At 62.3% G+C, this 57,671-nt stretch carries 54 protein-coding genes and 1 pseudogene (2 of these 55 cut by a window edge); 46 read left to right on the top strand and 9 right to left on the bottom strand.

Annotation, left to right across the window (positions count from 1 at the left end; genetic code table 11):
* The 26 genes from KO539_RS23255 to tatC all read left to right on the top strand — a co-directional run.
* Positions 1-855 carry the 3' end of a glutamate synthase-related protein gene (locus KO539_RS23255; protein WP_219312022.1) on the top strand. 3,846 nt of this gene lie to the left of the window's left edge, so 855 of the gene's 4,701 nt are visible here — the last part of the coding sequence; its start codon lies beyond the left edge, outside the window; the stop codon is at positions 853-855.
* A 69-nt stretch (positions 856-924) separates the two neighbouring features.
* Positions 925-2,388 (top strand): glutamate synthase subunit beta, encoded by a 1,464-nt coding sequence (locus KO539_RS23260; RefSeq protein ID WP_131688104.1) that lies wholly within the window; start codon positions 925-927, stop codon positions 2,386-2,388.
* Between the two features lie 261 nt (positions 2,389-2,649).
* Positions 2,650-3,459, top strand: a complete 810-nt coding sequence (locus KO539_RS23265; protein WP_034781028.1) for an ABC transporter ATP-binding protein — start codon at positions 2,650-2,652, stop codon at positions 3,457-3,459.
* Positions 3,456-4,238 (top strand): lipid asymmetry maintenance ABC transporter permease subunit MlaE, encoded by a 783-nt coding sequence (gene mlaE / locus KO539_RS23270; RefSeq protein WP_035823119.1) that lies wholly within the window; start codon positions 3,456-3,458, stop codon positions 4,236-4,238. Before KO539_RS23265 ends, mlaE begins: the two co-directional genes overlap by 4 nt.
* Positions 4,239-4,318: 80 nt before the next feature.
* A complete protein-coding gene (gene mlaD / locus KO539_RS23275; protein WP_034753810.1) occupies positions 4,319-4,789 on the top strand; it encodes an outer membrane lipid asymmetry maintenance protein MlaD in 471 nt (156 codons plus the stop codon).
* Positions 4,786-5,667, top strand: coding sequence for a VacJ family lipoprotein (locus KO539_RS23280; RefSeq protein WP_219312024.1), 882 nt, complete (start codon positions 4,786-4,788; stop codon positions 5,665-5,667). The genes mlaD and KO539_RS23280 overlap by 4 nt, the downstream gene beginning before the upstream one ends.
* A 71-nt stretch (positions 5,668-5,738) precedes the next feature.
* Entirely contained in the window at positions 5,739-6,374 is a 636-nt protein-coding gene (locus tag KO539_RS23285) for a phospholipid-binding protein MlaC (RefSeq protein ID WP_219312026.1), read from the top strand.
* Positions 6,375-6,426: 52 nt separating this feature from the next.
* On the top strand, positions 6,427-6,774 hold the full coding sequence (locus KO539_RS23290; RefSeq protein ID WP_035823111.1) for a lipid asymmetry maintenance protein MlaB: 348 nt from the start codon (positions 6,427-6,429) through the stop codon (positions 6,772-6,774).
* Between the two features lie 211 nt (positions 6,775-6,985).
* Positions 6,986-7,903, top strand: a complete 918-nt coding sequence (locus KO539_RS23295) for an ABC transporter ATP-binding protein (RefSeq protein WP_035823109.1) — start codon at positions 6,986-6,988, stop codon at positions 7,901-7,903.
* On the top strand, positions 7,900-8,661 hold the full coding sequence (locus tag KO539_RS23300; protein ID WP_034753822.1) for an ABC transporter permease: 762 nt from the start codon (positions 7,900-7,902) through the stop codon (positions 8,659-8,661). Before KO539_RS23295 ends, KO539_RS23300 begins: the two co-directional genes overlap by 4 nt.
* Before the next feature lie 46 nt (positions 8,662-8,707).
* Entirely contained in the window at positions 8,708-8,944 is a 237-nt protein-coding gene (locus KO539_RS23305) for a BolA family protein (RefSeq protein WP_034753824.1), read from the top strand.
* Between the two features lie 4 nt (positions 8,945-8,948).
* Positions 8,949-10,199, top strand: coding sequence for a UDP-N-acetylglucosamine 1-carboxyvinyltransferase (gene murA / locus KO539_RS23310; protein ID WP_035823107.1), 1,251 nt, complete (start codon positions 8,949-8,951; stop codon positions 10,197-10,199).
* A gap of 12 nt (positions 10,200-10,211) precedes the next feature.
* Positions 10,212-10,892, top strand: a complete 681-nt coding sequence (hisG, locus tag KO539_RS23315) for an ATP phosphoribosyltransferase (protein ID WP_099379210.1) — start codon at positions 10,212-10,214, stop codon at positions 10,890-10,892.
* A gap of 26 nt (positions 10,893-10,918) precedes the next feature.
* Complete coding sequence (hisD, locus tag KO539_RS23320; protein ID WP_219312028.1) at positions 10,919-12,244, top strand: histidinol dehydrogenase; 1,326 nt, start codon at positions 10,919-10,921, stop codon at positions 12,242-12,244.
* Positions 12,241-13,200, top strand: a complete 960-nt coding sequence (locus KO539_RS23325; protein ID WP_219312030.1) for a site-specific DNA-methyltransferase — start codon at positions 12,241-12,243, stop codon at positions 13,198-13,200. Before hisD ends, KO539_RS23325 begins: the two co-directional genes overlap by 4 nt.
* 22 nt (positions 13,201-13,222) lie before the next feature.
* A complete protein-coding gene (gene hisC, locus KO539_RS23330; protein WP_219312032.1) occupies positions 13,223-14,317 on the top strand; it encodes a histidinol-phosphate transaminase in 1,095 nt (364 codons plus the stop codon).
* A gap of 19 nt (positions 14,318-14,336) precedes the next feature.
* Positions 14,337-14,927, top strand: a complete 591-nt coding sequence (gene hisB, locus KO539_RS23335) for an imidazoleglycerol-phosphate dehydratase HisB (protein WP_010402123.1) — start codon at positions 14,337-14,339, stop codon at positions 14,925-14,927.
* 35 nt (positions 14,928-14,962) lie between these two features.
* Complete coding sequence (gene hisH / locus KO539_RS23340) at positions 14,963-15,601, top strand: imidazole glycerol phosphate synthase subunit HisH (protein WP_080753288.1); 639 nt, start codon at positions 14,963-14,965, stop codon at positions 15,599-15,601.
* 55 nt (positions 15,602-15,656) lie between these two features.
* The gene (gene hisA / locus KO539_RS23345) at positions 15,657-16,430 is read left to right on the top strand and encodes a 1-(5-phosphoribosyl)-5-[(5-phosphoribosylamino)methylideneamino]imidazole-4-carboxamide isomerase (RefSeq protein ID WP_219312034.1); all 774 of its coding nucleotides are present in this window, start codon (positions 15,657-15,659) and stop codon (positions 16,428-16,430) included.
* 60 nt (positions 16,431-16,490) lie between these two features.
* Complete coding sequence (gene hisF, locus KO539_RS23350) at positions 16,491-17,252, top strand: imidazole glycerol phosphate synthase subunit HisF (RefSeq protein ID WP_035823098.1); 762 nt, start codon at positions 16,491-16,493, stop codon at positions 17,250-17,252.
* Between the two features lie 34 nt (positions 17,253-17,286).
* Positions 17,287-17,724 (top strand): phosphoribosyl-AMP cyclohydrolase, encoded by a 438-nt coding sequence (gene hisI / locus KO539_RS23355; RefSeq protein WP_034753847.1) that lies wholly within the window; start codon positions 17,287-17,289, stop codon positions 17,722-17,724.
* Positions 17,721-18,092, top strand: coding sequence for a phosphoribosyl-ATP diphosphatase (locus KO539_RS23360; RefSeq protein WP_034753849.1), 372 nt, complete (start codon positions 17,721-17,723; stop codon positions 18,090-18,092). Before hisI ends, KO539_RS23360 begins: the two co-directional genes overlap by 4 nt.
* 15 nt (positions 18,093-18,107) lie before the next feature.
* Positions 18,108-18,479 (top strand): histidine triad nucleotide-binding protein, encoded by a 372-nt coding sequence (locus tag KO539_RS23365; RefSeq protein ID WP_219312036.1) that lies wholly within the window; start codon positions 18,108-18,110, stop codon positions 18,477-18,479.
* Between the two features lie 80 nt (positions 18,480-18,559).
* Positions 18,560-18,796, top strand: a complete 237-nt coding sequence (tatA, locus tag KO539_RS23370; RefSeq protein WP_034780931.1) for a Sec-independent protein translocase subunit TatA — start codon at positions 18,560-18,562, stop codon at positions 18,794-18,796.
* A gap of 48 nt (positions 18,797-18,844) precedes the next feature.
* Positions 18,845-19,378 (top strand): Sec-independent protein translocase protein TatB, encoded by a 534-nt coding sequence (gene tatB, locus KO539_RS23375; RefSeq protein WP_219312038.1) that lies wholly within the window; start codon positions 18,845-18,847, stop codon positions 19,376-19,378.
* Positions 19,375-20,130, top strand: coding sequence for a twin-arginine translocase subunit TatC (tatC, locus tag KO539_RS23380; protein WP_035823092.1), 756 nt, complete (start codon positions 19,375-19,377; stop codon positions 20,128-20,130). Before tatB ends, tatC begins: the two co-directional genes overlap by 4 nt.
* Positions 20,131-20,214: 84 nt before the next feature.
* On the opposite strand, the gene KO539_RS23385 is transcribed toward tatC, so the two are convergent.
* The 5 genes from KO539_RS23385 to KO539_RS23405 form a co-directional block, all read right to left on the bottom strand.
* Positions 20,215-20,595, bottom strand: coding sequence for a hypothetical protein (locus tag KO539_RS23385; RefSeq protein WP_070257795.1), 381 nt, complete (start codon positions 20,593-20,595; stop codon positions 20,215-20,217).
* Positions 20,596-20,766: 171 nt separating this feature from the next.
* Entirely contained in the window at positions 20,767-22,626 is a 1,860-nt protein-coding gene (locus tag KO539_RS23390; protein WP_219312197.1) for a DUF885 domain-containing protein, read from the bottom strand.
* A gap of 169 nt (positions 22,627-22,795) precedes the next feature.
* The gene (locus tag KO539_RS23395; protein ID WP_099403738.1) at positions 22,796-23,284 is read right to left on the bottom strand and encodes a hypothetical protein; all 489 of its coding nucleotides are present in this window, start codon (positions 23,282-23,284) and stop codon (positions 22,796-22,798) included.
* Positions 23,285-23,339: 55 nt separating this feature from the next.
* A complete protein-coding gene (locus KO539_RS23400; RefSeq protein ID WP_219312040.1) occupies positions 23,340-27,521 on the bottom strand; it encodes a DEAD/DEAH box helicase in 4,182 nt (1,393 codons plus the stop codon).
* Positions 27,518-29,461 (bottom strand): prolyl oligopeptidase family serine peptidase, encoded by a 1,944-nt coding sequence (locus tag KO539_RS23405; protein WP_219312042.1) that lies wholly within the window; start codon positions 29,459-29,461, stop codon positions 27,518-27,520. The genes KO539_RS23400 and KO539_RS23405 overlap by 4 nt, the downstream gene beginning before the upstream one ends.
* 198 nt (positions 29,462-29,659) lie before the next feature.
* On the opposite strand from KO539_RS23405, the gene hemE reads away from it, so the two are divergent.
* Together hemE and KO539_RS23415 are read left to right on the top strand one after the other, a co-directional pair.
* Positions 29,660-30,745: a uroporphyrinogen decarboxylase gene (hemE, locus tag KO539_RS23410; protein ID WP_219312044.1), complete on the top strand. Its 1,086-nt coding sequence runs from the start codon at positions 29,660-29,662 to the stop codon at positions 30,743-30,745.
* Between the two features lie 854 nt (positions 30,746-31,599).
* A complete protein-coding gene (locus tag KO539_RS23415; protein WP_219312046.1) occupies positions 31,600-33,660 on the top strand; it encodes a primosomal protein N' in 2,061 nt (686 codons plus the stop codon).
* 1 nt (position 33,661) lies between these two features.
* Here KO539_RS23415 and KO539_RS23420 read toward each other — a convergent pair whose 3' ends face one another.
* Positions 33,662-34,552 carry an ArgP/LysG family DNA-binding transcriptional regulator gene (locus KO539_RS23420; protein ID WP_219312048.1) on the bottom strand — a complete coding sequence of 297 codons (891 nt, stop codon included), beginning with the start codon at positions 34,550-34,552 and terminating at the stop codon, positions 33,662-33,664.
* Positions 34,553-34,681: 129 nt separating this feature from the next.
* Here KO539_RS23420 and KO539_RS23425 point away from each other — a divergent pair, with 129 nt between their 5' ends.
* Positions 34,682-36,130 carry a dihydrolipoyl dehydrogenase gene (locus KO539_RS23425; protein WP_219312050.1) on the top strand — a complete coding sequence of 483 codons (1,449 nt, stop codon included), beginning with the start codon at positions 34,682-34,684 and terminating at the stop codon, positions 36,128-36,130.
* 164 nt (positions 36,131-36,294) lie between these two features.
* Positions 36,295-37,416 (top strand): HD-GYP domain-containing protein, encoded by a 1,122-nt coding sequence (locus KO539_RS23430; RefSeq protein WP_374106480.1) that lies wholly within the window; start codon positions 36,295-36,297, stop codon positions 37,414-37,416.
* A gap of 1 nt (position 37,417) precedes the next feature.
* On the opposite strand, the gene KO539_RS23435 is transcribed toward KO539_RS23430, so the two are convergent.
* On the bottom strand, positions 37,418-37,903 hold the full coding sequence (locus KO539_RS23435) for an SRPBCC family protein (protein ID WP_219312052.1): 486 nt from the start codon (positions 37,901-37,903) through the stop codon (positions 37,418-37,420).
* A 209-nt stretch (positions 37,904-38,112) separates the two neighbouring features.
* Here KO539_RS23435 and KO539_RS23440 point away from each other — a divergent pair, with 209 nt between their 5' ends.
* Positions 38,113-40,173 (top strand): UvrD-helicase domain-containing protein, encoded by a 2,061-nt coding sequence (locus KO539_RS23440; protein ID WP_051991465.1) that lies wholly within the window; start codon positions 38,113-38,115, stop codon positions 40,171-40,173.
* Between the two features lie 7 nt (positions 40,174-40,180).
* Here the strand turns inward: KO539_RS23440 and KO539_RS23445 are convergent, their stop codons facing one another.
* Positions 40,181-40,537: an addiction module antidote protein gene (locus KO539_RS23445; RefSeq protein ID WP_219312054.1), complete on the bottom strand. Its 357-nt coding sequence runs from the start codon at positions 40,535-40,537 to the stop codon at positions 40,181-40,183.
* Positions 40,534-40,911 carry a type II toxin-antitoxin system RelE/ParE family toxin gene (locus KO539_RS23450; RefSeq protein ID WP_225243865.1) on the bottom strand — a complete coding sequence of 126 codons (378 nt, stop codon included), beginning with the start codon at positions 40,909-40,911 and terminating at the stop codon, positions 40,534-40,536. The genes KO539_RS23445 and KO539_RS23450 overlap by 4 nt, the downstream gene beginning before the upstream one ends.
* 161 nt (positions 40,912-41,072) lie before the next feature.
* On the opposite strand from KO539_RS23450, the gene KO539_RS23455 reads away from it, so the two are divergent.
* From KO539_RS23455 to KO539_RS23520, 15 genes and pseudogenes are all read left to right on the top strand, one after another.
* Positions 41,073-41,291 (top strand): SlyX family protein, encoded by a 219-nt coding sequence (locus KO539_RS23455; protein WP_034753936.1) that lies wholly within the window; start codon positions 41,073-41,075, stop codon positions 41,289-41,291.
* Positions 41,292-41,445: 154 nt separating this feature from the next.
* The gene (locus KO539_RS23460) at positions 41,446-43,581 is read left to right on the top strand and encodes a M3 family metallopeptidase (RefSeq protein ID WP_257626414.1); all 2,136 of its coding nucleotides are present in this window, start codon (positions 41,446-41,448) and stop codon (positions 43,579-43,581) included.
* Positions 43,582-43,806: 225 nt separating this feature from the next.
* A complete protein-coding gene (locus KO539_RS23465) occupies positions 43,807-45,960 on the top strand; it encodes a M3 family metallopeptidase (RefSeq protein WP_219312056.1) in 2,154 nt (717 codons plus the stop codon).
* A gap of 113 nt (positions 45,961-46,073) precedes the next feature.
* Positions 46,074-46,286 carry a VF530 family DNA-binding protein gene (locus KO539_RS23470; protein WP_034753881.1) on the top strand — a complete coding sequence of 71 codons (213 nt, stop codon included), beginning with the start codon at positions 46,074-46,076 and terminating at the stop codon, positions 46,284-46,286.
* An 11-nt stretch (positions 46,287-46,297) separates the two neighbouring features.
* Positions 46,298-46,576 carry a DUF4404 family protein gene (locus KO539_RS23475; RefSeq protein WP_035823070.1) on the top strand — a complete coding sequence of 93 codons (279 nt, stop codon included), beginning with the start codon at positions 46,298-46,300 and terminating at the stop codon, positions 46,574-46,576.
* Positions 46,577-46,813: 237 nt separating this feature from the next.
* Entirely contained in the window at positions 46,814-49,075 is a 2,262-nt protein-coding gene (locus tag KO539_RS23480; protein WP_219312205.1) for a YgiQ family radical SAM protein, read from the top strand.
* A gap of 281 nt (positions 49,076-49,356) precedes the next feature.
* Positions 49,357-49,464: pseudogene (locus tag KO539_RS30745) on the top strand (zinc-ribbon domain-containing protein); the annotation flags it as partial.
* 174 nt (positions 49,465-49,638) lie between these two features.
* Positions 49,639-50,382 (top strand): hypothetical protein, encoded by a 744-nt coding sequence (locus KO539_RS23485; RefSeq protein ID WP_257626416.1) that lies wholly within the window; start codon positions 49,639-49,641, stop codon positions 50,380-50,382.
* A gap of 47 nt (positions 50,383-50,429) precedes the next feature.
* Positions 50,430-51,155: a hypothetical protein gene (locus KO539_RS23490; protein ID WP_152598803.1), complete on the top strand. Its 726-nt coding sequence runs from the start codon at positions 50,430-50,432 to the stop codon at positions 51,153-51,155.
* A gap of 65 nt (positions 51,156-51,220) precedes the next feature.
* On the top strand, positions 51,221-52,345 hold the full coding sequence (locus tag KO539_RS23495) for a zinc ribbon domain-containing protein (protein WP_219312060.1): 1,125 nt from the start codon (positions 51,221-51,223) through the stop codon (positions 52,343-52,345).
* Positions 52,346-52,353: 8 nt separating this feature from the next.
* Complete coding sequence (locus tag KO539_RS23500; protein ID WP_219312062.1) at positions 52,354-53,454, top strand: zinc ribbon domain-containing protein; 1,101 nt, start codon at positions 52,354-52,356, stop codon at positions 53,452-53,454.
* A gap of 158 nt (positions 53,455-53,612) precedes the next feature.
* On the top strand, positions 53,613-54,494 hold the full coding sequence (locus tag KO539_RS23505) for an EamA family transporter (RefSeq protein WP_219312064.1): 882 nt from the start codon (positions 53,613-53,615) through the stop codon (positions 54,492-54,494).
* A gap of 207 nt (positions 54,495-54,701) precedes the next feature.
* On the top strand, positions 54,702-55,661 hold the full coding sequence (locus tag KO539_RS23510; RefSeq protein WP_176388832.1) for a sugar ABC transporter substrate-binding protein: 960 nt from the start codon (positions 54,702-54,704) through the stop codon (positions 55,659-55,661).
* 79 nt (positions 55,662-55,740) lie between these two features.
* Positions 55,741-57,294 (top strand): sugar ABC transporter ATP-binding protein, encoded by a 1,554-nt coding sequence (locus tag KO539_RS23515; RefSeq protein ID WP_219312065.1) that lies wholly within the window; start codon positions 55,741-55,743, stop codon positions 57,292-57,294.
* A gap of 18 nt (positions 57,295-57,312) precedes the next feature.
* Positions 57,313-57,671, top strand: partial view of an ABC transporter permease gene (locus tag KO539_RS23520; RefSeq protein WP_035823046.1) — the start only. 613 nt of this gene lie beyond the right edge of the window; the window shows 359 of its 972 coding nt (coding positions 1-359); the start codon lies at positions 57,313-57,315; its stop codon lies off the right edge, out of view.

The following is a 57,671-nucleotide window of genomic DNA, read 5'->3' on the forward strand; positions in this document are numbered from 1 at the left end:
GCGCGCGCGGCGCTGGAAAAGGGCGAGCGCGTCTCCTTCATCTCGCCCGTGCGCAACCTGAACCGCACGGTGGGCACCATGCTGTCCGGCGAAGTGGCGAAGAAATATGGCCATGCCGGCTTGCCGGACGACACCATCCACATTCAATTGCAAGGCACGGCGGGCCAGTCGGCCTGCGCCTTCCTGGCGCACGGCATTACGATCGACCTGGTGGGCGAGGGTAACGATTACGTCGGTAAAGGCTTATCCGGCGGGCGCATCATCGTGCGGCCCAATACCGAGTTCCGTGGCTGGGCCGTGGACAACATCATCATCGGCAACACGGTGCTGTACGGCGCCATCGCCGGCGAAGCCTTCTTCAATGGCGTGGCGGGTGAACGCTTTGCCGTGCGCAACTCGGGCGCCACCACGGTGGTCGAGGGCCTGGGCGACCATGGCTGCGAATACATGACGGGCGGCACGGTGGTGGTGCTGGGCAATACGGGACGCAACTTCGCGGCCGGCATGTCGGGCGGCATCGCCTATGTGTATGACCCGCTTGGTGACTTTGCCAGCAAGTGCAACACGGCCATGGTCAGCCTGGACAAGGTCGTGTCCGCAGCGGAACAGCATCTCGACCGCGATGCCTGGCATACCCAGCACCGCGACGGCGTGCCGGAAGCCGACGAGGTCATCCTCAAGCGCCTGATCGAGCGTCACTTCAAGCACACGGGCAGCACCCGCGCCCGCGTCCTGCTGGACGACTGGGCCGCGGCGCGCGGCAAGTTCGTGAAAGTCTTCCCGAACGAATACAAGCGCGCGCTGATTGAAATGGCAGCTGACGCCGCCATGGAAGTGCAAGCCGTCGCCGCCTGAGCCAGCCGAGATGAATGTGAAGGGAGCGGCCGCGCCGCTCCCGCCAGCTAAAAATACAAAGGAACTATCGTGGGTAAAATTACCGGCTTCATGGAATTCAAGCGCCAGGACGAACACTATCTGGAGCCTGCCGCGCGCCTGAAGAACTACAAGGAATTCGTCTTGCACCTGTCGGACGCGCAAGCGACCGTGCAAGGCGCGCGCTGCATGGATTGCGGCATTCCCTTCTGCACCACGGGTTGCCCCGTGAACAACATCATTCCCGACTGGAATGACCTGGTGTACCGCGGCGCTTACCGCGAAGCGCTCGACATTTTGCATTCGACCAATAACTTCCCGGAATTTACGGGCCGCATCTGCCCGGCGCCATGTGAATCGGCCTGCACCCTGGGCATCCACGAAGATCCGGTTGGCATCAAGTCGATCGAACATAAAATCATCGACATGGGCTGGGAACACGGCTGGGTCACGCCGCAGCCGGCCCCTTTCAGTACCGGCAAGAAAGTGGCCATCGTCGGTTCCGGTCCTGCCGGCCTGGCGGCGGCGCAGCAGCTGGCGCGCGCCGGCCACGCCGTCACCGTGTTTGAAAAGAGCGACCGGGTCGGTGGTTTGCTGCGTTACGGCATCCCCGACTTCAAGATGGAAAAGTCGCACATCGACCTGCGCGTGAAACAGATGGAAGCCGAAGGCGTCGTGTTCCGCACCAGCGTGCTGGTGGGCAAGGATTTCCCTGCCCACGTGAATAACTGGGCCAAGGAAACCATTTTCCCGGAAGACCTGGAAAAAGAATTTGACGCCGTCATCATGGCCGGCGGCGCCGAGCAGCCGCGCGACTTGCCCGTGCCGGGCCGCGAACTGAAAGGCGTGCACTTCGCCATGGATTTCCTGCCGCTGCAAAACAAGGTCAACGCGGGCGACAAGCTCAAGGACCAGATCAAGGCCACGGGCAAGCACGTGGTGGTGATCGGCGGCGGCGACACGGGCTCCGACTGCGTCGGCACCTCGAACCGCCATGGCGCCGCCTCGGTGGCCCAGTTCGAACTGATGCCGCAGCCGCCGGAACAGGAAAACAAGCCGCTCGTCTGGCCGTACTGGCCGACCAAGCTGCGCACCTCGTCCTCGCACGAGGAAGGCTGCGAGCGCGACTGGGCCGTGGCCACCAAGCGTTTCGAAGGCAAGGGCGGCAAGGTGGAAAAGCTGATCGCCTGCAGAGTCGAGTGGAAAGACGGCAAGATGAGCGAAGTGCCGAACTCGGAATTCGAGATGAAGGCGGATCTGGTCTTCCTGGCCATGGGCTTTGTTTCACCAGTACAACAAGTGCTGGAAGCGTTCGGCGTCGATACGGATGCGCGCGGCAATGTCAAGGCGACAACGGATGGCGCCGGCTGCTACCAGACCTCGGTGGCCAAAGTGTTTGCGGCAGGCGACATGCGCCGTGGCCAGTCGCTGGTGGTCTGGGCCATCCGCGAAGGGCGCCAGTGCGCGCGCGCCGTCGATGAGTTCCTGATGGGCGCATCCTTGCTGCCACGTTAAAAAAACGAGCAATTGTCCGTTTTTTTGCCAGGGCCACGGCGCGGATCGCGACGTGGCCTTTGTTATTTTTACTTGTCAAGTCAACAGCTGTGAATGTCATCGGACAGGGACGCGATGTGGCGGCCGAATTTCCACTACAATATCTGACTTTCGATTCATTAGTGTTGTATTCTTCCCCTTTACGGGCCTGTCCCTAGGGGTGTCTCAGCAGAGGTTGGCGTTTCTGCACTACAATACGCCATTAAAATAGTGAGCTTCGTCGTGCCAAATCTTGTTGAGATCCGTGATTTACACTTTGCCTATGGAGAACGTTCGATTTTATCGGGCCTTCAAATGGATTTCCCACGTGGAAAAGTTGTGGCCGTCATGGGTGGCTCCGGCAGTGGCAAGACGACCGTACTGCGCCTGATCGGTGGGCAGTTGCGCCCCAGTTCCGGCTCCGTGAATGTGGACGGCCAGATCGTGCATACCTTGGGAACCGACGAGCTATACCAGCTGCGCCGCAAGATGGGCATGCTGTTCCAGCACGGCGCCCTGTTTACGGACTTGACGGCGTTCGAGAACGTGGCGTTCCCTCTGCGCGAACACACGGACTTGAATGAAGAGCTGATCCGCACCCTGGTGCTGATGAAGCTGCACGCCGTGGGCTTGCGCAATGCGGCGCAATTGAAGCCGGCCGAGATCTCGGGCGGCATGGGCCGCCGCGTCGCGCTGGCGCGCGCCATCGCGCTCGACCCCGAACTGATCATGTATGACGAGCCGTTCGCCGGCCTGGACCCGATTTCCATGGGCGTGACGGCCAATTTGATCCGCAATTTGAACGATGCGCTGGGCTCCACGTCTATCCTGGTATCGCACGATGTGAAGGAGTGTTTCGCCATCGCTGATTACGTCTATTTTCTGTCATCGGGCAAGATCGTGGCGCACGGCACGCCGGCCGAGATGGCCGTGTCGACGCATCCCTACGTCAAGCAGTTCGTCAATGCCGAGGCCGATGGCCCCGTTCCGTTCCACTATCCGGGCAAGTCGCTGGCCGACGACCTGGGTCTGCAGACGGGGGGCGGCCGATGATCGCGCGTTTCCTGGCGGCGATCGGAGCGTGGTTGCGTCGTTCGGTACAAGACCTCGGCTTTGCCGTGCGGTCGTTTTTCATCATCATCGCCTCGTCGGGCGGCCTGTGGCGCCGTCCGCGCCTGGTGATTGAGCAACTGTTTTTTATCGGCAACCGCTCGCTGGTGATTACCGCCGTCTCCGGCCTGTTCGTCGGCATGGTGCTGGGTTTGCAAGGCTATTACACCTTGACCACGTATGGCGCCGAGCAGTCGCTGGGCTTGCTGGTGGCGCTGTCCCTGACGCGCGAACTGGGCCCCGTCGTGACGGCGCTGCTGTTCGCGGGCCGCGCCGGCACCTCGCTGACGGCGGAAATCGGCCTGATGAAGGCGGGCGAGCAGTTGTCGGCCATGGAAATGATGGCCGTCAATCCGATCCAGCGCGTGCTGGCGCCCCGTTTCTGGGCCGGCGTGATCGCCATGCCGATCCTGGGCGCGATCTTCACGGCCGTCGGCATCGTCGGCAGCTACCTGGTCGGCGTGGTGCTGATCGGCGTCGATGAAGGCTCGTTCTGGTCGCAGATGCAAGGCGGCGTGGATGTCTGGAAAGAAGTGGGCAATGGCACCATCAAGAGCCTGGTGTTTGGCATCGCGGTGACCTTCATCGCGCTGTTCCAGGGATACCAGGCACAGCCGACGCCGGAAGACGTGTCCGGCGCCACCACGCGCACGGTGGTCATTTCGTCGTTGATGGTGTGGTGGCTCGATTTCATGATGACGGCTTTGATGTTTAGCAAGTAATTGCCGATAGGCGACAAAATTATCGGCCTGGGCAGTGTTCTGCGCAGGTGGCGGCAAGTAAAAATTATTTAGGATTGTTTATGCAACGTAAATCTTTGGATGTCTGGGTCGGCTTGTTCGTCTTGCTCGGTGTGGCGGCATTGATGTTTCTGGCGCTCAAGGCCGGCAATATGAGCTCGCTGTCTTTCAGCAAGACGTATACCATTAGTGCCAAGTTCGACAATATTGGCGGCCTCAAGCCGCAGGCGCCCGTCAAGGGTGCTGGCGTGGTGGTGGGCCGGGTCTCGGAAATCGTCTTTGACGACAAGACTTACCAGGCGCTGGTGAAACTCGACATCGAAGATGGCTACAAATTTCCGAAAGACAGCTCGGCCAAGATTTTGACGGCCGGTTTGCTGGGTGAGCAATATATCGGCCTGGAAGCAGGCGGCGATCTGGCGAACCTGGCAGAGGGCGACAAGATCGCCCGTACTCAATCGGCCACAGTGCTGGAAGACCTGATCAATCAGTTCATCTACAGCAAGGCAGCGGAAGGAAAGGACAGCAAATGAGCGAGTCGACCAAACAATCCCAAGGCAGTCTGGCGCGTATCGGCCTGGCCCTGGCCATCGCCGCCAGCGTGAGCGCTTGCGCCACCGGCACCAATCCGCGCGACCCGCTGGAAGGGTACAACCGCGCCATGTTCAAGTTCAACGACACCGTTGACCAGGTGGCCCTGAAGCCGGTCGCCACGGCCTACAAGAAGGTCACGCCATCGTTCGTGCAAACGGGCGTGGGCAACTTCTTCGGCAACTTGTCCGATGTGTGGAGCGCCATGAATAACTTGCTGCAAGGCAAGGGTGAGGCGGGCTTGCAAGACGTCGTGCGCGTCAGCATGAACTCGACTTTCGGCATCTTCGGCCTGATCGACATCGCGTCGCAGGCGGGCATTCCGAAGCATAACGAAGACTTTGGCCAGACCCTGGGCTGGTATGGCGTGCAGTCTGGTCCGTACGTGATGTTGCCGCTGCTGGGCCCATCGACCGTGCGCGACACGGCGGCCCTGCCGCTCGATATCGCGGGCGACCCATGGCGCTACAAGGATCCGGTCAATGTGCGCAATATCGGCACGGTGACGCGCGTGGTCGACAAGCGTGCCGCGCTGCTCGACGCGACCAATTTGATGGAAGCGGCCGCGCTGGACCGTTATGAATTCATCCGCGACGGCTTCCTGCAGGCGCGCGAAAGCAAGGTGTTCGATGGCGATACGGACCGCCGCGACCGCAAAGTGCCAAAAAACGACAGCAGCGACTACGAGCCCGAGTACGAGCCAAAACCGCAGCCTGCCAATGACGCGCCAGCGGCCACGGCCGCCGCGGCGTTGGCGCCAGCGGACCTCGTAACATCTGGTAGCAATACCGTTGCCTCCGAAGCCAGGCCGCAGGAGTAAACTGGATTCAAGAACACCACGGCTGCGATCAACGCCAGCCGGTGCATAGCAACACCATGAAAGGTAGAACCATGAAATTGATGAAACAACTGCTGGCGATGGCCACCATCGCCTTTGCCACCGCCGCCCAGGCCGCCCCCGCCGTGGAAGCGCCGGACGTATTAGTCAAACGCATCAGCCAGGACGTGATCGACACGGCCAAGAACGACAAGGCCATCCAGGCTGGCGATATCAAGCGCGTCACCGAATTAGTGGAAAGCAAGATCTTGCCGTACGTGGATTTCCAGCGCATGACGGCCCTGGCCGCCGGCCGCCACTGGCGCGATGCCACGCCCGACCAGCAAAAGCAGCTGGCTGCGGAATTTCGCACCCTGCTGATCTACACGTATTCGGGCGCCCTGTCGCAGATCAAGAACGAAACCGTGGAATTCAAGCCACTGCGCGCCGATCCTAGCGATACGGAAGTGGAAGTGCGCTCGCAGGTGAACGTGGCGCGCGGCGAACCCGTGCCCCTGAACTACCGCGTGGCGAAAACCCCGGCCGGCTGGAAGATCTATGACATCAACGTGCTCGGCGCGTGGCTGGTGGAAACGTACAAAAGCAGCTTTGCCAGCGAGATCAGCAAGGGCGGCATCGATGGCCTGATCAAGACTTTGTCGGCAAAAAATAAGGCCCTGGCCAGCCGTCCCGCTGCCAAAGCCAAATAATCGGCTATCATATAGCTCCTGACCCAGTTCCAGACCAGCGCAGCCCGACGCCATGCCCGACTCTCTCGACACCTTGCAGTCCCTGACTTCCCTGACCGTGCACAATGCCACTTCGGCATTGGAGCAGGGTCTGGACGCCATCCGCTCGGGCCAGACGAAGTTTGACTTGCGCAACGTCAAGGCCGTCGATTCGGCAGCCGTCTCCGTCATGCTGACGTGGCAACGCGCCGCGCAGGATGCCGGCGCCGTGCTGGAGCTGAAAAACCTGCCGAACAACCTGAAAAACCTCACCAAGCTGTATGGCGTGTGCTCGCTCGTGTCGAGCACCCTGAGCGCCGACGACTGCGCCAGCGCCGGCGGCCACGCCGAACGCAGCCCGTCCGACCTGCATCATCATTGATCCTGTCCCACTCCCCGCATCAGCAGTAGCTTTCAAGCCGGCAGGCCAGCAGCGCCGCCGGATTGATCTCCAAGTGTTCCACGAATTTTCCAACTATAATTGACTGTTGCGCCGTCCTCGCCTGAAGGCGGCGCCCTGCACCGGCCTGCCGGCCTGGATGTCTCCGGCAACTGGCGCATCACACCAGACGCATTACACTTGAAACAAGCACATGACCGCAATTCAAATCACGAATGTAGAAAAGAGCTATAAATCGCTCAAGGCGCTGGGCGGCGTGTCGCTGGCCATCGAGGAAGGCGAATTTTTCGGCCTGCTTGGCCCGAACGGCGCCGGCAAGACCACCCTCATTTCCATCATCGCCGGCCTGATACGCCCCGACGCGGGCACCGTCAAGATCCATGGCCACGATGTCGTCACGGACTTCCGCAATGCGCGCCGCAACCTGGGCGTGGTGCCGCAGGAGCTGGTGTTCGACCCGTTTTTCACCGTGCGCGAAACCCTGCGCCTGCAATCCGGCTACTTTGGCTTGCCGAACAACGACAAGTGGATCGACGAGGTCATGGAAAACCTCGACCTGACCGGCAAGGCAGACACGAATATGCGCGCGCTGTCCGGCGGCATGAAGCGCCGCGTCCTCGTGGCGCAGGCGCTGGTGCACAAGCCGCCCGTCATCGTGCTCGATGAGCCGACCGCCGGCGTCGACGTGGAACTGCGCCAGACCCTGTGGAAGTTCATCTCGCGCCTGAACCGCGAAGGCGGCCACACGGTCGTCTTGACCACCCACTACCTGGAAGAGGCGCAAGCCATGTGCCAGCGCGTCGCCATGCTGAAGACGGGCAAGGTGGTGGCGCTCGACACCATGTCGGCCCTGATCCGCCGCATCGCCGGCTCGCAGCTGCAGGTGCATCTCAAAAACGGCAGCCTGCCGGCCGACCTGCGGCACCTGGTGCTGCACCCGGAAGAACAGCAGGCGCCGAACAAGTTCAGTCTGCGCGTCAACGAATACAGCGAAGTCGAAAAAATCCTCGCTCGCCTGCGCGAAGCGGGCGCCGAGATCGATGAAATGCAATTGCAACAAGCCGACCTGGAAGATATCTTCTTGCAGATCATGGATAAAGGTACCGTATGATTTCGACAGGATTTCGCACCCTCGTCTACAAAGAGACGCTGCGCTTCTGGAAAGTGGCGACGCAAACCGTGGCCGCGCCCGTGCTCACGTCGATGCTGTACCTGCTGGTGTTCGGCCATGTGCTCGACGGCCGCGTGGAGCCGAGCCCCGGCGTCAGCTACACGGCCTTTCTGATTCCCGGCCTGGTGATGATGAGCGTGCTGCAAAACGCGTTCGCCAATTCCTCGTCCTCGCTGATCCAGTCCAAGATCACGGGCAACCTGGTGTTCGTGCTGCTCACGCCCCTGTCGCACTGGGAAATCTTCTCGGCGTATGTACTCGCTTCCGTCGCGCGCGGCCTGGCCGTGGGCTTTGGCGTCTTCGCCATCACGTGCTGGTTCGCCGACCTGTCGTTTGTCGCGCCGCTGTGGATCGTCGTCTTCGCCTTCCTCGGCGCCGCCATGCTGGGCACCATGGGCCTGATCGCCGGCATCTGGGCCGAAAAATTCGACCAGCTGGCCGCCTTCCAGAACTTCCTGATCATGCCGGCCACCTTTTTGTCGGGCGTGTTCTATTCGATCCATTCGCTCCCCGCCTTCTGGCAGACGGTATCGCATTTGAACCCCTTCTTCTACATGATCGACGGCTTCCGCTACGGCTTCTTCGGCGTGTCCGACGTCAGCCCGTGGCTCAGTCTTTCCATCGTCGCCGGCTTCCTCGTGATTCTGGCGCTGGCATCGATCCGCCTGCTGAAGAGCGGCTATCGTTTGCGTCATTAATTGCGCCATATCACATCACTACATTATTCAATATCAAGGACTTATCGTGACCACCACTCCAGAACTGATCCACGGCTACCTGTCGGCCGGCCTCGAATGCACGCACCTCGAAGTGGAGGGCGATGGCCAGCACTTCCAGGCCGTGATCGTCTCGCCCGCGTTTGCCGGCAAGCGTTTGATCCAGCGTCACCAGATCGTCTACGCGGCGCTGGGCGACCGCATGCGCGAAGAAATCCACGCGCTGTCGATGAAAACCCTGACACCTGAAGAATTCCAAGGATAAGCACATGGACAAGCTCCTCATCAACGGCGGCAACCGCCTGAACGGCGACATCGCCATCTCCGGCGCGAAGAACGCCGCCCTGCCCATCCTGTGCGCGGGCCTGCTGACTGCGGGCGACCTGGACCTGACGAACGTGCCGCACCTGCACGACGTGGCCACCATGCTGAAACTGCTGGGCCAGACGGGCCTGAAAGTGCAGCAGGACGGCGACCGCGTGCTCCTCAACGGCAGCGCCATCGATACCCTGGAAGCGCCGTATGAGCTGGTGAAAACCATGCGCGCCTCGATCCTCGTGCTCGGCCCTCTGCTGGCGCGCTTCGGCGAAGCCAAGGTCTCGCTGCCGGGCGGCTGCGCCATCGGTTCGCGTCCCGTCGACCAGCACATCAAGGGCCTGGAGGCGCTGGGTGCCGAGATCCGCATCGAAGCGGGCTACATCTACGCCAAGTGCGCCAAGCTGAAAGGCGCGCGCATCGTCACCGACATGATCACCGTCACCGGCACCGAGAATCTGCTGATGGCCGCGACCCTGGCCGAAGGCGAGACCATCCTGGAAAACGCCGCCTGCGAACCGGAAGTGACGGATTTGGCGCACCTGCTGGTGGCCATGGGCGCGAAGATCGACGGCATCGGCACCAGCCGCCTGGTGATCCAGGGCGTCGACGCGCTGCACGGCGCCTCGCACGCGGTGATCGCCGACCGTATCGAAACGGGCACCTTCCTGTGCGCCGTGGCGGCCACCGGCGGCGACATCACGCTGCGCAACGTGCGCACCGATATCCTCGATGCGGCGCTCGACAAGCTGCGCGCCATGGGCCTGACGATGACCTTCGGCGCCGACTGGATCCGCGCCGAGATGTCGGCCCGCCCGAACCCCGTCAGCTTCCGCACCACCGAATACCCGGGCTTCCCGACCGACATGCAGGCGCAGTTCATGGCCGTCAACACCATCGCCAATGGCGCCAGCCGCGTCACCGAGACGATTTTCGAGAACCGCTTCATGCACGTGCAGGAAATGAACCGCCTGGGCGCCGACATCACCATCGAGGGCAACACGGCCATCATCGCTGGCGTCAAGCAGCTGCGCGGCGCGCCCGTGATGGCGACCGACCTGCGCGCTTCGGCGTCGCTGGTGATCGCGGCCCTGGCTGCCGATGGCGAAACCCTGATCGACCGCATCTATCACCTCGACCGCGGCTACGACCGCATGGAAGTGAAATTGTCGGCCGTGGGCGCCAACATCGTACGCATCAAATAACAAGGAACGAGCATGAACGGATCGAATAACGGTGACAGCTCCCAGCTGATTCTGGCGCTGTCGAAAGGCCGCATTTTTGAGGACACCATGCCGCTGCTGGAAGCGGCCGGCATCAAGGTGCTGGAAAACCCGGAGACCTCGCGCAAGCTGATTTTGGCCACCAACGATCCGAACGTGCGCGTCATCATCGTGCGCGCCAGCGACGTGCCGACCTACGTGCAGTACGGCGCGGCCGATTTCGGCGTGGCGGGCAAGGATGTCTTGCTCGAACACGGCGGCGAAGGCCTGTACCAGCCGATCGACCTGAATATCGCCGCCTGCCGCATGTCGGTGGCGGTGCAGGCCGGTTTTGACTACGAAAAGGCCGTGCATCAGGGCGCGCGTCTGCGCGTGGCCACCAAGTTCGTGCACACGGCGCGCGAGCATTTCGCCGCCAAGGGCGTGCACGTCGACCTGATCAAGCTGTATGGTTCGATGGAGCTGGCGCCTTTGGTCGGCTTGTCCGACGCCATCGTCGACCTGGTCAGCACGGGCAGCACCTTGCGTGCGAATAACCTCGTCGAGGTCGAGCACATCATGGAAATTTCGTCGCGCCTGGTGGTCAACCAGGCGGCGTTAAAACTCAAGCGCGAGCGCTTGCAGCCGATCATCGAGGCGTTTGAACGTGCTTCGCAAACTAATTCGCAAGCCTAGACTTATTCAGTAGCAGAAAGCCGATTATGCCGATACAGATACGCAAGCTTGATTCAAGCCAGGATGGTTTCCAACAATCGCTCGACACCTTGCTGGCGTTCGAGGCGGGCACCGATGCAGCGATTGAAACGTCGGTCGCAAAAATCCTGGCCGATGTGAAAACGCGCGGCGACGCCGCCGTGCTGGAATACACCAACCGTTTCGACCGCATCCCGCATGGCGGCGCGGCGGAAATGGCGGCCTTCGATATTTCGCAAGCCGAATTGCAGGCGGCCCTGAACGGCTTGCCGTCGGCGCAGCGCGAGGCGCTGCAGATCGCCGCGCAGCGCATCCGCGCCTTCCACGAACGCCAGCGCGAGGAATTGCGCGGTTTTAGCTACACCGAGCCCGATGGCACGGTGCTGGGGCAAAAAATTACGCCGCTGGACCGGGTCGGCATCTACGTCCCGGGCGGCAAGGCAGCGTATCCGTCGTCCGTGCTGATGAACGCCATTCCCGCGCACGTGGCGGGCGTGGGCGAGATCATCATGGTGGTGCCGACGCCGGACGGCGTGAAAAACCAGATGGTGCTGGCCGCCGCCGCGATCGCCGGCGTGACGCGCGTGATCACCATCGGCGGCGCACAAGCCGTCGGCGCCCTGGCCTACGGCACGCAGACAATTGCCGCCGTGGATAAAATCGTCGGCCCCGGCAATGCCTATGTGGCTGCCGCCAAGCGCCGCGTGTTCGGCATCGTCGGCATCGACATGATTGCCGGGCCGTCGGAAATTCTCGTGCTGTGCGACGGCACGACGGACCCCGACTGGGTGGCGATGGACCTGTTTTCGCAGGCCGAGCACGACGAACTGGCGCAGGCGATTCTGCTGTGCCCGGACGCCGATTACATCGCGCAAGTCGAAGAGAGCATCGCCAAGCTGCTGCCGACGATGCCGCGCCAGGCCACCATCAGCACCTCGCTGGCCGACCGCGGCGCGCTGATCAAGGTGCGCAGCATGGCAGAGGCCTGTGAAATAGCCAATTCCATTGCCGCGGAACACCTGGAAATCTCGGCGGAAAATCCGCAGCAGTGGGCCGAGCAGATCCGCCACGCGGGCGCCATGTTCCTGGGCCGCTTCTCGTCCGAATCGCTGGGCGACTATTGCTGCGGTCCGAATCACGTGCTGCCGACCTCGCGCACGGCGCGTTTCTCGTCGCCGCTGGGCGTGTACGATTTCCAGAAGCGCTCGTCCATCATCTACGTGAGCGAAGCGGGCGCGCAAACCCTGGGCCGTGTCGCCGCCACGCTGGCGTACGGCGAAGGTTTGCAGGCGCACGCGCGCAGCGCCGAACTGCGTCTGAAGCCGCAGCCATGACGAAGTTGGCGGAGCAGCCGGACTGGGTCAACCGGGTCTATTGCGAAGATGCGCTGGCGGGGCTGGCGCGCATTCCCGATGGCTCGGTGGACCTGATCCTGACGGATCCGCCGTACAACCTGGGCAAGGATTACGGCAATGCCTCGGACCAGCAGTCCGTGGCCGACTACCTGCGCTGGACGGAAGAATGGATCGATGCGGCGCTGCCCAAGCTGAAAGCCAACGGCAGCCTGTATATTTTTCTGACCTGGCGCTATTCGCCGGAGATCTTCGTCATGCTGAAACAGCGCATGGCGATGATGAATGAAATCATCTGGGACCGCCGCGTGCCGTCCATGGGCGGCAGCGTGCGCAGCTTTTCATCGGTGCACGACACCATCGGCTTTTTCGTCAAGCGCAAGGATTACTACTTCGACCTTGACGCGGTGCGCATCGCCTACGACGCGGCCACCAAGAAAGCCCGTTCGCGCTCGATCTTCATCGGCGCGAAATGGCTGGAAGTGGGCTACAACCCAAAAGACTTGTGGAGCGTGTCGCGCCTGCACAAGGAACACCCGGAACGGGCCGACCACCCGACCCAAAAGCCGCTTGAAATCATCGAGCGCATGGTCAAGGCGTCGTGCCCGCCCGGCGGCGTGGTGCTCGACCTGTTCATGGGCAGCGGCACCACGGCCCTGGCGGCCAAGCGCTGCGGGCGCGATTTCGTCGGCTTTGAATTGAATCCCGATTACTGCGCCATCATCGAACAACGGCTGGCGGCGCTGGCCCAGGAGCTGGCCGAACCGGCCACATTGGCCGCGCCCAAGCCCGTCAGGGCGGCGGCGAAAAAAACGGCGGCTGCCAAGAAGCCGGCCGCCGCGAAAAAGCCGCCCGCCGCGAAAAAGCCGCCCGCCGCGAAAAAAGCGCCGGCCCGCAAGGCGCGCAGCGCCGCCGTGCCGGAAGACGTCGTCATTTAATTTCATCAGGAGTGTTTGCAGCATGTCTTTCCTCGATCAGTTAATCAGCAACACCGTGCGCTCCGATGTGCGGGCCGTCAAAAGCTACCAGGTCGCCGATGCCAGCGGTTACATCAAACTCGATGCGATGGAAAACCCGTATCCGCTGCCGCCGCAGCTGCGCGAGGAGCTGGGCGCGCGCTTGGCCGGCGTGGCGCTGAACCGCTATCCGCCGTCGTACGCCAGCCTGCAGGCGGCCATCTGCGCCAAGCTGGGCGTGCCCGCCGGCTATGACGTCATGCTGGGCAATGGCTCCGATGAACTCATTTCCATCCTGGCCATGGCGTGCGCCCACCAGGAGCCGGGCAAGCGCGCCGTGCTGCTGGCGCCCGTGCCCGCCTTCGTCATGTATGCGCGCTCGGCGCAGTTTGCCGGCATGGATTTCGTCGGCGTGCCTTTGCAGGCCGACTTCAGCCTGGACATGCCGGCCATGCTGGCGGCCATCGAACAGCATCGCCCGGCGCTGGTGTTTCTCGCGTACCCGAACAACCCGACGGGCAACCTGTTTGCCGGCGCCGACATCGAGCGCATCCTCGCGGCGCTTGGCGACACGGGCATCGCCGTCGTCGACGAAGCGTACGAGCCGTTCGCGCAGCACAGCTTCATGGGCCGCTTGCCCGAGTTCGAGAATCTGGTGGTGATGCGCACCGTGTCGAAACTGGGCCTGGCCGGCATCCGTCTCGGCTACATGTCGGCCGCGCCGGCCCTGCTGGCGCAATTCGAGAAAGTGCGCCCGCCGTACAATGTCAACGTGCTGACGCAGGCGGCGGCCGAATTCGCGCTCGATCACCTCGACGTGTTGAATGCCCAGGCGGACCTGCTCAACAGCGCGCGCGATGCATTGGCGCTGCGCCTGGCAGAGTTGCCGGGCGTGACGGTATTCCCGTCGAAGGCAAATTTTCTTCTGATTCGTGTGGCGGATTCCGACGATGTTTGTGCAAAACTGCTTGCCCGCAGGGTTTTAATTAAAAATATGAGTAAAATGCATGCTGCGCTGGCCAATTGCCTGCGCATCAGCGTCAGCACCCCGGAAGAAAATTCCCTTTTTTACGATGCCTTCAAGGCATCCCTCGTTTAGCCTACCGCCAGAGCCTCCCATGAACCGCACCGCAGAAATCACGCGCAACACCAATGAGACGCAAGTTCGCGTCGCCCTCAACCTGGACGGCACGGGCCAGCAAAAGCTCAATACCGGCGTGCCCTTCCTCGATCATATGCTGGACCAGATCGCCCGCCACGGCTTGATCGACCTCGATATCGAAGCGACGGGCGACGTGCATATCGACAACCACCATACGGTGGAAGACGTGGGCATCACCTTGGGCATGGCCGTGGCCAAGGCCATCGGCGACAAGAAGGGCATCCGCCGCTACGGCCACGCGTACGTGCCGCTGGACGAGGCGCTGTCGCGCGTGGTGCTCGATTTCTCGGGTCGCCCAGGCATCGAATACCACATCCCGTTTACGCGCGCCATGATCGCCGGCTTCGACGTCGACCTGACCCTGGAATTTTTCCGCGGCTTCGTCAACCATGCGGGCGTGACCTTGCATATCGATAACCTGCGCGGCACGAATGCCCACCATCAATGCGAAACCGTGTTCAAGGCCTTTGGCCGCGCGCTGCGCATGGCTGCCGAGCTCGACGAGCGCGCGGCCGGCATCATTCCATCGACCAAGGGCAGCCTGTAAGCGCCCGCGAACCACTGTAGATTCCGAGATCAAACATGAATAAAATTGTGGTGGTGGATTACGGCATGGGCAATTTGCGCTCGGTGGCGCAGGCCTTGCGTGCCGTGGCGCCGGAAGCCGACGTGCGCATTTCCGGCACTGTGGAAGACATCGACAGCGCCGACCGCATCGTCTTGCCTGGCCAGGGCGCCATGCCCGACTGCATGCGCAGCCTGCGCGAATCGGGCGTGCTCGAAGCGCTGCTGCGCGCCGCCGACAGCAAGCCCGTGCTGGGCGTGTGCATCGGCGAGCAAATGCTGTTCGACGGCAGCGAAGAGGGCAATGCGGCCGGTCTGGGCTTGCTGCCAGGCAAAGTCGTGCGTTTCCAGCTCGACGGCCAGGTGCAGGAAGACGGTTCGCGCTTCAAGGTGCCGCAAATGGGCTGGAACCAAGTGCGGCAAACGGCGTCCCATGTCATGTGGGATGGCATCGCCGACAACGCGTATTTTTACTTTGTGCACAGTTATTTTGCTCAACCTCAAGAGGCGGCGCACACGGTGGGCGAGACTGTCTATGGCGCGCCGTTCGCCTGCGCCGTCGCCCGTGATAATATTTTCGCGACACAGTTTCACCCTGAAAAAAGCGCTGCCGCTGGCTTGCAGCTGTACAAGAACTTTGTTCACTGGCAACCTTAACGTTAGCTCTCCGGCTTTTTGTCCGCCTCTCACTCACTTTTAAATCACACTGACCATGCTGCTCATTCCCGCCATCGACCTGAAAGACGGTCACTGCGTACGCCTGAAACAAGGCGATATGGAACTTGCCACCGTATTTTCCGAAGACCCGGCCGACATGGCCCGCCATTGGCTGATGCAAGGCGCGCGCCGGCTGCACCTGGTCGACCTGAATGGCGCCTTTGCCGGCAAGCCGAAGAATGAAGGCGCCGTCAAGGCCATTCTGAAAGCGGTGCAGGATTTCGCCGTGGAAAACGACATCGAGGAAATCCCCGTGCAGCTGGGCGGCGGTATCCGCGACCTCGACACCATCGAGCGCTACCTTGACGCCGGCATCACCTACATCATCATCGGTACGGCGGCCGTGAAAAGCCCCGGCTTCCTGCACGACGCCTGCAGCGCCTTCCCCGGCCACATCATCGTCGGCCTCGATGCCAAGGATGGCAAAGTGGCAACGGATGGCTGGAGCAAGATGTCGGGCCACGAAGTGATCGACCTGGCGAAAAAATTCGAAGCCTACGGCGTCGAATCGATCATTTACACGGACATCGGCCGCGACGGCATGATGGGCGGCATCAATATCGACGCCACCGTCAAGCTGGCGCAAGCCGTCAAGATCCCCGTCATCGCTTCTGGCGGCCTGCACAATATCGGGGACGTGGAAGCGCTGTGCGCGGTCCAGACCGAAGGCATCGAAGGCGTGATCTGCGGCCGTTCCATCTATGAAGGCACGATCGACCTGGCGCAGGCGCAGGAACGCGCCGACGAACTGACCGACGCCGCCGTTTAAGCCAGCCCGGCCGGGAGCGTGCCTGCGCACGCCCGGCCTGGCGACAATCTGGATACCATCATGCTTGCAAAACGTATCATCCCCTGCCTCGACGTGACCAATGGCCGCGTCGTCAAAGGCGTCAATTTCACGGAATTGCGCGATGCTGGCGACCCGGTGGAAATCGCCCGCCGCTATGACGAGCAGGGCGCCGACGAAATCACTTTCCTCGACATTACCGCGTCCAGCGACAACCGCGGCCTGATCTTCGACATCATCGAAGCCGTGGCGTCGCAAGTGTTCATTCCGCTGACCGTGGGCGGCGGCGTGCGCGTGGTGGAAGACGTGCGCCGGCTGCTCAACGCGGGCGCCGACAAGGTCAGCATCAACACCTCGGCCGTGACGAATCCCCAACTCGTGTACGAGGCGTCGCAAAAGCACGGCTCGCAATGCATCGTCGTCGCCATTGACGCCAAACAAGTGTCGCCCGGCAAGTGGGAAGTGTTTACCCATGGCGGGCGCACGGCCACGGGCCTGGACGCGTTCGCATGGGCCAAAAAGATGGAAAGCCTGGGCGCCGGCGAGATCTTGCTCACCAGCATGGACCGCGACGGCACCAAGGTCGGCTTCGACCTGGGCCTGACGCGCGGCGTGTCCGACGCCGTCAGCATTCCCGTCATCGCCTCGGGTGGCGTGGGCGGCTTGCAAGATCTGGTCGACGGCATCAAGGTGGGCCGCGCGGACGCCGTGCTGGCCGCCAGCATCTTCCACTATGGCCAGCACACGGTGCAGGAAGCCAAGCGTTTCATGGCGCAGCAGGGCATTCCCATGCGCCTGGCGTAAATAGCAGCAGTCAATATCAGCAGGATAGAAGAACATGCAAAACGGAACCATCGTAGCAAGCAATGCCAAGTGGCTGAAAAAGGTCAAATGGGACGAGCACGGCCTGGTGCCCGTGATCGCGCAGGAAGCGGGCAGCAATGACGTGCTGATGTTTGCCTGGATGAACCGCGACGCGCTGGCGCGCACGGTGGAGCTGGGCGAAGCCGTATACTGGAGCCGTTCGCGCAAGAAACTGTGGCACAAGGGTGAAGAGTCGGGCCACACGCAAAAGGTGCTGGAAATCCGCCTCGATTGCGATGAAGACGTGGTCTTGCTGAAAATCGAGCAAGCGGGCGGCATCGCCTGCCATACGGGCCGCCACTCGTGCTTCTTCCAGAAATTTGAAGGCGATGAAAAAACGGGCGAATGGCAAGTCACCGATCCCGTCCTGAAAGATCCTGAGACGATTTACGCGGAAAGCAAGAGCAAATGAGTGAAACCCTGAAGCGCCTGGCCGCCGTGATCGAATCGCGCAAGCTGGCCAATGGCGGCGACCCCGCCACCTCGTATGTCGCGCGCCTGTTTGCCAAGGGCGATGATGCGATTTTGAAAAAAATCGGCGAAGAGGCGACGGAAACCGTGATGGCCGCCAAGGATGCGCGCCGTGACAACGACCCGTCGAAGGTCCTGTACGAATGCGCTGACCTGTGGTTTCACAGCTTGGTGATGCTGGCGCAGTTCGACCTGACGCCGCAGCAGGTGCTCGACGAGCTGGCGCGCCGCGAAGGCTTGTCGGGCCTGGAAGAAAAGGCGGCACGCAAGGATGAATTGCGCGATGCCGGCGAAACAGACAAACACTGACCTACTGGAGCGTGCGTGGATAACTGTATTTTCTGCAAGATTGCTGCAAAACAAATTCCTTCGTCCATCGTGTATGAGGACGAGGACTTGCTGGCCTTCAAGGATATCAACCCGGCCGCCCCCGTGCACCTGCTGTTGATCCCGAAACGCCACGTGGCCAGCCTGTCCGATTGCGACGACAGCCATACGGACATGCTGGGCAAGCTGCTGCGCCTGGCGCCGAAACTCGCTGCCGAGTTTGGCTGCGCCGTCACGTATGACGCCGATGGCACGCCTGCCGGCGGCTTCAAGACCATGCTCAACAGCGGCCCGAACGGTGGGCAAGAGGTGTATCACCTGCACATTCATGTGTACGGCGGTCCCCGTCCCTGGCGCGGTCAACACTGATTTCGCTGCGCGCCGGGTTCACGTGTATACTACCGGCATTGGTTGACGCTATTCGGGCACCGTCCCGCAAGGAGAATGTGATGGGTTCATTGAGTATTTGGCACTGGGTGATCGTTCTGGTCATCGTCATGCTGGTCTTCGGCACCAAGAAACTGGGCAATATCGGCGGTGATATCGGCAAGGCCGTCAAAGGCTTCAAGGATGGCGTCAAGGGCGAAGATGACGCCCCGGCAGCCAATACCCCTCCTGCTGCGCCATCGCAAGTGGCCGACAAAAGCACCATCGACGTCGAGACGAAAGAGAAAAGCAAGTTCTGATAGCGTGGCGGGGCGCTTGCCTCGTCCGGTAACAGCCCTTGTCCGCTTATGATCGATCTCGGCCTCTCTAAAATCGCCATCATCGGCGTGGTTGCGTTGATAGTTATCGGCCCTGAAAAGTTGCCGAAAGTGGCGCGCATGGCCGGTACCCTGTATGGCCGCGCGCAACGCTACCTGAACCAGGTGAAATCCGAAGTCTCGCGCGAAATCGAAATGGAAGAGCTAAAAAACCTGCAGAAGGAAGTGCAGGATGCGGCCCATTCCGTCAAGCAAAGCGTGGAGAAATCCATGCATGGCGTGGAAAACTCGATCTCCGGCAACCTGGCCGAGGTGGAAAACGCCTGGCGCGGCGATGCCAGCTCGTATGAGGGGCATCACGATGCCCACGAAGCCATGCTGCGCGCCACCAATGAAGACCTGGCCCGCAAGGCGCGCGAATTCCGCCGCAAGAAGCTGGTGCGCAATTCCGCCATCCCTGGCTGGTACAAGCAGCGCCATGGCGGCAAGCTGCACGTGCAGTCGGCGGCCGCCCGCGTGGCGCGCTTCCGTCCGCGTGCCAGTTCCTCCTCCTTTTACTCATGAGTAGCAAATCCCCGGTGGAAGAAACTTTTATCTCGCATCTGGTCGAGCTGCGCAACCGCCTGGTCAAGGCCTCGATCGGTATCGCCGTCGTCTGCGCCGTGCTGTTTTACTGGCCCGGCCCTTCGCATATCTACGATTTTATTGCCGCGCCGATGATCGCCTCGCTGCCGGCCGGCTCGAAAATGATCGCCACCGGCGTTATCTCGCCCTTCCTCGTGCCGATGAAAGTGACCCTGGTGATCGCCTTCATCGTCGCCTTGCCCTGGGTGCTGTATCAGATGTGGGCGTTTATCGCCCCCGGCCTGTACACGCATGAAAAACGCCTGATCGCGCCGCTGGTCATCTCGTCTTCCCTGCTGTTCATGGCCGGCGTGGCCTTCTGCTATTTCTTTGTGTTTGGCCGCGTCTTCCACTTCATCAGCGACTTTTCGCCCTCGTCGATCGCGGTGACGCCCGATATCGAAAACTACCTCGATTTCGTCATGTCGATGTGCCTGGCCTTTGGCGCCACCTTCGAAGTGCCCGTGGTGGTGGTGATCCTCGTGCGCATGGGACTCGTGTCCATCGCGAAACTCAAGGAAGTGCGTCCCTACATCATCGTCGGCGCCTTCGTGATTGCCGCCATCGTCACGCCGCCGGACGTCGTCAGCCAGTTCTCGCTGGCCATCCCGATGTGCCTGCTGTTCGAGCTGGGCCTGCTGGTGGCGCCCATCTTCGTCAAGGCAACCCAGGCGCCGGAAGAAGCGTCCTAGACGGTTTGCAATACGCGCAAGCAAAAGCCGCTGGCCTCTTTCGTGAGCAGCGGCTTTTTCTTTGGGCAGTCACTTGGTGAGTGCTTACTGGAGCATCAGTTTGCTGAGGATGCCCAGGTTCAGCAGGATCAGGGTGCTCATCATCCAATAGACGTGCTTCATGTCCGCGCCATGGCGCAAGTCCAGACGTTCCAGGCGGGCGTCGAATTTTTGCTCCAGTGCATCTATTCTGGTATCGAATTTCAGTTCCAGCGCATCCACTCTGGTATCGACCTTTTGCGCCACGAGCTTGATTTCCCCCAGCAGATTGCGCTCCAGGGCCGCCAGTTCGCCATGCACGACCACGGCCGAGCCCAAGACTTCGCCCAAGGCCGTGGCATGGGCTTCCGCCTGCTGCGTGGGTACGCCGGCCGAGGCGAGGCGTTTGGCGTAATCGAGGGTGTCGAACTGGATGGGCATATGCATGGACGCTCCTGAATCCAGCGTAGCAGGAAAATCGGCAATTGCCAGTGAGGAGTGCGGTGGCGCCTGCCTTCCCGTCAGCTTAATGGACAGGGCAGCCGGCGGTTTGCGATGGCGCAAACGCATGCAAAAAGGGCGCCGCGGCGCCCTTTGCAAGGAGAGGATGCGTACGAGTTAATTCATCAGTTCCTTGATGACTTTCACGGGCGCGCTGCCGTAGCTGAGGAATTGTTCGTGGAAATCCTTCAGCACGAACTTGCTGCCCAGCGCCAGCTTGCGCTGTTCGCGCAAGTCCATGATTTCGCTGTAGCCGCTGAAATAGCTGGTCAGTTGCACCGAGCTCAACTGCACGCGGCGCCATTTTTCCTTGGCTTCACGCTGGGTCTGGAAGGCCTGGCGCGTCAGCAGGTCGAGCGCCTGCGCTTCCGTCATGCCCAGCACGTGCACGCTGTAGTCGAGGATGGTGTTGGTGACGCTGCGCAAGTTCCACTTCGAATACATCAGCCACATTTCCGGCGCGTTATTGCCATAGCCCGATTCGAGCATCATGCGTTCGCCATACACGGCCCAGCCTTCGATCATGGCGCCATTGCCGAAGATGGACTTGACCAAGGACGGCGACTTGTTGGCGTACACGAGCTGCGTGTAATGGCCGGGAATGGCTTCGTGGATGTTCAGGATCTGCAAGATCCAGTGGTTGTATTCGCGCAAGCTGCTTTCCGCCTGTTCCGGCGTTTCGCCATCGAGCGGCGTCACGTTGTAATAAGTGCGGTCCTGTGGGCGGTACGGGCCGGGCGCCTCGATGCTGGCGCCGGCCACGCCGCGCTGGTAAGCGGGCGTTTCACGCACGACCAGGGGCTTTTTCGGGTCCATCGTCAGCAGGTTGTGGCTGGTGACCCATGCCTGCAGTTCGGGAATCTGGCGGCGGATTTCCGGCACGAAATCGGCGGCCGCCACGTGGTTGCTGGAGAGCTTGTCGATCACCATGCCGATCTTTGCCGTGCGGTCCGCCGGCTTGGCCGTGGCGCCCATGGTTTTCACCCACAGCTCGTCGGACAGGCTATCCATGTGCTCGAGCAACTTTTCGCGCGCGGCCAAGGCTTTCTGGTACATCTGCTCGGCGCTCACGCTGGCCTGGATATCGTAGGCAAATTTCTGCTCATACAGCTCCTTGCCGATGCGGAAGGAGCGCGCGTTGCCGTTCTGCGCCAGCGCCGCATCCTGTTCCGTCAGCCAGGCCGCGTAGCCTTGCACGGCCGTGCGGGCCGCGGCGATGCGCGCGTTGTACAGCTGTTTTTCCGCCGGCGTCAGGATGGAACCCTGTGCCGTCTTGTTCAGGTCGTCAAGCACGCTGAGCACGCCTGCGCTCTGGGCGATGGCCAGCTGCGTGTGTTCGCGCGTGGGGTTGACGATGCTGGCGCGCGCGGCCGCATAATATTGCGGCACGGTGGCGATGCGCTTGAGCAAGGTGCGCAGGCGCTGCGGCTGGGCCGCGTATTCCGTGTTCAGGATGAAGTCGATGGAACCGGCCACGTTGTACTGGGCGGGATTCCATTCGAATTCGCGGAAGGTGGTCAGGTACCAGCGGTCCGATTGCAGTTTATTCGTCAGCAAGGCCAGGTCGGTACGTTGCTTGTCCGACATTTTTCCGGCATTCAGCTTGCCGAACTTGCCCAGCCATTCTTCGATGAAGGCCAGTTGCTTCTGGCGGCTGGCCGCGTCGGGAATGCTCAGGTTGGCGGCGCCATCGTACTTGCCGACGGAAATCGCGCTTTCCGGATCCAGGCGCCACAGGGCCGTGAGGAACTGGCCGCTCAGGTTATTCATGGAGCGGTCGCTGCTGTTCTCGCTGGCGACGGCCGCGACCGTGGCTGCCGTGGCCGCCGTCACGACGGCCGCTTTCTTGCCGACGGTTTTCTTCTTGCTGCTGCTGGTGCTGGCCTTGCCGTTTTTCTGCGGCTTCTTGGCGGCGCTGGCCGGTGTCAGGGTAAACGCCATCATCAATGCGGCGAGCGCAACTTTATTCTTTATCAGCATAGTTTATCTCTTGAATATTTTGTCGTTTGTCCTCATCAGAAAATAATAAACTGATAATATAAGTAACAAACAACTATTGAAAGGTTGGCCTTGCTTGCCTGGGCGGCCCAAAGATTAGCATTAATTGCCGCCGCTGCGCAGTTTTTTGCGCCGGGAGCGCGCGGTGCTAGACGACGATGGCGCTGCCGTGCAGCAGTTCCTGGTGGCGCGCATTGATGGCCGCCACGGCATCCTTGCCGCGCGCCATGCCGGTGGCGTGGATTTCCGTTTCCTGCGTGTAGCGCTGGCTGACGCGCACCGTATAGGACTGGAACAGCCAGCTCCAGAAGTTCGTTTCATATACGGCTTCATCCATGTCGCGCCATTTCACGCCCGTCAGTTTCTTTTTCCACGGCAAGATGCCGGAGGCCAGCCACACGCCCGCCTCATCGAGGTACAGCTGGTAGCTGCGTATCGTCAGCAGGCGGTAGCCGACGATCAGGGCCGAGCCGATCAGCACGACGAAGGCGGCGCGCGCGTTGTACTTGAAGGCCAGCGGCAGGGCGGCAAAAAACAGCAGCACGGCAATGAGGAAAGTGCTGACGTAGGCGGTCCAGGATTTGCCGCACAAAAAAGTGGCGCGCTGGCCGGCGCTGGTGGCGATATAGTCGGTCATGGCGTGGGAAAGCAACAGGGAAAATGGATCATCGCATGGAACGCGGCTTCGCCGTTCATTTTTTCAAGCCCTCCTGCAGCATGCCCAGCATGTCATGGGCCGACATGCGCGCGGCCGCGTCGCTGCCTTCCAATAAACTGTCGGCCAGGTCGCGCTTGTGCTGGTGCAATTCGACGATGCCTTCCTCGATCGTGTGCTTGGCCACCAGCCGGTAAATGGTGACGGGGCGCAATTGCCCCATGCGGTGGGCGCGGTCCGAGGCCTGGTCTTCCACGGCCGGGTTCCACCACGGGTCCATGTGGATCACGTAATCGGCGGCCGTCAGATTGATGCCCATGCCGCCCGCTTTCAGGCTGATCAGGAAAACGTCTCCCTCTCCCGCCTGGAAAGCATCGACGCGGCGCTTGCGCTCCTGCATCGGCGTGCTGCCGTCGAGATACTGGTAGCGCACGCCATGCTGTTCCAGGTGCTGGCGGATGAGGGTCAGATGGTCGACGAACTGGCTGAAGACGAGTACCTTGTGGCGGTTTTCCAGCAAGCCCGACAGCAACTGGGCGAACGCGGCCAGCTTGCTGCTGGCCAGGCCCAGCTCCGGCGCCACCAGTTGCGGATTGCAGCAGGCGCGGCGCAGCTTCATGATCTCGGCCAGGATCTGGATGGCTTTCTTGGACGCCGGCCCTTCCACCATGGCCAGCTTTTCCAGCGCTTCGCGGCGCAAGGATTCGTACAGTGCCGTTTCCTGCGGCGACAATTCCACTTCCAGCACGATTTCCGTGCGCGATGGCAGCTCCGACAGCACTTGCGTTTTGGTCCGGCGCAGGATGAAGGGCGCGATCAGGCGGCGCAAGCGCAAGCGTGCGCCGGCCGCCGCCCGCTTGTCCTGATCCTTCTCGATGGGACCGGCAAAGCGCAAATTAAACTGGTCGAGGGTACCCAGCAAGCCCGGGTTAATAAAACGGAACAGATTCCACAATTCGCCCAGGTGGTTTTCCAGCGGCGTGCCGCTGGCCACCATGCGGAAATCGCCTTGCAAGGCCATCACGGCTTGCGAGCGTTTGGTAGCGCCATTCTTGATCGCTTGCGCTTCGTCAAGCACGATCGTATGCCAGCGCACGCCAGCAAACAGCGCCGCTTCCTGTTGCAGCAAGCCGTAGCTGGCCACCACCACGTCGAAGGGCTGCAAGGTCTCCAGCATGTCGGCGCGGTCGCCGCTGCCGAACAGTTTGATGTTCAAGGTGGGCGCGAAGCGCTGCGCTTCGCTGATCCAGTTCATGCACACGGATGTGGGGGCGACGACGAGGGTGGGGCCGTTCGGCGCGCGCGCCAGGATCAGCGCCAGCGCCTGCAAAGTCTTGCCGAGCCCCATGTCGTCGGCCAGGCAGGCGCCCACGCCCCAGTGCGCCAGGCGCGCCAGCCATTCGTAACCGGCCAGCTGGTAGTCGCGCAAGTCCGCTTGCAGTGTGCTGGGCAGTTGCGGTTGATAGTCGTCGAGGGCGCGCAGGCGCAGCAAGTGTTCGCGCCACAATTTGTCGGCCTTCACGCCGCCCGCGTCGTTGGCCAGCTCTTCCAGCGCGAAGGCGGCCAGCGGGTGGATGTGCACGCCGTCGGCATGCGTCTCGCCATACGCGGCCAGCTCGGACAGCCGGCGGTGCAATTCATCGCTGAGCGCGAGGAACTGGTTGTCGCCCAAGGCCACGAAGCGGCTCTTATTGTTCTGCATCAAGTCGAGCAGGGCGCGCAAATCCATCACCTTGTCTTCATCTATCTGCACTTCGCCGCTGGCGGCAAACCAGTCCTTCTCGCTCTTGATGTTCAAGCGCATCTGGCCGCTGTCGATGCGTTTCGACACGCGCATGGTTTCGCCTTCCGGCCACGCCAATACCATGCCGGCGGGATTAAGCGCCTGCAATTCCACCAGCAGTTGCAAGCCCAGCGCAGGCTGGCCCAGCAGCCATTCGCCATGCTCTTCTTGCGCCTCTTCCAGCACCAGGCAGCGCCCGATGAGCTGGCGCTGCGCTTCGCGTTCCGCGTTCAGGTCCCGCCGCGCCTGCACGGCCCGGCCGGCCACATCGGCAAACACGCTTTCGGCGCCGCTGCCCGGCGCGTAATAAGCGCCATTGTCGAGCAGCGGGCGCACCAGGATCTGCATTTTCAGGCCTTGCTGGTAGGGCAGCAGATGCACGTGCAGGCGGTGGTCGGCCGTGATCGCTTCCGCGGCGCCGGCGCCGCCGCCGATATCCGATTGCACCGTGACCATGGACGAGATGGCGCCGATCGCCTGCATCACCTGTTTTTCCGCATGCAGCGGCACGGACAGGCCCAGGCCCACGATGGCGCCGATGCGCCGGTGCTCGTCGAGGATGTGCACCACGCGCAAGCGCGTCGGCGTCTCGCGCTGCACCACGACATTGCTGCCGTTGTCGGGCAATGGCGGCTGCATGCCCAGCCACAGCTGCCCCTCGTGGGATTTGATCAGCAGCTCGGGTGCGCCGGCGATCAGTTCCACGCGCGTGTCGGGGTGGTCTAGCCAGAAGACGAGCGGGTGGCCGACGAGCAAGATGGCGGCCTTGTCCAGTTCGATTTCATAGCGCGGTGCCGACGAATAATATTGTTTGAACGGTGCGATGCTGCCCGCCGCGCGGGCGTCTTGCGGCGTGAGGAAATCGATGTCGCCCGCTTCTTCGGCCAGGCGTTTGAGGCCCATGGCGCGGCCCTTGCTCCAGCCGCCCCGTGCGTCGCGTTTCTGCTCGCGCACTTCCACGGCCGTCAGGCCAAAGCGCGGGTCGAATGCCACCAGCCAGACGAGGCGCGAGACGCCGCCCAGCGCTTCGGCGGGCGCGTTCTGCTGCAGGTTGATGAGCGCGCTCAGCTGGCGCTGCCACGCTTCCTGGCGCTCGAACCACGGCGCCATGTCCGTCAAGCCGTGCTGCGCCCGTTTTGCCGTGGCATAGCGCTCCTGCTGCGGCTCGCCCATCAGGCCCAGCAAGCCGGCCGCTTGCGCGGCGATCAGGTCGTAGCCGGCCGCGTCCGCTTGTTGCACCAGCGACCGCAGCTGGTCCTTGCGTTCGCTCAATTGCGGCAGTGCCAGCCAGTAGTACAGCAAGCCCTGGAACAGTTGCTCCTGCAGTGCCGTTTCCCAGCTGCGCGTGGGAATGCTTTCCGCCAGTTGCACGCCGGCGCGCACCAGGCGCAAGGTATTGAGTTGCTGGTAGACGATGCTGTCGTGGTTGGGCTGTGCGTGCAGGGCGATATCGAGATAGGTTTCCGCGCTTTTCAGCAGTTTGGCGTCGTTGCCGCGCAGCAGGGCCAGCACGTACAAATGGCCGCCGATGCCCGTAAAGCACAGCTTGCGCTTGCCCGCCTCCTTGCGCAGCCCTTTCAAGGCCGTTTCGAAGCCCGCTACGGCCTGCGCATGTTCGCCGCGCAACAGGGCGATGCTGCTGTCGACAAACAGCGCCTGCGGCCCCTGCTGGCCTGCCAGGTAGCGGGCGGCCGCGTCGAGTTCGCCGCACAGCAGGGCGTCTTCGGCCAGGGCCAGCGGCAGGGCGGCGCCGATATGGTCGCCGGCGGCCGCCTGGCGCGCGTGGTGCGCGCGTGCGTACGTGCGGATGGCGTGCGCCGTGCCTGGTTCACGGGGGGCGTTGCCCAGCAGCACGGCCAGGATGTCATCCTGCAGTTGCGGCATGACGAAAGACAACATTTCCGGTTCGAACGGCCGGCCGAAAATCTCGATCAGCGGATGCAGCTGCTGCGCTTCATAGCACGCCATGCAGGCGGCCAGGATGGCGGCCACGTGGCGCACCTCGTCATTGCGCAACAGGGCGATGCGCAGGCGCGCCACGCCTTGCCGGTAGCTGCGCAATTCCACATAGCCATCCCAGTTGCGGCGCACGGGGTTGATCAGCTCGATAGCCTGGCACAGGTCGCGAAACACCAGGTGTTCGATGGCGGCGCGCATGGCGGGCCAGCGCAGCCTCGCTTCACAGGCAAAACCGCGTCCCACCACCTCGCTGACCAGCGCCAGGCGCGTCAGCCGCTGCAGCATGCCCGTGACGACAGCCAGGGTAAATGGCGTGCCGTCCGGTTCGACGACATTGGCGCGCTGCAAGTGTTCATACACGGCATGCTTGCCGACCGGTTCGCCCGTGATGGCCAGCAGGGCCAGAATCATCTGCTCATGCTGTTCCAGGGCGGCGAATTCGTCCAGCAGATGTTGTTCTACATGTTGCTCGTTCATGCGGGCAAATTGGCGATATGCACGGGCGGCTCGCCGGCCGCCACGGGCAGGCCGAACACGCGCTGGTAAAAATACAGTTCAGCGTCCAGCGTGCGCACGATGTTTTCCGCCTTGCGGAAGCCGTGGCCCTCGCCTTCGAGCGGCACGTACGCGACGGGCACGCCGCGCGCCTGCAGGGCGTCGACCATCAGCTGCGACTGCTGCGGCGGCACGACTTTGTCGTCGAGGCCCTGGAAGAAGATCATCGGGCGCGACAGTTTATCCGTGTGGTGGATGGGCGAGCGCTCAAGGTACAGCGCCTCGGCTTGCGGCTGCGACGCGATCAGGTAATCCGTGTAGCGCGATTCGAACTTGTGCGAATCGTTGTCCAGGCCCTTCAGGTCGGAGACGCCATAGTAACTGGCGCCCGCTTTGAAGACGTCGTGGAACGTCAATGCGCACAGGGTCGTCAGGCCGCCCGCGCTGCCGCCGCGGATGATCAGGCGTTCCGGGTCGGCCAGGCCGTTGGCGGCCAGGTAGCGCGCGCCTGCAATGCAGTCTTCCACGTCGACGATGCCCCACTGCCCGCGCAGCGCGTCGCGGTATTCGCGGCCGAAGCCGCTGCTGCCGCCATAGTTGACGTCGAGCACGCCGATGCCGCGGCTGGTCCAGTACTGCGTCGCCAGCTTTAATGTATTGCTGGCCATGCTGGTGGGTCCGCCGTGGCTGATGACGATGACGGGCGGCAAGGTTCCTGCCGGCGCCTGCACGTCGGTGTTGTGCGGCGCATAGAAGAAGGCGTGCGCCGTGCGGCCGTTGCTGCTGGCAAAACTCAGGCTGCGCGGCACGGACAGATAAGCGAGCGCAGGCAGGGCCGTGATCGACTGCGCCAGCACTTCCAGCTCATGGTTAGACAAATCGATGCGCGCCAGTTCCAGCGCAATGGTCGGGCTGCCGCCCAGCAGCGCGACGAAGCCGGGGCCTACGCGCAGTTCGCGGATTTCCTGGTAGGGATGCGGAATCGGTTCGAGCTTGGCCGCCGCCACGTTCAATTGCGCCAGGTAGCTGACGCCGGCCTGGATATACGTGCAGACGATCTCGTCGTCGGAAAGGAAGCCGTACATGCTGCCGCCAAAGGTCCAGTGCGGCGTGGCAAATTCCGCTTCCATCGGGCACAGCGCCTCGATGTTGGCGCCGTGCAGGCGGTACAGATTCCACCAGCCGCTGCTGTCGGAGACGAAATGCAGCAAGCCGTTTGGCGACCATTCCGGCTGGCAAATTGACTCGCGCGCGCCGCCGGCGATCAGGCGTGGCGAACCGAGGCTGCCGTCCGCGTGCACGTCGGCCAGCCACAGTTCCGTGCCTTGCCACGGCAGGCGCGGGTGATCCCAGCTGATCCAGGCCAGCTGGCTGCCGTCCGGCGACAGGCGCGGCGCCGCATAGAAATCGTGGCCGCGCGCCAGCACCGTTTCGCGCCCGTCGAAGCCGACGGCGGCCAGGCAGTTTTCCGGCTGCGCATGGCCTGCTTCCGGATGCTGCTCGCGCACGGCGATCAGGCGGGAACGGGCCGCGTCGACAACGAAATCCGCGTGGCGCGTATTGCCGCCCGTGGTGAACGCTTCGGGCATGGCGTCGCCGGCCACGCGGTACAGGCAGTTGTCGGCGAAATGCGAGAAATACACGCTATCGCCGGCCACGGCATATGCGCCGCCGCCGTATTCATGCACGCGGGTACGCACATTGAAGGGTGCCGGCGTCAGTTCATCGACACGCGCGCCGCGCTGGCGCAGCAAGGTGTTGCGGCCCGCTTCGCTGGCGCGTCCGGCCAGCCAGAATACATCGGCGCCATCCGCACCGCCCAGGGCCAGCTGCGTCAGCGGCGAGGCGCCGGCGGCGACGATGGCCGCGCTGATCGGCGATGGCCAAATGCCATAAGGGGTGCTGGATGCGGTCGAGGTCATGCGGGCTCCGTGTAGTGAGGGGATCAAGGGCCGCCAGGCAGGGTCAGGGCGCGTGGCGGCGTGCATCATCATAATGGAAGGGCTGGCACAACGAAAGTCATCGGTGTGCGTGGCAAATGCTGCAAAGCGGCACCGGAATCAATGATTTGGCGGCGATTGGATGCGATAATACCGCTTCTCCAAGCTCGATTGCCTGCCATGCCACAATTTGCTCCGCTCCAGAATGATACTTTCCTGCGCGCCCTGTTGCGCCAGCCGACCGAGCACACGCCTGTCTGGCTGATGCGCCAGGCGGGCCGCTACCTGCCCGAATACCGCGCCACGCGCGAGCGGGCCGGCTCCTTCCTGGGCCTGGCAAAGAATCCCGATTACGCCACCGAAGTGACCTTGCAGCCCCTGGAGCGCTTCCCGCTCGACGCGGCCATCCTGTTTTCCGACATCCTGACCGTGCCCGACGCGATGGGCCTGGGCCTGTATTTTGCCGATGGCGAAGGGCCGAAGTTCGAGCGTCCGCTGCGCACGGAGCAGGATGTGAAGGCCTTGCAAGTGCCGGACCTGGAGTCGCTCGACTACGTTTTCAAGGCCGTCACGCAAATCCGCACGGAACTCAATGGCCGCGTGCCGCTGATCGGTTTTTCCGGCAGCCCGTGGACCCTGGCGTGCTACATGGTGGAAGGCAGCGGCTCGAAAGAGTTCCATACCATCAAGAAGATGCTGTACAACCGCCCCGACCTGATGCACCACATCCTGGCGATTAACGCCACCTCCGTGGCGCAGTACCTGAATGCGCAAATCGATGCCGGCGCGCAAGCCGTGATGATTTTCGATTCGTGGGGCGGTGCGCTGGCCGATGGCGCCTACCAGGAATTCTCGCTGGCCTACATGCAGCAAGTGGTGGCGCAATTGAAACGCGACAAGGATGGCGTCAAGATTCCCGCCATCGTGTTTACCAAGGGCGGCGGCCAGTGGATCGAGCAGATCGCCGACATCGGCGCCGATGCCGTGGGCCTGGACTGGACCGTCAACCTGACGCGCGCGCGCCAGCTGGTCGGCCATAAAGTGGGCTTGCAGGGCAACCTCGACCCGGCCATCCTGTTCGCCAGCCCGGATCAGATCCGCGCCGAAGTGGCGAAAGTGCTCAACGCCTTTGGCGCGCCCTCGGCCGGCACGGGCCACGTATTCAACCTGGGCCATGGCATTTCCCAGTTCACGCCGCCCGAATCCGTGGAAGCCATGGTGGAAGCCGTGCACAGCATGAGCCGCGCCATGCGCAGCGGCCAGTAAGTATCCGCAGTAAGTATCCGTTTTCCCCTGGCGCAGGGGCGGAAAAGGCAGGCTTTCCAGCGGAAGCCTGCCTTTTTCTTTGCTGCGCCCCAGCAAGAAATACCGACTTATGCACAATTTTTTTTGCTGCGGAAATAAGAGGCAGCGTCAAAGCCATGCCCGGAGAGGCTGTGCAAGTGCTTGATTATTAAGGCATAAAAAATGCATTGTCCGGCGGACTTTGTTGCTATTGATAAGGTTATTCTTTCGTTCGCCTGCCTTATTCCTTCATTGTCCACAAAGTTATCAACAGATTCTGTGGATAAAATTGAAAAGTATTTTGTTAACCGATACTTAGCGTCGATGTTCAGGTTTCACCTGAAGTGCATGTTGCAGTGCATGATAATTGAACAATGTTTCGCCGCCCGGCAGCAAAAAACGAACGCTTGCCCGGCAATTGTCAACTTTGTCGCATGCCGCCGCTGTTTTTCCCGCTCGGGCGCCGCAAAACGCTGCTGATTTCTGTATAAATACATTACAAATGGTTCAGTTATGCACAGCGGCGGAAATGCCCCCTGGATTTCCAGCCTCCCGGGCGTCAATTTTTAAGCCATTGATTTTAAATGCTTAATTTTTCTTGCGTGCCGCTCTTGACGGCGATCGAAATTTTCTATCCACATTTTTCTGAAAGTTAATTTTGCTTTGTCCACAAAGTTATCCACAGAATTTTCTTCAGGCACGATGACACGCTGTCCTGCCTGCCGTTAGGCGTTTGAGGGATGAAACAAGTATCATGGCCCGCTGGCTTGATGCCGGACTTCCCGCGCGCCATTTACCCTGCGGCGCGCTTTTTTATTCAGATAGGCCCACCCCCCATGTCGCAGTGCATTTTGACGTCGTGCATCCTGAAAATCGCGCTCGACACGCCCTTGAACGCCCTGTTCGACTACCGCTGGAATGCAGCGGTGACTGACGCCGGCGCGGACGCTGCCGCACCGCTGCCGCAAGTGGGCCAGCTGGCGCTGGTGCCGTTCGGCCGGCGCGAAGTGATGGGACTGATCGTCGGCATCTCAAGCAGCACCGACGTGCCTGCCGCGAAACTGAAGGATGTGCTGGCCGTGCGCAGCCAACTGGCGCCCCTGTCGGAACAGTGGCTGGCGCTGGCCGCCTTTGCCGCCGATTACTACCAGCGCCCGCTGGGCGAGGTGGCGCTGCCGGGTTTGCCGAAGAACTTGCGCGTGCTGACCACCGTGGCGCTCGACCGCGCCATCAAGAAGCTGGGCAAGCTGGCCGACGCACATGACGGCACGCCGCTGAACATGCCGGCGCTCAACCCGGCGCAGCAGGAAGCGGCGGACGCCATCGGCGGCGCACAGGGGTTCAAGCCGACCCTGCTGTACGGCGTGACGGGCAGCGGCAAGACGGAAGTGTATCTGCAAGCCTGCGCCCAGGTGCTGGCGCGCGAGGATGATGCGCAAATCCTGATTCTGGTGCCGGAAATCAACCTCACGCCCCAGCTGGAAGGCAATATCCGCGCGCGCTTTCCCGGCGTCATGCTGGCCACCTTGCACAGCAGCCTGTCCGAAGGCGAGCGCATGCTGCACTGGCTGGCCGCCCACCAGGGCCAGGCGCGCATCGTGCTCGGCACGCGGCTGGCCATCCTGGCATCGTTGCCGAAGCTCAAACTGATCGTCATCGACGAGGAGCACGACCCGTCCTACAAGCAGCAGGAAGGCTTGCGCTATTCCGCGCGCGACCTGGCCGTGTGGCGCGCCTGGCAATTGCAAATTCCCATCGTGCTCGGTTCGGCCACGCCGTCGCTGGAAAGCTGGCACCACGCGCAGACGGGGCGCTACCGCAAGCTGGAATTGCGCGAGCGGGCGGTGAAAAATGCGGTGTTGCCACGCGTCAAGATCCTGGACATGGAGCGCGACAAGCCGAAAGACGGCCTGACTTCGCATCTGATAGCCGCATTAAAACTGCGCATGGAGCGCGGGGAGCAGTCGCTGCTGTTCCTGAACCGGCGCGGCTATTCGCCCGTCATCTGCTGCGAATCGTGCGGCTGGATCAGCAATTGCACGCGCTGCACCTCGTTCATGGTGCTGCACAAGCCCGAACACCGCTTGCGCTGCCACCATTGCAGTCTGGAACTGCGCATCCCCCGCCATTGCCCTACGTGCGGCAACGTCGACCTGCAGCCGCTGGGACGCGGCACGCAGCGTGTGGAAGAGGGCTTGCAGCAATTGTTTCCCGAGGCGCGCATCTTGCGCATCGATGCCGATTCCACGCGCAAGAAGGGCAGCGCGCAGGAAGCGTTCGACACCGTGCACCGCGGCGAAGTCGATATTCTGATCGGCACGCAGATGGTGGCCAAGGGGCACGATTTCAAAAAGCTGACCCTGGTCGGCATTTTGAATCCGGATACGGCCCTGTTTTCGCAGGATTACCGGGCCAGCGAACGGCTGTTCGCCCAGCTGATGCAGGTGGCGGGCCGCGCCGGGCGGGCCGCGCAGACGGAAGGCGGCAGCGTGTCCGAGGTGCTGATCCAGACGCGCTATGCGCGCCATCCGCTGTACGACGCCGTCGTCAACCACGATTACGACCACTTCGCCACCACCTTGCTGGAAGAGCGGGCGCAGGCGGCGCTGCCGCCCTACCTGTTCCAGGCCCTGCTGCGCGCCGAGGCGCCCGAGCTGGCGACCGCCATCGAATTCCTGCAGGCGGCGAAAGAGTGCATGGCACACCCGCAAGTGACCATCAATGACCCAATTCCCATGAGCATGACGCGCGTCTACAACGTGGACCGCGCCCAGCTGCTGCTGGAATCGCCCTCGCGGCCGGCTCTGCAGGCGTTTTTAAAAGAATGGCTGGCGGAATTGCGCGCCATGAAGTCGCGCGTGAAATGGTCGCTGGAAGTCGACCCGCTGGATATTTAAATCAAATCAGGTAGTCGCGCGCGGACTTGACGATCTGCTCGGACAGCAGCTTGGTAAACGGCGTGTCCAGGGTCCATGCATGCCAGCTCAGCGGGACGTCCAGGGTGCTGCCCGGCATCAGATCCACGAGACGGTCTGTTGCCAGCGCCTGCGCGGCCAGGCGCTGCGGCATCAGGCCATAGGCCAGGCCATCCTGGACGCAGCCGCGGCGCGCCGCTTCCACCGGTAAAGTATGGTGCGGAAACGGTTCGCGCATGTTTAATTGTTCAGCGAGGAAACGTGCCAGCAAGCCGTGCTGGCCCACGACGGCCGGTGCCAGCTGCACCGCCTCGGCAATAAAACCATCGCCGAACCAGTGGCCGGCAAACACGGGTGTTGCCACGCACACATAGCGCAAGGTGCCCAGCGGCGTGACGCTGGTGGCGGCCGCCGCGTCGATCGCTGTGCCGGACTCGGCTGCCACGCAGCCAAACACGGAGCCGTCGCGCACCATTTGCAAGGCGCTGTCGCTGTCGGCCAGGCGCACATCGAGCTGGCAGCGCGGCGGCGCCAGCAGGGCGGACAAGGTGTCGGGGAACCATGTGGCCAGGCTGTCGGCATCGATGGCGATGGCGATTTCCGGCATGCTGACGCTGTTGCCCAGGTCGATGTCGAGCGACGCTTCCATCAGCTTGACGTTGCGATGGTGCACGATCAGGCGCTGGCCCAGGCCCGTCGGCACGGCTGGCTGGCCACGGATGATCAGCAATCGCCCGCTGGCGTCTTCCAGCGCCTTGATGCGCTGCGAGACGGCCGACTGGGTGATGCCCAGCGCCAGGGCGGCCTTGTCGAAACTGCCATGGCTGGCCACGGCGTCCAGCACGGCCAGCGCGCGATAATCGAGTGATCCCATTAGCTCAGCTTATAAATTTTGAAAATGATTAGTTATACTAATGCATATATTGCTGCAAAGTAAAACCTTATTTTTGGCAAACGGGTAGTATCGAACGCTGTGAGTAACCTCGGTGGGATGGATAGCACGATGAAAACACTACAAGTGGATGTGGCCGTGATCGGCAGCGGCACGGCCGGCATGACGGCGCACAAGGCTGCGCGCATGCAGGGCAAGCGCGTGCTGATGATCGAAAGCGGACCGTACGGCACGACCTGCGCCAGGGTGGGCTGCATGCCCAGCAAACTCTTGATCGCGGCGGCCGAGGCGGCCCATGCCGTGGCTGCGGCGCCCGGTTTCGGCGTGCACCCGGGCTCCGTGCGCATCGATGGCCGGCAAGTGATGGCCAGAGTGCGCAGCGAGCGCGACCGTTTTGTCGGCTTCGTGCTCGACGGCGTCAACGCCATCCCCGAGGAAGAAAAACTGCGCGGCCATGCGCGTTTTATTTCCCCCGGAACATTGCAGGTGGATGAGCACACGCTGGTGGAAGCGGCCAGTGTGGTGATCGCCACCGGTTCCACGCCCATCGTGCCGCCCGAGTGGCAAGCGGCCGGTGAGCGTGTCATCACCAGCGACGCCGTGTTCGAATGGACGGATTTGCCCAGCTCGGTGGCCGTGGTCGGCAGCGGCGTCATCGGCCTGGAACTGGGCCAGGCGCTGGCCCGCCTGGGCGTGCGCGTGACCCTGTTTGCGCGCGGCAATAAAGTTGCGCAGCTAACGGACCCGCTGGTGCTGCGCGAGGCGGATGCCGTGCTGGCGCGCGAACTCGATATCCGTTTCATGACCAAGGTCGCACACATGGCAAAAACGCCTGACGGCAGCGGCATCCTGCTGACCAGCAGCGATGGCGCCGGCGTGGAAAAAACCGAGCAGTTCGAGTATGTGCTGGCCGCCATCGGCCGCGCGCCAAACGTGGACAAGATCGGCCTGGAAACGGCGCAAATCGAGCTCGACCGCCACGGCATTCCCCTGCATGACCCGCATACCATGCAGTGCGGCAAAAGCGCCATCTTCATCGCCGGCGATGCCGACAACGAACTGCCGCTGCTGCCCGAGGCGGCCGACGAGGGCCGCATCGCGGGCGACAATGCGGCGCGTTTTCCTGACGTCAAACCTGGCTTGCGCCGCACGTCGTTGACGATCGCCTTCACGGAACCGCAGATCGCCACCGTGGGCGCCACGTACCAGCAATTGTGCGTGAGCCACGCGGGCCGTTTCGCCGTCGGCGCCGTGTCGTTCGGCAACCAGGGCCGCAGCCGCGTGATGCTGCAAAACCAGGGCTTGCTGCGCGTGTATGCGGAATTCGGCAGCAAGCGCTTTCTCGGCGCCGAGCTGATCGGCCCGAGGGCGGAGCACCTGGGCCATTTGCTGGCCTGGGCATGCCAGGCGCAGCTGACGGTGCCGGCCATGCTTGACATGCCGTTCTACCACCCCGTCATCGAGGAAGGCGTGCGCACGGCTTTGCGCGAACTGGCGCTGCACCTGGAAAAAGACCCGGAACACGCGCCCGGCTGCGCAGATTGCTCGCCTGGCGTCTGATGCAATTTTTGTATTTAAACAATTTTGTAGACAAGCGCACATGATTGCGCGATCATCGCTGCCACATTGAAATATTGATTAAAAGCAAAAAACATTTCAATTGGTATATGCCGCCCATGCCGCAATGGTAAAAGGGTAGCGGCTGGCGATGACACGGAGACGATGTGAAAATTCGGCGCATTTATGCGGGAGAACTGGCCCTCGGCGTGGCTTTGCCCTGGGACGTGCATGGCGAAACGGGCAGCTTGCTGGCCAGGCTGGGCCATGTCATCAGCAGCGAGAACCAGATCGCATTGCTGCTGGCGCGCGGCGTCATCGCCGATACCAGCGCCGACGTGCCGCGCACGGCCACGGAAGCGCCGTCGGCGCTGCGCATGCTGAACCTCGTCACGGCCGGGTTGGCCCTCGTCTTGCCGGCCATTGCCGCCGGGCAGGCGGACAGCCACCTGTCCCTCGCGCCGCTGGCGCAGCTGGTGGAAGAGGCCGTTGCGCTGGATGCCGACGTGGCGCTGGCCTGCATCCTGCACAACCAGGGCGCGGGCGACTTTGCCGTGCGCCACAGCGTCGACACGGCCGTCATCACGGCCTTGCTGGCGCGCGCCCTGAAGCTCGATGATGGCGTGATCCGCAGCGTGGTGCTGGCCGCGCTGAGCATGAATGTGGGCATGCTGGAACGCCATGCGGATTTCCAGCGCAAGGCAGGTCCGCTGGACGCGCAGGAACGGGCCTATTTGCGCGCCCATCCGCAAGCCGGTGTCGACTTGCTGCGCGCGGCGGGCGTGACGGACGCCGTCTGGCTGCAAGCCGTGCTGCAGCACCATGAAAATATCGATGGCAGCGGCTATCCGCTGGGCACGCAAGGTGAGGCGATCGGCATCGGCGCGCGCCTGATCATGCTGGCCGACCGCTATTGCGCGCGCGTCTCGAAACGCAGCTATCGCCAGCCCTTGCTGCCCAACGTGGCCCTGCGCGAAATGCTGATGGCCGACAAGGCCACGCTCGATGCGCCGCTGGCGTCGCTGCTGGTGCGCGAGCTGGGCATCTATCCGGTCGGCACCTTCGTCAAACTGTTGAATGGGGAAATCGGTGTCGTCACGCGCAAGGGCTTGAATGCCACCACGCCGCACGTGCAGTCGCTGATCGGTCCGCGTGGCGCGCGCCTGGACGTGCCGCTGCGGCGCGACACGCGCGTGGACTTGCACGCCATCCGCGAAGTGCTCAGTGCGGAGCAGGCGGGACTGCAGTTTCGCCCTGATCAGCTATGGGGCCGCAGCGCGCGAGCGTAATTTAGTTCAACAGACCCGCATCCAGCCGTCCTTCGACTGCCAGCTCGCGCATGATGCGCACGGTGTCGATGTCGGATTCCTTGTAGGCGGAACGGCGGAAGTCGTCGTACAGGGCGTTGGCCGCATCGGTGGCCGCGTCGTGGCCGTCGTCGTACTGGAAGCGCACCCACAGGCTCGCTTCGTCGGGCATCTCGATGGTCATGATCAATGACGAGGCGCTGATGTCCTTTTGCGCCGGCACTTCGTAGCGCACCTGCAGTTGCGGCACCAGCACCACCCTGTCGTTGATGACCAGCTCGCCATAGCGCAGGCTGCGCGCGAAACCGGCATCGCTGCGCTCGCTGATCTGGCATTCATCGAGGTGCGGCACGAACAGCTTGGGCGACTCGGCGCGCAAGACGAGGCCGCGCCAGACCTGTTCCAGGCTCAAGGTGTCGATCAGCGGGTTCAAGGGGTCGTTGATTTCAATCAGGTGTTCAAATTTCATGGGACTGCCATTCGGTAAGGGGGCGCGCACGGGCGATATAGGCGGAATGGTACTCCAGGCGTGGCCGTGCCGCACGCATTGCATCGGTCAAGATGGCGGCATATGGCGATATATCAATGCCATTGCCTGTTTTTCAGGCATGGTCCGCCATGCAAATAGCCCACGCGACGCTGTTACAATGGGCTGCTGTTCCCTGCGGAAATACCCTGATGTCCAAAGCACCACAGTTCGGTCTGAATGCGCCCCAAAGCGAAGCGGTTACCTACCTCGACGGCCCTTGCCTGGTGCTGGCGGGCGCCGGTTCGGGCAAGACGCGCGTGATCACGCAAAAGATCGCTCATCTGATCGAAGACCGGGGCTATGACCCGCGCACCATCGCCGCGCTGACCTTCACCAACAAGGCGGCGCTGGAAATGCAGGAACGCATCGCCAAGCTGTTGAAACAGCCACGCCAGGCCAAGCAGTTGACGGTCTCGACCTTCCATTCGCTGGGCGTGAAAATCCTGCGCCAGGAAGCCAATGGCGTGGGCTTGAAAGACCGCTTTTCCATCATGGACAGCGATGACTGTTTTTCCCTCGTGCAAGACCTCGCCATTACCACCGATAAACAGGTCATTCGTGGCATCCAGAACGCCATGTCCCTGTGGAAAAATGGCCTGATCGACCCGGATATGGCCCTGGCGCAAGCCAAGGATGAAGATGAGGCGAACGCGGCGCGCATCTATCGCAGCTATGTGGCAACGCTGTCCGCCTACCAGGCCGTCGATTTCGACGATCTGATCCGCTTGCCCGTGGAACTGTTCCGCAACAACGGCCCCGTGCGTGACAAGTGGCAGCGCCGCCTGCGCTATCTGCTCGTCGACGAATACCAGGACACGAATACGTGCCAGTACGAACTGGTGAAATTGATGGTGACGGGCATCGGCAAGAAGCCGATGTTTACGGCCGTGGGTGACGACGACCAGGCGATCTATGCGTGGCGCGGCGCCACCGTGGAAAACCTGAAAACGCTGGAAACGGATTTCCCCGATTTGCGCGTCATCAAGCTGGAGCAGAATTACCGCTCCACCATGCGCGTGCTCAATGCGGCCAATGCCGTCATCGGCAATAATCCGAAGCTGTTTGAAAAGTCGCTGTGGTCGGAACATGGCCTGGGCGAGCCGATCAAGGTGCTGGGCATGCAGACGGACGAGCAGGAGGCGGAACAGGTCGCCATCATGATTTCGGCCGACCATTTTGAACGCAAGAACAAATTTTCCGATTACGCGATTCTGTACCGGGGCAACCACCAGGCGCGCATCATCGAGCAGTGTCTGCGCAAGGAACGCATCCCGTACACGATTTCGGGCGGCCAGAGTTTCTTCGACAAGGCCGAGATCAAGGACATCATCAGCTACCTGCGTTTGCTGGCCAATGAAGACGATGACCCGGCCTTCATCCGCGCCGTGACGACGCCGCGCCGTGGCGTAGGGCAGTCGACCCTGGAAGTGCTGGGCGCGTTTTCGGGGCAGTGGCAGTGCTCGCTGTTCCAGGCTGTGTTCAAAGGCGGCATCGAAGCCAAGCTGACGGACCGCCAGCTGGGGCCGCTGCGCGACTTCTGCAACTTCATCAACGACCTCGAATCGCGCGCCAGCCGGCCCGGCGCGGCCGGCAGCGGCGACAACGCGGCCGAAGTGTTGGACGACATGATGAAGGAAATCCACTACGAATCGTATCTGTACGATGCCTTCGAGGAACGCCAAGCGCAAAGCAAGTGGCAGAACGTGCTGGAATTCGTCAACTGGCTCAAGGAGCGGGGCCGGGGCGGCAAGGACCGCGACGGCGAAGAAAAGAACGTGCTGGAATTGACGCAGATGGTGGCCCTGATGACCATGCTCGAGGGCAAGGACGAAGAGCAGGACGCCGTGCGCATGTCGACCCTGCACGCGTCGAAAGGCCTGGAGTTTCCGCACGTATTTCTGGTCGGCGTGGAAGAGGGAATTTTGCCGCACAAGGGCGACCCCGACGCGCCGGCCGAAACCATCGCCGCACGCATCCAGGAAGAGCGCCGGCTGATGTACGTGGGTATTACGCGGGCCCAGCGCACCTTGCACATCACCTGGTGCAAGAAGCGCAAGCGGGCGGGCGAGCAAGTCCATTGCGACCCGTCGCGCTTCATCAAGGAAATGGAACTCGACGTGGGCGACGCCGTGCCGACGGAGGCGGAAGTAATTTCGCCGAAAGAGCGTCTGGCGCGCATGAAAGCCTTGCTGGCCGCGCCGAAGGGCTAAGCGGCGTTCACGCTTCCACGGCGCCGTCGGGCGTGGTTTTCGGCACGATGGCCAGCTGCATGCCCAGCGCATCGAGCATCTTCAAAATGGTTTCGAAGCGCGGTTTGCTGCCTTCGCGCAAGGCTTTATAGGCGCCTTCACGCGTGATGTCGGCCCGGGCCGCCACCTTGCCCATGCCGTAGGCGCGCACCACGTCGTTCATGGCCGACTGGAACAGTTCGGCGTTGCCGGTGGCAACGATTTCGCTCATGTAGGCGGCCACGGCGGCCTTGCTGGTCAGGTGTTGCGTCGGGTCGAATTTGCTCAGCCCTAATGCTTCCAGGTCGTCGAGGTCGAAGGTGTCATGGTCGATATGTTGGTTCATTTTTTTCGTGCTCCTGTGGATGCCGCCGCCGCTTTCTTCAGGGCCGCCTGCCGGGCTTTCAAGTCCTTGAGTATCGCTTGCGCCTGCTTGATGTCGCGTCGCTGGCTTGATTTGTCGCCACCCAACAGCAGCAAGATCAGGGTGCCCAGATTCGTTTCGTGAAAATACACGCGCCAGCCCGGTCCTGTCTGTAAAAAACGCAGCTCGCACACGCCTTCGCCCACTGGCCGCCAGTCGCCCTTTTTACCGTGCTGCAAATGCTTGATGCGCGCATCGATGGCCGCCGCCGCCACGTCGTGCAAGGTGTCTTCCCAGCGGCGGTATTCAGCCGTCTTGCGCGTATCGATCAAGTCAGGCAAGGTGGATAGGTCCATTGTAATCGTTTGTTCTCATTCGTCAAGCGGTTTGATTCAGCCATAAGGGAAGAATAGGCAGAAATCGCCGCCTGGCCGATGGGGAATGGACGAGGTTTGTGCTGGCTCACGCCGTGACGGCGGTAGAATGCCGCTTTCAGTCAGGAGTCACCGTGAGCACCATGGACAATGCAGAACAGATGGAAGTACGTTTCGTCGATATCGAAATCAAGCTGGCGCAGCAGGAAGACCTGGTCGAGTCGCTGAACCAGATGGTGTACCAGCAGGGCAAGCGCATCGACCAGCTCGAAGCGATGCTGCACAAGCTGGGCGAACACGTGCGCGACGGGGCGCAGCAGGCGAATGGCGGGCTGGTCAACGAGCGTCCGCCACATTATTGAATCGGCATCGTGACGCGGGGCGCATGAAAACCGTTCATCACTGGCTGGCGCGCTACCATCGGTAGTTGCTGGTGACGCAAGTGTGTCAGGCTGTTATTATTTCAGGCTGGCCCGCGACACAATCGCGGCTCTCTTGCGTTCCTTGAAAGTAGACATGACCCGTCCAACAATGCTCGTCATCGCCGCCAGCCTGATGCTGGCGCCAGCCGCCGCCGTTTTTGCCGCCACCGCGGCCGCAACGCTGCCTGCCTCGAACCCGTTTGCGCAGGCCAGCAGCCTGCCATTCAACTATCCGCCGTTCGACAAGGTGCAGGACGCTGACTACGCGCCCGCCTTTACGGCAGGCATGGCCGCCAACCTGGCGGAAATCAGTGCGATTGCGAACAACAAGAAACCAGCGACCTTCGACAACACCATCGTGGCCATGGAACGCTCGGGCCAGCTGCTGAGCCGCGTGCGCACCGTGTTTTCCGTGATGTCCGGCTCGAATACGAATGACACGATCCAGGGCCTGGAACGTGAACTGGCGCCGAAAATGGCGGCCCACAGCGACGCGATCATGCTCAACGACAAACTCTTCAAGCGCATCGACAGCCTGTATGCCAAGCGCGACAAGCTGAGCCTGGATGCCGAATCGAAACGTCTGCTCGAACGTTATCACACGGACTTCGTGCGCGCCGGCGCCAAGCTGTCGGCGGCCGACAAGGAAAAGCTGCGCGCCTACAATGGCCAGCTGGCCGCCCTGTCGACCAAGTTCGCGCAAAATGTACTGAAGGAATTGAACGCCTCGGCCGTCGTTGTCGACACGCGCGAAGAACTGGACGGCCTGTCGCCGGCCGCCATTGAAGTGGCCGCCGGCCTGGCCAAGAAGCGCGGCCTGGACGGTAAATACGTGATCGCCCTCGTCAACACGACGGGCCAGGCGCCGCTGTCGCTGCTGACCAACCGCGCCGTGCGCGAACGCATCATGGCCGCTTCGCAAGCGCGCGGCAGCCGTGGCGGCGAGTTCGACAATACCCAGGAAGTGCTGGAACTGGCAAAACTGCGTGCCGAACGCGCCGCGCTGATGGGCTACCCGAACTACGCGGCCTATTCGCTGGAAGACCAGACGGCGCACGACACGACCGCCGTGAACGCCCTGCTGGGCGAATTGGCGAAGCCGGCCGTCGTCAACGCCCGGCGTGAAGCGGACGATATCCAGAAGGTCATCGATGCGGGCAAGGGCGGCTTCAAGGTGGGCGCCGCCGACTGGGCCTTCTATAGCGACAAAGTGCGCGCCGAACGCTACAACTTCGACGAGACGCAACTCAAACCGTACTTTGAAATGCACAGCGTATTGACCCGTGGCGTGTTCTTTGCCGCCGGCAAGTTGTACGGTCTCACTTTCAAGCAGCGCACCGACTTGCCCGTCTACACGTCCGACATGCTGGTGTACGACGTTTTCAATGAAGACGGCACGCAACTGGCCATCTTTACGCTCGACCCTTACGCGCGCAGCAACAAGCGCGGCGGCGCCTGGGCGAATGCCTATGTGGGCCAGTCGAGCTTGCTGAACCGCAAGCCGGTGATTGCGAATAACCTCAACATTCCAAAGCCGGAAGCGGGCCAGCCGACCCTGATGACGTTTGACGAAGTCAACACCATGTTCCACGAATTCGGCCATGCGCTGCACGGCATGTTTTCGAACGTGAAATATCCACGCTTTGCCGGCACCAGCGTGCCGCGCGACTTCGTCGAATACCCGTCGCAAGTCAATGAAATGTGGGCGCTGTGGCCGGAAGTGCTGCAAAACTATGCCAAGCACTATCAGACGGGCGCGGCTATCCCGGCCGAACTGCTGGCGAAAGTGACGGCGGCCGACAATTTCAACCAGGGCTATAAAACCACGGAATACCTGGCGTCGGCCCTGCTGGACCAGCGCTGGCACCAGCTGACCCCGGCACAGATCCCGACCGACGTGCTGGCGTTTGAAAAAGCCGCCTTGACGGATGCCGGCGTCGATTTCGCCCCGGCGCCGCCGCGCTACCGCACCACGTACTTCTCGCACGCGTTTGCGGGCGGCTACTCGGCCGGCTACTACGCGTATCTGTGGTCGGAAAAGCTCGATGCCGACACGGTCGAGTGGTTCAAGGAAAACGGCGGCCTGACGCGCAAGAACGGCGACTGGTTCCGCACTAAACTGCTGTCGCGCGGCGGCAGCGCCGATGCGCTCGACATCTACCGCAACTTCCGCGGCCGCGATGCGAAGATCGAGCCGCTGCTGCAACGCCGTGGCCTGAACGGCAAGTAAATCGTCTGATTCCGGCGTCAAAGCCGGGTGCATGAAAAAGGCTGCCAAGCGATTGGCAGCCTTTTTTATTTGGCGATGTTGATTGTAGACCGTGGTAAACCGCGCAGTTGGCGTGATGCACCACAGGATCGCCCATGTTGGATGACGCCTGTGTGACAGACTGCTATGATCTGCCACTGGCCCGCGACGCGATCGCGGTTCTTCCCGCGCTTCCTGAAAGATGTCATGATCCGTCCACAACTGCTCGTCATCGCCGCCAGCGTCATGCTGGCCCACGCCGCCCCATCCGCCATGGCTGCCGCCACTGCAAAATCCGCGCCTGCCGCTGCCGTCAGCGCCCAGAACCCCCTGCTCAAAGTGAGCCCGCTGCCATTCCAGATGCCGCAGTTCGGCCTGATCAAGGATGAACACTATGCGCCCGCGTTTGCCGAAGGCATGAAACGCCAGCTGGCCGAAGTCAACGCGATTGCCAGCAACCGCCAGGCGCCCACGTTCGAGAACACCATCGTGGCCCTCGAGCGCACGGGACAGCTGCTGCACCGCGTGAATAGCATCTTCAGCAACATGACGTCGACCAACACGAACAGCGTGCTCGAAGCGGTGGAAGTGGACGTGTCGCCGAAACTGGCCGCGCATGGCGACGCGATCACCCTGAATCCGAAATTGTTTACCCGCATCGACACGCTGTACGCCAAGCGCGACAAGCTGGGCCTCGATGCCGAATCCTTGCGCCTCTTGGCCCGTTATCACACGGATTTCGTGCGCGCCGGCGCCAAGCTGTCCGATGCGGACAAGGAAAAATTGAAAGCCTACAACGCCGAGCAGGCGGGCCTGGAAACGGCCTTCGCGCAAAACGTGCTGAAGGAAACGAATGCCAAGAGCATCGTCGTCGACACGCGTGCTGAACTGGCCGGCATGACGGACAGCGATATCGATACGGCTGCTGCTGCCGCCAAGGAACGGGGCTTGACGGGCAAGTTCCTCATTGCTCTGGTCAACACCAGCGGTCAGCCGCCATTGGCCGTATTGACGGATCGCAAGACGCGTCAGCGCCTGATGGATGCGTCGCTGAACCGCGGCAGCCAGGGCGGCGAGTTCGACAACCGCGCCATCGTGCTGAAACTGGCCAAACTGCGCGCCGAACGGGCCACCCTGCTCGGTTACGCCAACTACGCCGCGTACTCGCTGGAAGACCAGACGGCCAAGACCACGACGGCCGTCAACACCTTGCTGTCGGAACTGGCGAAACCAGCCGTTGCCAACGCACGCCGCGAAGCGGCCGACCTGCAGCAAGTGGTCGATGCGGAAAAAGGCGGTTTCCAGGTAGCGGCGGCCGACTGGGCCATCTACACGGACAAGCTGCGCAAGCAACGTTTCAATTTCGATGAAAACGAACTGAAACCGTACCTGGAATTGAACAGCGTGCTGAACAACGGCGTCTTCTTTGCCGCCAACAAGTTGTATGGCATCAGTTTCAAGCAACGTACTGATCTACCGGTGTACAACCCGGACGTGCGCGTCTACGACGTGACGGACGCCAACGGCAAGCCGCTGGCCCTGTTCATCGCCGACTTCTATGCGCGCGGCAACAAGCATGGCGGCGCGTGGATGAATGAATACGTGTCGCAATCGTCTTTGATGGGCACGCATCCGGTGGTGGCCAACCAATTGAACATTCCGAAGCCGCCCGCCGGCCAGCCGACCTTGCTGACGTTCGATGAAGTGACGACCATGTTCCACGAATTCGGCCATGCGCTGCACGGCATGTTTTCGAACGTGAAATATCCGCGCTTTGCCGGCACCAGCGTGCCGAGCGACTTCGTCGAGTATCCATCGCAAGTCAATGAAATGTGGGCCGTCTGGCCGGAAGTGCTGCAAAACTATGCCAAGCACTACCAGAGCGGCGCGGCCATGCCGCAGGAATTGCTCGACAAGGTCACGGCGGCGAAGAAATTCAACCAGGGTTTCATGACGACGGAATACCTGTCGGCAGCCCTGCTGGACCAGCGCTGGCACCAGCTGGCGCCAAGCCAGATCCCGACGGACGTGCTGGCCTTTGAAGCGGCCTCGTTGAAAGACGCTGGCGTCGATTACGCGCCCGTGCCGCCGCGCTACCGCACCAGTTACTTCTCGCACAGCTTCTCGGGCGGCTACTCGGCGGCATACTATGCCTACCTGTGGTCGGAAAAGCTGGACGCGGAATCGGTCAACTGGTTCAAGGAAAACGGCGGCCTGACGCGCAAGAATGGCGACTGGTTCCGTAGTAAGTTGCTGTCGCGTGGCGGCAGCGTCGATGCGCTGCAACTGTTCCGCGACTTCCGCGGTCGCGATGCCACCGTGGAGCCATTGCTGGAACGCCGCGGCTTGAACGCCAAGTAAGACGTCCTCATCAGAAGCTTGCGTTGCGTTGACCTGGCGCACGCAAGCTTTCTGTGCCGGCGGCGTAGAATTGAGTAAGATGTAAACAAGAAGGCAGTCGAAAGAAAGAGTTTATGAGTCAGCAAGATTTGAATGGCATTACCCTGGAAGGTATCGTGACGCGCCTGCAAGCCCATTACGGTTGGGATGGCCTGGCCAAGCACATCGATATCAATTGCTTCATCAGCGATCCCAGCATCAAGTCGAGCCTGAAGTTTTTGCGCAAGACCCCGTGGGCCAGAAGCAAGGTGGAACAATTGTTCCTGGACACGCAATTTACCGACTGACAGGAAAAAACATGGATAGCAAACTCAAGGAATCGTTGCAACAGCTGCAATCGACCATCGCATCTGGCGATCCTGTGGATGAAGAAACGCATGGTTTGCTGCAAAAGCTCAATGGCGATATTCAGCAACTGCTGGAAAAGCGCGCCGCGCAGGAACAGGAAGAAGAGTCGATCACCTATGGCCTGGCCGAGCGCAGCCAGGAATTGTCGGCCAAGTTTGCTGTCAAGCATCCGAAACTGGAGCCGGCGTTGCGGGAATTGGGTGAGATCCTGGCCAATATGGGAATCTGATGTAACCCAGGGAAAAGCTGGGGTCAGACCCCGGAAGGGTCTGACCCCAAGGGCCTTTTTTCCTCAAGTGATTGAAAAATAAACGTTTTTTGTACTGAAATCCAACCGTAAAAAGCAGGCCGTCAGGTTGGAAATGGCCAATTCCGGTACAATCCGTACCCTATGAGCTCCCCTACCAATTTATTTGCGACCGTTCCCAAGCGGTCTGCCCGCGCTGCCGTGGCGCCTTTCCTGCCGATGTCGCGTGCCGAGATGGACGCGCTGGGCTGGGACCAGTGCGACGTCATCCTCGTCACGGGCGACGCCTACATCGACCATCCGAGTTTCGGCATGGCCCTCGTTGGCCGCCTGCTTGAAGCGCAGGGTTACCGCGTTGGCATCATCAGCCAGCCGGACTGGCTGTCGGCCGACGCCTTCCGCATCCTCGGCAAGCCGCGCCTGTACTACGGCATTACCGCCGGCAACATGGATTCCATGGTCAACCAGTACACGGCCGACCGCAAGATCCGCTCCGACGACGCCTACACGGCGAACGCGGAACCGAATAAACGCCCGGACCGCGCCGTCACCGTGTACGCCCAGCGCGCGCGCGAAGCGTATCCCGACGTGCCGGTGGTGATCGGCAGCATCGAAGCGTCGCTGCGCCGCATCGCCCATTACGATTACTGGTCGGACAAGGTCCGCCGTTCCGTCTTGCCCGATTCCAAGGCCGATTTGCTGATCTTCGGCAATGCCGAGCGGGCGCTGGTCGACCTGACGCATCGCCTGGCCGCCGGCGAACACATCAAGGATATCCGCGACTTGCGCGGCACGGCCTTCATGGTGCCGTCCGGCTGGTTGCCTGGTGACGACTGGGGCGTGCACAATTCCACCCGCGTCGACGTGCCCGGCAAGGTCGATCCGCACTACAGCCCGTATGATATGGTGCAGGAAGACAAGACCGCCTGCGCCACGGAAAATGCGTCGAAATCGGCCGAGGTCATCAAGCCGATCCGCATCATGAGCCGCGAAGAGCGTCTGGCCATGGCCAAGGAAAAGCACGACAAGACGGTGGTGCGCCTGCCCGCCTACGACGTCGTCAAGGATGACCCCGTCATGTATGCGCACGCCTCGCGCGTGTTCCACCTGGAATCGAATCCGGGCAATGCGCGCGCCATGGTGCAGGCGCACGGCGAGCGCGACGTGTGGCTCAATCCGCCGCCGCTGCCGCTGGCCATGGACGAGATGGATGGCGTGTACGACATGAATTACGCGCGCGCCCCGCATCCGAGCTATGGCAAGGCGCATATTCCCGCCTGGGAAATGATCCGCTTTTCCGTCAACATCATGCGCGGCTGCTTCGGCGGCTGTACTTTCTGCTCGATCACGGAACACGAAGGCCGCATCATCCAGAGCCGCTCGGAACCGTCGATCCTGCGCGAAATCGAGCATATCCGCGATAAAACCAAAGGTTTTACGGGCACCATTTCCGATATGGGTGGCCCGACGGCGAATATGTACCGCCTCGCCTGCAAGGAAAAAGAGATCGAAGTGTCGTGCCGCCGCCTGTCCTGCGTGTACCCGTCCATCTGCGTGAACCTGGGCACGGATCACAGCAAGCTCATCTCGTTGTACCGCAAGGCGCGCGCCATTCCCGGCATCAAGAAAGTGCTGATCAGCTCGGGCTTGCGCTACGACCTGGCCGTGCGTTCGCCCGAATACGTCAAGGAACTGGTGACGCACCACGTCGGCGGCCTCTTGAAAATTGCGCCCGAGCACACGGAAGAGGGGACTTTGTCGAAGATGATGAAGCCTGGCATCGGCGCGTATGACGAGTTCAAGGAAATGTTCGACCGTTTTTCCCTGGAAGCAGGCAAGAAGCAGTATCTGATCCCGTATTTCATTGCCGCCCATCCGGGCACGACGGACGTGGACATGCTGAACCTGGCCCTCTGGCTGAAGAAGAACAATTTCAAGCTGGACCAGGTGCAAACTTTCATGCCCACGCCGATGGCCATGGCGACGACCATGTATCACACGCGCAAGAATCCCTTGCGCAAGGTCACGGCGGATTCGGAAGTGGTGGAAACGGCCCGCAGCGGCAAAATCCGCCGCACGCATAAAGCTTTCCTGCGCTATCAGGACCCGGCCAACTGGCCGATCCTGCGCGAAGCGCTGGTCAACATGGGCCGTGGCGACTTGATCGGCAATGGCGACAAGCATTTGATTCCGGCCTGGACCTCGTCCGAGTCGGGCGGCCTGGCCGCAGGCGAACGCAGCCGCCAGACGCATGGCGCCGGCACGCCGGACAAGTTCAAGGTCACGCCGGGCAAGAACCGCATCGCCCTGGGCGGCACGGCCGCCGCGCCGAAGGCGACCGCCGTCGAATCGAAAGTGCGTCCATCGATCCTGTCGACCATCAAAACGAAGGCCAAGCCGGCCGCCGTGCCGATGGGCCGTGGCGGCAAGCCGCCAGCCAAGGGCGCTCATGCCGCACCGGCACGGGGCGGACGCAAGTAAGCCAGCGTCACTGTCCCCGGCATCGACTGAGAACCCGGCAACGCATACAGCGTTGCCGGGTTTTTTGCCATCTGCGCACCAACATGGGGCGCAGCACGCCATGCTGGCAGGATTTTTACCAATATTTAAAAATTGAATAGAGCAAAAGGCAATTTTCCCTTGTGGCAACTTGGTATTTGAAAATATACTCGTTGAACATTTAGCCGTACGTCAACAATACTGCCATTCTGGCAATCGCCAGCGTACGCGGCTCCCAGCGTTTAGATGAAAAGAGATGCCAATTGAAATGCCTTTCCTGCCAGGCCGAGAATAAGCCGGGCGCCAAATTCTGTTCTTCCTGCGGCACGACGTTTGCCGTTGCCACGACCGTTGCCGCGCCGGTGCCGGGAAAATCCTGTGGCCAGTGCGGCCATGACTGCAAGCCGGACGCCCGGTTCTGCCCCAAGTGCGCGTTCAGCTTTGCCGTGGCGCCGGTGGCCGCAGCGGTGCCGCCGCCGCTGCCAGAGCCGGTCATCGCGCCGGTGATTGCGCCCGTCATTGAACCTGTCATTGAACCCGTGTCCGTGCCTGAACCTGCCCCGGCACCGGTGGCGGAACCGGTCGCGCCACCTGCGCCGCCGTCGGTGCTGGAAAAGCGCCGTGCCGATCCTGTCCCTGCGCCCGCCCCTGCACGGGAACCAGAAGCCGCTCCCGCAGCAGTGACAGACAGCGTTCCCGACACGCCGCCTGACAGCCCACCGGCTGGCAAGCGCATGAAACTGATCGCCGCGGCCGTCGCAGCGGTGGTGCTGCTGGGTGGTGCGGGCGCTTACTATTTCTTGTCAGGCAAGCCGCCTGTCGCCGTGCCTGAACCGGAGGCAACCTTGCCGGTGCAGGAAGACCCTGCGCCGGCCGCCGAGCAGCCGCTGGCCATCGATGACGCTGCGCTCGATGGCGGCTCGGCGGGCGACCTTGCCGCGACACCTGCTGCCGAGCCTGAGCCAGCGGCAGCGCCTGCTCCAGCACCCGAGCCGGCACCCGAGCCGGCTCCAGCACCGGCCCCAGCCCCTGTCGTGGAAAAACCGGCCAAGCCCGTCAAGGTGACCCCGCCACCGGCGCCTGTCAAACAGACGACAGGCCTGGAAAGCGTGATCACGGACAGCCTGTCGGAAGCGAGCCACTGCATGAGCCAGCGCAAATACGACTGTGCCATTGCCAATGCGAATGCCGTGTTGCGCATGGACAAGGGCAACCGCCATGCGCAGGACATCAAGCGCAAGGCGAAGGAAGCGCAAGACAAGGCGCTGTCGCAAATCCAGATCGAGTAAGCCGCGGCTTGCCTCCCATTCCTATTTTGATTCTTTCGGAGAATAACGTGAAAAACTTGAAACAAATGGCCAAGCCCCTGGTGGCGATGCTGGTCGTGTCGTCGATGCTGGCCGGCTGCGCCGCGCCGGGCGGCCCTGGCGCCACGGGCAATACCACCACCGCAGGCACGGAAGCGGCCAGTGGTGAATGCAATACGGCCATGCTGGCCGGCATCGGCGCCGTCGTGGGCGGCTTGCTGGGTGGCGGCAACAATACCGTGCGTGGCGCGGCCCTGGGCGCCAGCCTGGGCGCGCTCGCCTGCGTGGCCCTGAATTATCAAAGCCAGCAAGTCAAGACGGCGCAGCAGGTGCAGACGGACTACAAGGTGGCCAACAAGGGCAAGCTGCCCGAGCAGTCGACCCTGGTGAAATACGAGACGGGCTTTACGCCGTCCTCCGTGCGTCCGGGCCAGAAGGCGCAGACCAATTCGTACATCGAAGTGGCGGCCGGCACGCGCGATCCGAACCCGCTGGTGGAAGAGGAATTGAGCCTGTACAAGCCAAATGGCGACCTGATCAAAACCGTGCGCAAGGTGGTCAGCAGCAATAACGGCAGCGGCGCCTACAAGGGCGGCTTCTCGATTCCGATGCCTGAAGGCGTGCCGCAGGGCATTTACCCGGTACGCACGGCCCTGTACCTGAATAGCAAGCGCGTCGGCGGCCAGGACGTCAAGCTGCAGATCGTCCAGCGCCAGGCGCCCGCGAACGAGCTGCAACTGGCGCTCGCCTACTGACACAGCATGACCATGGGACGGCCAGGCAGGCCGTCCCCTCCCGATTCACCCCTTCCAGGCCAGACATGACCAATTCCACACAAACACATCAACCTCTTCCCTTTTCCTCCGCCGTGGGTTCGCTGATCGAAGCGACCGACGCCATCAGGAACTTTCGCGCGATTGCGCTGCTGGCCCTGACCTTCATCAGCGCCGTGCTCGTCGGGGGCGTGCTGACGATGCTTGCCGGCGGCATGAGCAGTCCGCTGCTGGTCTTTGTCGGTGGCCTGATGGCTTTCCTCGTGATGTTTTACGGCTCCAACGCCGTCGGCATCATGCTGATGCGCGATGCGCAAGGCCAGCCTGGCATGAGCCTGGTTGATGCCATGCTCGTTTCGCTGTACACGAGCCACCGCCTGATCGCGGTCGTCTTCCTTGAATTTTTGATCGTGCTGGCGGCCATGATCACCATCGCCATCATCTTGTTTGTCTGCAAGATTCCCGTGCTCGGCCCCGTGCTGTACACGGTCGTCTTCCCGCTGTCGGCCATCGTGCTGGGCGTGCTGGTGTTTGCGCTGTTCTACGTGATGCTGCCGCTGGCCGGCCCTGCCGCCTGGTCGGGCGCCACCATATTCCAGATCATTGCCCGCCTGAACCTGATCGTGCGCACCAAGCTGGTGTCCGTGATTCTGCTGGAAGTGCTGCTGTTCCTGATCACGACGTTTGTGGCGCTGCTGATCTTTGGCGTGGTCGGTACCGGCGTATCGCTGACCAGCGGCATGTCCGCAGGCATCCTGGGCCTGGGCGGCCAGATGAATATGTATACCCTGGCTTCGGGTCTGAATGGCGGTTCTGGCTACATCATCGCAGCGGGCCTGGGCGGCGGCTTGCTGCTGGCGGCCGCGGCCGTGGTACCGGGCCTGATCTTCACCAAGGGCGTGTGCATCATTTACCTGAACGCCACGCGCAATGTCGATTTCAGCGCATCGGAAGCGAGCCTGAATGACGGCCTGGCCACAGTCAAGAAAAAAGCCGAGGAAGCGCGTGACCGTGCGCGCGCCCTGGCCGAGCAAGCTGCGGCACCGGCCACGCCAGCCGCTCCCGCTGCTTCGGCCGCTGCGCCGGCCGACAGCCTGCAATGCCCGAGCTGCAAAGCGCCGGTCGCGTCCGATGACGTGTTCTGCGGCGAATGCGCGCATAAACTCAAGTAAGGCACACCATGGCTCACTTCTGCACCAAATGCGGCACCGCCCATGCTCCCGGCGCGCGCTTCTGCGATGAATGCGGCAAGGCTGTCAACGCCGCACCGGCGCCCGCGTCCGCTCCTGTACCGGCATCCGCACCAGCCGCGACGCCGGCACTGTCCGGCGTGAAGCGGCGCCACGTCGTGATCGCCGGCGGCGTGCTGGCGGTCGTCGTTGTGGCTGGCGGCGCCCTGGCGTGGCTGCTGAAGCCAGAGGCGGCCTCGGCCAGCAGTTTCAGCCGCGCCATCGATGCCCACCTGGCCGCTGACGAGGCGGTGCGCGACAAGTTGCTGTGCCTTACCAACTTGCCGTACCAGAAGGATGAGATCCGTGTGGCCTCGTACGACAGTTCCACTCGGCAATGGCTGGATATCCTCGTGCGTAGCGGGCTGTACAACGCCCCCGTCGAACAGGGCAGCGGGGGCTGGGTTGCGCAATCGCAATTTGTCTACGCGCTGGCCGCGCCGGGCAAGGCGGCCTTGCGCGGCGACAAGCTGTGCGTGGCCAAGGGCGTGAAAGTGGCCAAGGTCAGCGGCTACGATCAGGTGCGCGACCTGGGCGCACAGCAAGTGGCGATGGCCAAGGCCACCCTGACGCTGACCGATGAGGCGGCGTGGTTCGCCAAGTCTGCGGACCGCGCATTGATCCTGCAGCGCTTGCCGGACGGCGATCTGCAAGTGCGACTGCCGATGGCGCTGGTCGACAAGCAATGGCAAGTCATCGACGAAACGCAGATGAGCCAGGCGGCCATGACCGGTGTGATAGGCAAAGCGCCAGCCGTGCAGGGCGCGGGCATGCTGGACAAGCTGAAAAGCGTGTTCAGCTTTGGCGGCCACCCGGCGGTGGGGAAATGGCAGGCGGCGATGGGCAACGTCCTGGAATTTACCAGTGACAGCGTGATCAATAACGGCACCTCGACCAAGGCCACCTTCACCACCAAGGGCAATACCGTGACGATCGCGCCGGAAGGCGCGGGCGAAGCGGCCATGGATATTATCGTCAGCGACGATGGCAGCACGGCGCAGATCAGCATGGGCGGCGTGCGGGTAACAACCCTGCGGCGCGTGCGCGATTAAATCTGTCAGGCGGCGCACCTTGCCGCCTGATCTGTTTCCCCGAGCCCGGCCATGCCGGGTTTTTTTACGTCCGCAGGCAGCGGCGCGCACGCCCATTTATCTTGACATCAAGATAGTTTGCGTCCACACTGAGTTTTATCTTAATGTCGAGATAGTGCATGCATGCCTCTTCTGTCCGCCCCGCCTGGGGCGATATCGTGCTCACGGCGCTGGCGCCCCTGATCTGGGGTTCCACGTATATCGTCACGTCCGAATTGCTGCCGCCCGACCGGCCCTTCACGGCGGCCCTGATCCGCGTCTTGCCGGCCGGCTTGCTGTTGCTGCTGGTCATGCGGCGCCTGCCCGCGCGGCGCGACTGGATGCGCGTGCTGATCCTGTCCGCGCTGAATATCGGCGTGTTCCAGGCGCTGCTGTTCGTCGCCGCCTACCGCTTGCCGGGCGGCCTGGCGGCCGTGGTGGGCGCCATCCAGCCGCTGCTGGTAATGGGCCTGGCCTGGGGCGTGGAAGGGCGCCGTCCGGCCCGCCTGGCCCTGGGGGCCAGCGTGCTGGGCGTGGCTGGCATGGGTGTTTTGTTGCTGTCGCCGCGCACCGTGTGGGAACCGATCGGCATCGCCGCCGCGCTGGGTGGCACGGCCTGCATGGCGGCCGGCACCTATCTGACGCGGCGCTGGAAGCCGGACTTGCCCGTGCTGGCGCTGACGGGCTGGCAATTGCTGCTCGGCGGCCTGATGCTGGCGCCCGTCGCCTGGCTGGCCGACGCGCCCTTGCCGGCGCTATCCCTGCCGCAAGTGCTGGCCTACGCCTACCTGTGCCTGGCTGGCGCCCTGCTCGCGTACGCCTTGTGGTTCCGCGGCATCGCCAGGCTGTCGCCCGTGGCCGTCTCCTCGTTGGGACTGCTCAGTCCCCTGATGGCCGTCGTGCTGGGCTGGGCCTTGCTGGGCCAGGCCATGACGGGCTGGTCGATGCTGGGCTTGCTGCTGGTGCTGGCCAGCGTGCTGGCCGTGCAATGGGCCAGCGCCCGTCTCCCAACAAATTCCTGAATCCACGCATTTCCCCTCGCCAGGCTGATCGCATCAGCCTGGATGTTTCCCTCTGGGCGCTGCCTTTTTGCTGCACCGCACATACAGTTTTGCTTGCACTGTAATAGGGCATTGAGGCACTATTCGCTTCGCGCAAACGTTTGCGCGCAACGAATTTCCTAAAAAGCATGCAGTACACGTGCTTGACCAACAACTCTGGAGACGCTCATGACATCCCGTATTCGCCTGAAAATGATTGCCGCCGCTGTCCTGGTGTGTGCCTTGCCCGCCGTGCCGGCGATGGCGCAGACACCTGCCAAACCGAAGGTCGCATTGGTGATGAAGTCGCTCGCCAATGAATTTTTCCTGACCATGGAAAATGGCGCCAAGGCGCATCAGAAGGCCAATGCCGCCAAGTACGACTTGCTGTCGAACGGCATCAAGGATGAAACGGATACGTCGAGCCAGATCAAGCTGGTCGAGCAAATGATCGTCTCGCGCGTCAACGCGCTGGTGATCGCCCCGGCCGACTCGAAAGCGCTGGTGCCGGTACTGAAGAAAGCCATCGACGCGGGCATCATCGTCGTCAATATCGACAACAAGCTCGACGAAGGCGCCCTGAAAGAGAAGGGTATTTCCGTACCGTTCGTTGGCCCGGACAACCGCAAGGGCGCCAAGGTCGTTGGCGACTTCCTGGCCAAGCAGATCAAGAAGGGCGACCCCGTCGGCATCATCGAAGGCGTCTCGACCACCTACAACGCGCAGCAGCGCACCCTGGGCTTCCAGGACGCCATGAACGCGGCCGGCGCCAAGGTCGTCAGCGTGCAGTCGGGCCAGTGGGAAATCGCTCCTGCCAACACGGTCGCGGCCGCCATGCTGAACGCCAATCCGAACATCAAGGCTTTGCTGTGCGGTAACGACAACATGGCCATCGGCGCCATTTCCGCCATCAAGGCGGCCGGCAAGACGGGCAAAGTGCTCGTCGTCGGCTACGACAACATCAACGCCATCAAGCCGATGCTGGCCGATGGCCGCGTGCTGGCTACCGCCGACCAGTTCGGTTCGCAGCAAGCCGTGTTCGGCATCGAAACCGTGCTGAAAGCGCTGGCGCAGAAGAAGAAACAGGCCGATCTGGGTGGCGTCATTGAAACCAAGGTCGAACTGGTCGCCAAGGGCGCCAAGTCCTGATCGTTTGATCCCGCCGGGGCCAGCGCCATCGCAACCTTGCTGGCGCCGGCCCCGCCGTCTTTTCCCGCGGAGTTTTATCATGCCCATCGACATCCCCCCGGCGCCATCAGCCGCCACCCCTCTATTGACCCTGGATAACATCGGCAAGTCCTATGTCGGCCCCGTGCTGGGCGGCGTGGGCCTGCGCTTCGCCCCTGGCCAGGTGCTGGCGCTGACGGGCGAGAACGGCGCGGGCAAGAGCACCCTGTCGAAGATCATCTGCGGCCTGGAGCAAGCCACCACGGGCACGATGCTGCTCGACGGCAAGCCCTACCAGCCCGCCTCGCGCGGCGCCGCCGAGGCGCTGGGCATCCGCATGGTGATGCAGGAACTCAATTTGATTCCCACCCTGTCGATCGCGGAAAACCTGTACCTGAAAAACCTGCCGCAGCGCTTCGGCTTCATCGACCGTACGCGCCTCGAACGCGACGCGCGCGAACAGATGGAAAAAGTGGGCTTGGGTGGCCTCGATCCGTGGACCCTCGTGGGCGAACTGGGCATCGGCCACCAGCAAATGATCGAGATCGCGCGCAATTTGATCGGCGCCTGCCGCCTGCTGGTGCTCGACGAGCCGACGGCCATGCTGACGCACCGCGAAGTGGAATTGCTGTTCCTGCAAATTGAACGCCTGAAAGCCGAAGGCGTGTGCATCATCTACATTTCCCACCGCCTGGAAGAACTCAAGCGCGTGGCCGACCGCATCGCCGTGCTGCGCGATGGCCAGCTCGTGTGCGACGACGATATCGCGGGCCATTCCGCCGCCGACCTGGTCAGCCTGATGGTGGGCCGCTCGGCTGACGACGCCGTCGACCTGAGCGGGCGCACCATCGGCGCGCCGCTGCTGCGCGTGCGGGGACTGGCGCGCGGCAAGGTCGTCAACCCGACCTCGTTCGACTTGCGCGCCGGCGAAATCCTCGGCATCGCCGGCCTGATCGGCTCGGGCCGCACGGAATTGCTGCGCCTGATCTTTGGCGCCGACCGTGCCGATGCCGGCGACGTGTTCCTTGGCGACAGCGAAACGCCGGCCGCCTTGCACTCGCCGCAGGCAGCGGTGAAGGCCGGCATCGCCATGATCACGGAAGACCGTAAGGGACAAGGCTTGTTGTTGCGCCAGTCCATCGCCGTCAACACCACCCTGGCCTCGCTCGACACCGTCAGTGGCGCGGGCTGGCTCAACGACGCGTCCGAAGCGTCGGTGGCCGACGATTACATCCAACGCCTGGGCATCCGTTCGCGCAACAGCGCGCAAACGGTGGCCGAATTGTCCGGCGGTAACCAGCAAAAGGTGGTGATCGCCCGCTGGCTGTATCGCGACTGCCCCGTGATGCTGTTTGACGAGCCTACGCGCGGCATCGATATCGGCGCCAAGTTTGATATTTATCAGGTGCTGGCCGAACAGGCGCGCCAGGGCAAAGGCCTCGTCATTGTATCGAGCGACTTGCGCGAACTGATGCTGATCTGCGACCGCATCGCCGTCATGAGCGCCGGCAGCATCGTCGAGACCTTCGAGCGCGGCGCCTGGAGCCAGGACGCGCTGCTGTCGGCCGCCTTCTCCGGCTATTTGACCCCCACTTCCACTCCAGCTGCGGCCTGATCCGCCGGAAAGATTCCCATGACCACTACCTCTTCCCCATCGTATCTGCAGCGCAGTCTGGCCGACCTGAAAAACTATGCGGGCCTGATCGGCGCCCTGGTCGCCATGTGCGTGCTGTTCTCGTTTGCCAGCGAAAATTTCTTTACGCTCGCCACCCTCAGCACCCTGTCGAACAATATCCCGACCCTGGTCGTGATGGCCGTCGGCATGACTTTTGTATTGATCATCGGCGGCATCGATTTATCGGTCGGCTCCGTGATGGCGCTGGCCGCGTCCGTGCTGTCGCTGGCCGTCGTGCACTGGGGCTGGCCCGTGTGGAGCGCGGCCTTGCTGGGCATGTTCGTCGCCGCCCTGTGCGGCGCCACGACGGGCTTGAT

Origin of the sequence: Janthinobacterium sp. NKUCC06_STL (assembly GCF_019345455.1) — a bacterium.
In the GTDB taxonomy this organism is placed as follows: domain Bacteria; phylum Pseudomonadota; class Gammaproteobacteria; order Burkholderiales; family Burkholderiaceae_D; genus Janthinobacterium; species Janthinobacterium rivuli.

Coding starts and splice junctions, on each gene's coding strand:
- mlaE (WP_035823119.1), top strand. CDS start 3,456: ATGATCGCGCGTTTCCTGGCGGCGATCGGAGCGTGGTTGCGTCGTTCG.
- mlaD (WP_034753810.1), top strand. CDS start 4,319: ATGCAACGTAAATCTTTGGATGTCTGGGTCGGCTTGTTCGTCTTGCTC.
- KO539_RS23280 (WP_219312024.1), top strand. CDS start 4,786: ATGAGCGAGTCGACCAAACAATCCCAAGGCAGTCTGGCGCGTATCGGC.
- KO539_RS23285 (WP_219312026.1), top strand. CDS start 5,739: ATGAAATTGATGAAACAACTGCTGGCGATGGCCACCATCGCCTTTGCC.
- KO539_RS23290 (WP_035823111.1), top strand. CDS start 6,427: ATGCCCGACTCTCTCGACACCTTGCAGTCCCTGACTTCCCTGACCGTG.
- KO539_RS23295 (WP_035823109.1), top strand. CDS start 6,986: ATGACCGCAATTCAAATCACGAATGTAGAAAAGAGCTATAAATCGCTC.
- KO539_RS23300 (WP_034753822.1), top strand. CDS start 7,900: ATGATTTCGACAGGATTTCGCACCCTCGTCTACAAAGAGACGCTGCGC.
- murA (WP_035823107.1), top strand. CDS start 8,949: ATGGACAAGCTCCTCATCAACGGCGGCAACCGCCTGAACGGCGACATC.
- hisG (WP_099379210.1), top strand. CDS start 10,212: ATGAACGGATCGAATAACGGTGACAGCTCCCAGCTGATTCTGGCGCTG.
- hisD (WP_219312028.1), top strand. CDS start 10,919: ATGCCGATACAGATACGCAAGCTTGATTCAAGCCAGGATGGTTTCCAA.
- KO539_RS23325 (WP_219312030.1), top strand. CDS start 12,241: ATGACGAAGTTGGCGGAGCAGCCGGACTGGGTCAACCGGGTCTATTGC.
- hisC (WP_219312032.1), top strand. CDS start 13,223: ATGTCTTTCCTCGATCAGTTAATCAGCAACACCGTGCGCTCCGATGTG.
- hisB (WP_010402123.1), top strand. CDS start 14,337: ATGAACCGCACCGCAGAAATCACGCGCAACACCAATGAGACGCAAGTT.
- hisH (WP_080753288.1), top strand. CDS start 14,963: ATGAATAAAATTGTGGTGGTGGATTACGGCATGGGCAATTTGCGCTCG.
- hisA (WP_219312034.1), top strand. CDS start 15,657: ATGCTGCTCATTCCCGCCATCGACCTGAAAGACGGTCACTGCGTACGC.
- hisF (WP_035823098.1), top strand. CDS start 16,491: ATGCTTGCAAAACGTATCATCCCCTGCCTCGACGTGACCAATGGCCGC.
- hisI (WP_034753847.1), top strand. CDS start 17,287: ATGCAAAACGGAACCATCGTAGCAAGCAATGCCAAGTGGCTGAAAAAG.
- KO539_RS23360 (WP_034753849.1), top strand. CDS start 17,721: ATGAGTGAAACCCTGAAGCGCCTGGCCGCCGTGATCGAATCGCGCAAG.
- tatA (WP_034780931.1), top strand. CDS start 18,560: ATGGGTTCATTGAGTATTTGGCACTGGGTGATCGTTCTGGTCATCGTC.
- tatB (WP_219312038.1), top strand. CDS start 18,845: ATGATCGATCTCGGCCTCTCTAAAATCGCCATCATCGGCGTGGTTGCG.
- tatC (WP_035823092.1), top strand. CDS start 19,375: ATGAGTAGCAAATCCCCGGTGGAAGAAACTTTTATCTCGCATCTGGTC.
- KO539_RS23385 (WP_070257795.1), bottom strand. CDS start 20,595: ATGCATATGCCCATCCAGTTCGACACCCTCGATTACGCCAAACGCCTC.
- KO539_RS23395 (WP_099403738.1), bottom strand. CDS start 23,284: ATGACCGACTATATCGCCACCAGCGCCGGCCAGCGCGCCACTTTTTTG.
- KO539_RS23400 (WP_219312040.1), bottom strand. CDS start 27,521: ATGAACGAGCAACATGTAGAACAACATCTGCTGGACGAATTCGCCGCC.
- KO539_RS23405 (WP_219312042.1), bottom strand. CDS start 29,461: ATGACCTCGACCGCATCCAGCACCCCTTATGGCATTTGGCCATCGCCG.
- hemE (WP_219312044.1), top strand. CDS start 29,660: ATGCCACAATTTGCTCCGCTCCAGAATGATACTTTCCTGCGCGCCCTG.
- KO539_RS23415 (WP_219312046.1), top strand. CDS start 31,600: ATGTCGCAGTGCATTTTGACGTCGTGCATCCTGAAAATCGCGCTCGAC.
- KO539_RS23420 (WP_219312048.1), bottom strand. CDS start 34,552: ATGGGATCACTCGATTATCGCGCGCTGGCCGTGCTGGACGCCGTGGCC.
- KO539_RS23425 (WP_219312050.1), top strand. CDS start 34,682: ATGAAAACACTACAAGTGGATGTGGCCGTGATCGGCAGCGGCACGGCC.
- KO539_RS23435 (WP_219312052.1), bottom strand. CDS start 37,903: ATGAAATTTGAACACCTGATTGAAATCAACGACCCCTTGAACCCGCTG.
- KO539_RS23440 (WP_051991465.1), top strand. CDS start 38,113: ATGTCCAAAGCACCACAGTTCGGTCTGAATGCGCCCCAAAGCGAAGCG.
- KO539_RS23445 (WP_219312054.1), bottom strand. CDS start 40,537: ATGAACCAACATATCGACCATGACACCTTCGACCTCGACGACCTGGAA.
- KO539_RS23450 (WP_225243865.1), bottom strand. CDS start 40,911: ATGGACCTATCCACCTTGCCTGACTTGATCGATACGCGCAAGACGGCT.
- KO539_RS23455 (WP_034753936.1), top strand. CDS start 41,073: ATGGACAATGCAGAACAGATGGAAGTACGTTTCGTCGATATCGAAATC.
- KO539_RS23460 (WP_257626414.1), top strand. CDS start 41,446: ATGACCCGTCCAACAATGCTCGTCATCGCCGCCAGCCTGATGCTGGCG.
- KO539_RS23465 (WP_219312056.1), top strand. CDS start 43,807: ATGATCCGTCCACAACTGCTCGTCATCGCCGCCAGCGTCATGCTGGCC.
- KO539_RS23470 (WP_034753881.1), top strand. CDS start 46,074: ATGAGTCAGCAAGATTTGAATGGCATTACCCTGGAAGGTATCGTGACG.
- KO539_RS23475 (WP_035823070.1), top strand. CDS start 46,298: ATGGATAGCAAACTCAAGGAATCGTTGCAACAGCTGCAATCGACCATC.
- KO539_RS23480 (WP_219312205.1), top strand. CDS start 46,814: ATGTCGCGTGCCGAGATGGACGCGCTGGGCTGGGACCAGTGCGACGTC.
- KO539_RS23495 (WP_219312060.1), top strand. CDS start 51,221: ATGACCAATTCCACACAAACACATCAACCTCTTCCCTTTTCCTCCGCC.
- KO539_RS23500 (WP_219312062.1), top strand. CDS start 52,354: ATGGCTCACTTCTGCACCAAATGCGGCACCGCCCATGCTCCCGGCGCG.
- KO539_RS23505 (WP_219312064.1), top strand. CDS start 53,613: ATGCATGCCTCTTCTGTCCGCCCCGCCTGGGGCGATATCGTGCTCACG.
- KO539_RS23510 (WP_176388832.1), top strand. CDS start 54,702: ATGACATCCCGTATTCGCCTGAAAATGATTGCCGCCGCTGTCCTGGTG.
- KO539_RS23515 (WP_219312065.1), top strand. CDS start 55,741: ATGCCCATCGACATCCCCCCGGCGCCATCAGCCGCCACCCCTCTATTG.